65 protein-coding genes, 4 tRNA genes and 1 pseudogene (1 of these 70 cut by a window edge) are annotated in these 57172 nt (G+C 42.0%); 54 read left to right on the forward strand and 16 right to left on the reverse strand.

Annotation, left to right across the window (positions count from 1 at the left end):
- The 13 genes from nth to H5158_RS13095 all read right to left on the reverse strand — a co-directional run.
- Positions 1-527 (reverse strand): endonuclease III (nth, locus tag H5158_RS13035; RefSeq protein ID WP_182740177.1); only part of this gene is annotated, 527 nt, incomplete at its 3' end.
- Between the two features lie 37 nt (positions 528-564).
- A complete protein-coding gene (locus H5158_RS13040; protein WP_145240717.1) occupies positions 565-1263 on the reverse strand; it encodes an electron transport complex subunit E in 699 nt (232 codons plus the stop codon).
- A complete protein-coding gene (gene rsxG / locus H5158_RS13045; protein ID WP_145240719.1) occupies positions 1260-1895 on the reverse strand; it encodes an electron transport complex subunit RsxG in 636 nt (211 codons plus the stop codon). The genes H5158_RS13040 and rsxG overlap by 4 nt, the downstream gene beginning before the upstream one ends.
- Positions 1892-2950: an electron transport complex subunit RsxD gene (gene rsxD / locus H5158_RS13050; protein ID WP_145240721.1), complete on the reverse strand. Its 1059-nt coding sequence runs from the start codon at positions 2948-2950 to the stop codon at positions 1892-1894. The genes rsxG and rsxD overlap by 4 nt, the downstream gene beginning before the upstream one ends.
- Positions 2950-5490, reverse strand: coding sequence for an electron transport complex subunit RsxC (gene rsxC / locus H5158_RS13055; RefSeq protein ID WP_182740178.1), 2541 nt, complete (start codon positions 5488-5490; stop codon positions 2950-2952). Before rsxC ends, rsxD begins: the two co-directional genes overlap by 1 nt.
- Before the next feature lie 9 nt (positions 5491-5499).
- Positions 5500-6054, reverse strand: a complete 555-nt coding sequence (gene rsxB, locus H5158_RS13060; protein WP_145240725.1) for an electron transport complex subunit RsxB — start codon at positions 6052-6054, stop codon at positions 5500-5502.
- 1 nt (position 6055) lies between these two features.
- A complete protein-coding gene (gene rsxA, locus H5158_RS13065; RefSeq protein ID WP_145240727.1) occupies positions 6056-6637 on the reverse strand; it encodes an electron transport complex subunit RsxA in 582 nt (193 codons plus the stop codon).
- A 249-nt stretch (positions 6638-6886) separates the two neighbouring features.
- Complete coding sequence (locus H5158_RS13070) at positions 6887-8830, reverse strand: EAL domain-containing protein (RefSeq protein WP_182740179.1); 1944 nt, start codon at positions 8828-8830, stop codon at positions 6887-6889.
- A 150-nt stretch (positions 8831-8980) separates the two neighbouring features.
- A tRNA-Asn gene (locus tag H5158_RS13075) sits at positions 8981-9057 on the reverse strand.
- Positions 9058-9084: 27 nt separating this feature from the next.
- Positions 9085-9161: transfer RNA gene (locus H5158_RS13080), tRNA-Asn, on the reverse strand.
- Positions 9162-9184: 23 nt separating this feature from the next.
- A tRNA-Asn gene (locus H5158_RS13085) sits at positions 9185-9261 on the reverse strand.
- 21 nt (positions 9262-9282) lie between these two features.
- Positions 9283-9359, reverse strand: a tRNA-Asn gene (locus tag H5158_RS13090).
- A gap of 717 nt (positions 9360-10076) precedes the next feature.
- Entirely contained in the window at positions 10077-10685 is a 609-nt protein-coding gene (locus tag H5158_RS13095; RefSeq protein ID WP_182740180.1) for a helix-turn-helix domain-containing protein, read from the reverse strand.
- A 288-nt stretch (positions 10686-10973) separates the two neighbouring features.
- Here H5158_RS13095 and H5158_RS13100 point away from each other — a divergent pair, with 288 nt between their 5' ends.
- From H5158_RS13100 to H5158_RS13345, 50 genes are all read left to right on the forward strand, one after another.
- Positions 10974-11243: a helix-turn-helix domain-containing protein gene (locus tag H5158_RS13100; protein WP_016707852.1), complete on the forward strand. Its 270-nt coding sequence runs from the start codon at positions 10974-10976 to the stop codon at positions 11241-11243.
- Positions 11243-13453, forward strand: a complete 2211-nt coding sequence (locus H5158_RS13105) for a Mu transposase C-terminal domain-containing protein (RefSeq protein ID WP_182740181.1) — start codon at positions 11243-11245, stop codon at positions 13451-13453. The genes H5158_RS13100 and H5158_RS13105 overlap by 1 nt, the downstream gene beginning before the upstream one ends.
- Positions 13454-13464: 11 nt before the next feature.
- Positions 13465-14172, forward strand: a complete 708-nt coding sequence (locus tag H5158_RS13110; protein WP_016707850.1) for an AAA family ATPase — start codon at positions 13465-13467, stop codon at positions 14170-14172.
- Between the two features lie 10 nt (positions 14173-14182).
- Positions 14183-14785 carry a hypothetical protein gene (locus H5158_RS13115; RefSeq protein WP_182740182.1) on the forward strand — a complete coding sequence of 201 codons (603 nt, stop codon included), beginning with the start codon at positions 14183-14185 and terminating at the stop codon, positions 14783-14785.
- Positions 14772-15101, forward strand: a complete 330-nt coding sequence (locus tag H5158_RS13120) for a helix-turn-helix transcriptional regulator (RefSeq protein WP_016707848.1) — start codon at positions 14772-14774, stop codon at positions 15099-15101. Before H5158_RS13115 ends, H5158_RS13120 begins: the two co-directional genes overlap by 14 nt.
- A 2-nt stretch (positions 15102-15103) precedes the next feature.
- Positions 15104-15310, forward strand: coding sequence for a hypothetical protein (locus H5158_RS13125; RefSeq protein WP_182740183.1), 207 nt, complete (start codon positions 15104-15106; stop codon positions 15308-15310).
- A gap of 6 nt (positions 15311-15316) precedes the next feature.
- Positions 15317-15919 (forward strand): DUF3164 family protein, encoded by a 603-nt coding sequence (locus H5158_RS13130; RefSeq protein ID WP_182740184.1) that lies wholly within the window; start codon positions 15317-15319, stop codon positions 15917-15919.
- Between the two features lie 12 nt (positions 15920-15931).
- A complete protein-coding gene (locus H5158_RS13135) occupies positions 15932-16117 on the forward strand; it encodes a hypothetical protein (protein ID WP_182740185.1) in 186 nt (61 codons plus the stop codon).
- 89 nt (positions 16118-16206) lie between these two features.
- Positions 16207-16398, forward strand: coding sequence for a hypothetical protein (locus H5158_RS13140; RefSeq protein WP_064668447.1), 192 nt, complete (start codon positions 16207-16209; stop codon positions 16396-16398).
- On the forward strand, positions 16391-16858 hold the full coding sequence (locus H5158_RS13145; protein ID WP_182740186.1) for a gp16 family protein: 468 nt from the start codon (positions 16391-16393) through the stop codon (positions 16856-16858). The genes H5158_RS13140 and H5158_RS13145 overlap by 8 nt, the downstream gene beginning before the upstream one ends.
- Positions 16851-17276, forward strand: coding sequence for a Mor transcription activator family protein (locus H5158_RS13150; protein WP_182740187.1), 426 nt, complete (start codon positions 16851-16853; stop codon positions 17274-17276). Before H5158_RS13145 ends, H5158_RS13150 begins: the two co-directional genes overlap by 8 nt.
- Positions 17277-17332: 56 nt before the next feature.
- Positions 17333-18460 (forward strand): hypothetical protein, encoded by a 1128-nt coding sequence (locus H5158_RS13155; RefSeq protein WP_182740188.1) that lies wholly within the window; start codon positions 17333-17335, stop codon positions 18458-18460.
- Entirely contained in the window at positions 18447-18857 is a 411-nt protein-coding gene (locus H5158_RS13160; protein WP_182740189.1) for a hypothetical protein, read from the forward strand. Before H5158_RS13155 ends, H5158_RS13160 begins: the two co-directional genes overlap by 14 nt.
- The gene (locus H5158_RS13165; protein ID WP_182740190.1) at positions 18854-19513 is read left to right on the forward strand and encodes a hypothetical protein; all 660 of its coding nucleotides are present in this window, start codon (positions 18854-18856) and stop codon (positions 19511-19513) included. Before H5158_RS13160 ends, H5158_RS13165 begins: the two co-directional genes overlap by 4 nt.
- A gap of 84 nt (positions 19514-19597) precedes the next feature.
- Positions 19598-20185, forward strand: coding sequence for a glycoside hydrolase family 108 protein (locus tag H5158_RS13170; RefSeq protein ID WP_182740191.1), 588 nt, complete (start codon positions 19598-19600; stop codon positions 20183-20185).
- Positions 20186-20449: a hypothetical protein gene (locus tag H5158_RS13175; RefSeq protein WP_182740192.1), complete on the forward strand. Its 264-nt coding sequence runs from the start codon at positions 20186-20188 to the stop codon at positions 20447-20449. It begins immediately after the preceding gene.
- Positions 20439-20720: a hypothetical protein gene (locus H5158_RS13180; protein WP_182740193.1), complete on the forward strand. Its 282-nt coding sequence runs from the start codon at positions 20439-20441 to the stop codon at positions 20718-20720. The genes H5158_RS13175 and H5158_RS13180 overlap by 11 nt, the downstream gene beginning before the upstream one ends.
- Entirely contained in the window at positions 20710-21156 is a 447-nt protein-coding gene (locus H5158_RS13185) for a 3TM-type holin (protein ID WP_182740194.1), read from the forward strand. The genes H5158_RS13180 and H5158_RS13185 overlap by 11 nt, the downstream gene beginning before the upstream one ends.
- Entirely contained in the window at positions 21153-21374 is a 222-nt protein-coding gene (locus tag H5158_RS13190) for a TraR/DksA family transcriptional regulator (RefSeq protein WP_182740195.1), read from the forward strand. Before H5158_RS13185 ends, H5158_RS13190 begins: the two co-directional genes overlap by 4 nt.
- Position 21375: 1 nt before the next feature.
- Positions 21376-21702, forward strand: a complete 327-nt coding sequence (locus H5158_RS13195) for a DUF2730 family protein (RefSeq protein WP_064668437.1) — start codon at positions 21376-21378, stop codon at positions 21700-21702.
- A 33-nt stretch (positions 21703-21735) separates the two neighbouring features.
- A complete protein-coding gene (locus H5158_RS13200) occupies positions 21736-22035 on the forward strand; it encodes a hypothetical protein (protein ID WP_182740196.1) in 300 nt (99 codons plus the stop codon).
- Between the two features lie 2 nt (positions 22036-22037).
- Complete coding sequence (locus H5158_RS13205) at positions 22038-22634, forward strand: DUF3486 family protein (RefSeq protein ID WP_182740197.1); 597 nt, start codon at positions 22038-22040, stop codon at positions 22632-22634.
- Positions 22627-24237, forward strand: coding sequence for a terminase large subunit domain-containing protein (locus H5158_RS13210; RefSeq protein ID WP_182740198.1), 1611 nt, complete (start codon positions 22627-22629; stop codon positions 24235-24237). Before H5158_RS13205 ends, H5158_RS13210 begins: the two co-directional genes overlap by 8 nt.
- Positions 24238-24394: 157 nt before the next feature.
- Positions 24395-25951: a DUF935 domain-containing protein gene (locus tag H5158_RS13215; protein ID WP_182740199.1), complete on the forward strand. Its 1557-nt coding sequence runs from the start codon at positions 24395-24397 to the stop codon at positions 25949-25951.
- Positions 25952-27433 (forward strand): phage minor head protein, encoded by a 1482-nt coding sequence (locus H5158_RS13220; protein ID WP_182740200.1) that lies wholly within the window; start codon positions 25952-25954, stop codon positions 27431-27433.
- On the forward strand, positions 27430-27624 hold the full coding sequence (locus H5158_RS13225) for a hypothetical protein (protein WP_016707827.1): 195 nt from the start codon (positions 27430-27432) through the stop codon (positions 27622-27624). The genes H5158_RS13220 and H5158_RS13225 overlap by 4 nt, the downstream gene beginning before the upstream one ends.
- Positions 27624-28079: a phage virion morphogenesis protein gene (locus H5158_RS13230; protein WP_182740201.1), complete on the forward strand. Its 456-nt coding sequence runs from the start codon at positions 27624-27626 to the stop codon at positions 28077-28079. Before H5158_RS13225 ends, H5158_RS13230 begins: the two co-directional genes overlap by 1 nt.
- 54 nt (positions 28080-28133) lie before the next feature.
- Positions 28134-29360: a hypothetical protein gene (locus H5158_RS13235; RefSeq protein WP_182740202.1), complete on the forward strand. Its 1227-nt coding sequence runs from the start codon at positions 28134-28136 to the stop codon at positions 29358-29360.
- 25 nt (positions 29361-29385) lie between these two features.
- A complete protein-coding gene (locus H5158_RS13240; RefSeq protein ID WP_182740203.1) occupies positions 29386-30126 on the forward strand; it encodes a hypothetical protein in 741 nt (246 codons plus the stop codon).
- Positions 30127-30354: 228 nt separating this feature from the next.
- Complete coding sequence (locus H5158_RS13245) at positions 30355-31590, forward strand: phage protease (RefSeq protein ID WP_182740204.1); 1236 nt, start codon at positions 30355-30357, stop codon at positions 31588-31590.
- Positions 31590-32498 carry a Mu-like prophage major head subunit gpT family protein gene (locus H5158_RS13250; RefSeq protein ID WP_182740205.1) on the forward strand — a complete coding sequence of 303 codons (909 nt, stop codon included), beginning with the start codon at positions 31590-31592 and terminating at the stop codon, positions 32496-32498. The genes H5158_RS13245 and H5158_RS13250 overlap by 1 nt, the downstream gene beginning before the upstream one ends.
- Before the next feature lie 73 nt (positions 32499-32571).
- A complete protein-coding gene (locus H5158_RS13255) occupies positions 32572-33054 on the forward strand; it encodes an HI1506-related protein (protein WP_182740228.1) in 483 nt (160 codons plus the stop codon).
- A complete protein-coding gene (locus H5158_RS13260) occupies positions 33055-33483 on the forward strand; it encodes a gp436 family protein (protein WP_182740206.1) in 429 nt (142 codons plus the stop codon).
- A complete protein-coding gene (locus tag H5158_RS13265) occupies positions 33483-33899 on the forward strand; it encodes a hypothetical protein (RefSeq protein ID WP_182740207.1) in 417 nt (138 codons plus the stop codon). Before H5158_RS13260 ends, H5158_RS13265 begins: the two co-directional genes overlap by 1 nt.
- Position 33900: 1 nt before the next feature.
- Entirely contained in the window at positions 33901-34650 is a 750-nt protein-coding gene (locus H5158_RS13270; protein WP_182740208.1) for a hypothetical protein, read from the forward strand.
- Positions 34651-34730: 80 nt separating this feature from the next.
- Complete coding sequence (locus tag H5158_RS13275; RefSeq protein ID WP_182740209.1) at positions 34731-38417, forward strand: tape measure protein; 3687 nt, start codon at positions 34731-34733, stop codon at positions 38415-38417.
- The gene (locus H5158_RS13280) at positions 38414-38776 is read left to right on the forward strand and encodes a hypothetical protein (RefSeq protein ID WP_182740210.1); all 363 of its coding nucleotides are present in this window, start codon (positions 38414-38416) and stop codon (positions 38774-38776) included. Before H5158_RS13275 ends, H5158_RS13280 begins: the two co-directional genes overlap by 4 nt.
- Positions 38777-38801: 25 nt before the next feature.
- On the forward strand, positions 38802-40940 hold the full coding sequence (locus H5158_RS13285; RefSeq protein WP_182740211.1) for a hypothetical protein: 2139 nt from the start codon (positions 38802-38804) through the stop codon (positions 40938-40940).
- Between the two features lie 5 nt (positions 40941-40945).
- The gene (locus tag H5158_RS13290) at positions 40946-41926 is read left to right on the forward strand and encodes a hypothetical protein (RefSeq protein WP_182740212.1); all 981 of its coding nucleotides are present in this window, start codon (positions 40946-40948) and stop codon (positions 41924-41926) included.
- Complete coding sequence (locus H5158_RS13295) at positions 41919-42248, forward strand: hypothetical protein (RefSeq protein ID WP_182740213.1); 330 nt, start codon at positions 41919-41921, stop codon at positions 42246-42248. The genes H5158_RS13290 and H5158_RS13295 overlap by 8 nt, the downstream gene beginning before the upstream one ends.
- Positions 42245-43978 carry a hypothetical protein gene (locus H5158_RS13300; RefSeq protein ID WP_182740214.1) on the forward strand — a complete coding sequence of 578 codons (1734 nt, stop codon included), beginning with the start codon at positions 42245-42247 and terminating at the stop codon, positions 43976-43978. Before H5158_RS13295 ends, H5158_RS13300 begins: the two co-directional genes overlap by 4 nt.
- On the forward strand, positions 43971-44195 hold the full coding sequence (locus H5158_RS13305; protein WP_182740215.1) for a hypothetical protein: 225 nt from the start codon (positions 43971-43973) through the stop codon (positions 44193-44195). The genes H5158_RS13300 and H5158_RS13305 overlap by 8 nt, the downstream gene beginning before the upstream one ends.
- A gap of 75 nt (positions 44196-44270) precedes the next feature.
- The gene (locus H5158_RS13310) at positions 44271-44447 is read left to right on the forward strand and encodes a hypothetical protein (RefSeq protein ID WP_182740216.1); all 177 of its coding nucleotides are present in this window, start codon (positions 44271-44273) and stop codon (positions 44445-44447) included.
- Positions 44447-45019, forward strand: a complete 573-nt coding sequence (locus H5158_RS13315) for a hypothetical protein (protein ID WP_170174347.1) — start codon at positions 44447-44449, stop codon at positions 45017-45019. The genes H5158_RS13310 and H5158_RS13315 overlap by 1 nt, the downstream gene beginning before the upstream one ends.
- A 59-nt stretch (positions 45020-45078) precedes the next feature.
- Complete coding sequence (locus H5158_RS13320; protein ID WP_259399448.1) at positions 45079-45348, forward strand: hypothetical protein; 270 nt, start codon at positions 45079-45081, stop codon at positions 45346-45348.
- A 664-nt stretch (positions 45349-46012) separates the two neighbouring features.
- The gene (locus H5158_RS13325; protein ID WP_145240731.1) at positions 46013-47392 is read left to right on the forward strand and encodes an MATE family efflux transporter; all 1380 of its coding nucleotides are present in this window, start codon (positions 46013-46015) and stop codon (positions 47390-47392) included.
- On the forward strand, positions 47389-49389 hold the full coding sequence (uvrB, locus tag H5158_RS13330) for an excinuclease ABC subunit UvrB (protein WP_145240732.1): 2001 nt from the start codon (positions 47389-47391) through the stop codon (positions 49387-49389). The genes H5158_RS13325 and uvrB overlap by 4 nt, the downstream gene beginning before the upstream one ends.
- On the forward strand, positions 49382-50311 hold the full coding sequence (locus H5158_RS13335; RefSeq protein ID WP_182740217.1) for a class I SAM-dependent methyltransferase: 930 nt from the start codon (positions 49382-49384) through the stop codon (positions 50309-50311). The genes uvrB and H5158_RS13335 overlap by 8 nt, the downstream gene beginning before the upstream one ends.
- Before the next feature lie 6 nt (positions 50312-50317).
- The gene (locus H5158_RS13340) at positions 50318-50986 is read left to right on the forward strand and encodes a tRNA (adenine(22)-N(1))-methyltransferase TrmK (RefSeq protein ID WP_182740218.1); all 669 of its coding nucleotides are present in this window, start codon (positions 50318-50320) and stop codon (positions 50984-50986) included.
- 87 nt (positions 50987-51073) lie between these two features.
- Positions 51074-52099: a hypothetical protein gene (locus H5158_RS13345; RefSeq protein ID WP_182740219.1), complete on the forward strand. Its 1026-nt coding sequence runs from the start codon at positions 51074-51076 to the stop codon at positions 52097-52099.
- An 11-nt stretch (positions 52100-52110) separates the two neighbouring features.
- On the opposite strand, the gene H5158_RS13350 is transcribed toward H5158_RS13345, so the two are convergent.
- Positions 52111-52353, reverse strand: a complete 243-nt coding sequence (locus tag H5158_RS13350; RefSeq protein WP_182740220.1) for a hypothetical protein — start codon at positions 52351-52353, stop codon at positions 52111-52113.
- Positions 52354-52534: 181 nt separating this feature from the next.
- On the opposite strand from H5158_RS13350, the gene H5158_RS13355 reads away from it, so the two are divergent.
- Positions 52535-52984: an isoprenylcysteine carboxylmethyltransferase family protein gene (locus H5158_RS13355; protein ID WP_182740221.1), complete on the forward strand. Its 450-nt coding sequence runs from the start codon at positions 52535-52537 to the stop codon at positions 52982-52984.
- Positions 52985-53041: 57 nt separating this feature from the next.
- On the opposite strand, the gene queC is transcribed toward H5158_RS13355, so the two are convergent.
- Positions 53042-53722 carry a 7-cyano-7-deazaguanine synthase QueC gene (queC, locus tag H5158_RS13360; protein ID WP_257326361.1) on the reverse strand — a complete coding sequence of 227 codons (681 nt, stop codon included), beginning with the start codon at positions 53720-53722 and terminating at the stop codon, positions 53042-53044.
- A gap of 127 nt (positions 53723-53849) precedes the next feature.
- On the opposite strand from queC, the gene queE reads away from it, so the two are divergent.
- Together queE and H5158_RS13370 are read left to right on the forward strand one after the other, a co-directional pair.
- Complete coding sequence (gene queE / locus H5158_RS13365) at positions 53850-54515, forward strand: 7-carboxy-7-deazaguanine synthase QueE (RefSeq protein WP_145240771.1); 666 nt, start codon at positions 53850-53852, stop codon at positions 54513-54515.
- A 168-nt stretch (positions 54516-54683) separates the two neighbouring features.
- A complete protein-coding gene (locus H5158_RS13370; RefSeq protein ID WP_182740222.1) occupies positions 54684-55427 on the forward strand; it encodes a class I SAM-dependent methyltransferase in 744 nt (247 codons plus the stop codon).
- A gap of 280 nt (positions 55428-55707) precedes the next feature.
- On the opposite strand, the pseudogene H5158_RS13375 reads toward H5158_RS13370, so the two are convergent.
- Positions 55708-56666: pseudogene (locus H5158_RS13375) on the reverse strand (integron integrase).
- 247 nt (positions 56667-56913) lie between these two features.
- Here H5158_RS13375 and H5158_RS13380 point away from each other — a divergent pair.
- Positions 56914-57172: the 5' portion of a CPCC family cysteine-rich protein gene (locus tag H5158_RS13380; RefSeq protein WP_182740223.1), read on the forward strand. Its footprint extends 17 nt past the window's final position; only the first 259 of its 276 coding nucleotides appear in the window; it begins with the start codon at positions 56914-56916; the stop codon falls past the right edge of the window.

A 57172-nucleotide genomic window follows, 5' to 3' on the forward strand; every position in this document is an offset into this window, starting at 1 on the left:
TGTACATCTACTTTAAACTCTGCTGGTACAACTTTTAATAGCTTTTTTTCTACTTCAACAACGTTCTTACCCATAGCAAATTTAGTGCGGTTTGATACGCGGTCTATGTGGGTATCTACCGCGATTGTCGGCCAGCCGAAGGCGGTGTTGAGTACCACATTGGCAGTTTTACGGCCAACGCCGGGTAGGGCTTCTAGGGCTTCACGATTCTCAGGCACTTCGCTGTTGTGCTTATCAACTAAAATTTGGCACATTTTGTACACATTGGCAGCTTTAGAATTAAACAAACCGATGGTTTTAATGTAATCGCGAAGTTTATCGTGGCCTAAATCTAAAATTTCTTGCGGCGTATTGGCGACGGGAAAGAGCTTACGGGTGGCTTTATTTACCCCAACGTCAGTTGCTTGTGCTGATAGCGTTACCGCAACTAACAGTTCAAACGGGCTTGAATATTCAAGCTCGGTTTCTGGATGTGGGTTTTGCTCGCGCAAGCGAGAGAGTATTTCGTATCGTTTTTCTTTATTCATGCAACTTAAACGCACAGTAAATACTGTGCGCTTCCCCTTAAGTTAAACTGGTGACCCTTGCTCGTGGGCCTTTTTCGGCCACTGGTGGTGCTACTTGTTTTGCTTTTATTTGCGCATCAATGACATTTTTAGCAGCAATCAGTAAGCCCAAACCTAAAAATGCACCGGGTGGTAAAATAGCGAGCAAAAATTGATTATCAAAACTAAATACTTCAATGCGTAAAACCGATGCCCATGGGCCCAGTAGTAAATCGGCGCCATCAAATAAGGTACCTTGGCCAATAAGCTCACGCATTGCGCCAAGCACAACCAGTACTACCATAAAGCCAGAGCCCATCATTAAACCGTCAAACGCTGATAAATGAATCGGATTCTTAGAGGCATACGCTTCAGCGCGGCCGATAATAGCGCAGTTAGTAACTATCAGTGGAATAAATATTCCTAGCGATTGATATAAGCCAAACGTATAGGCATTCATTAATAGCTGCACTATGGTTACAAAGCCTGCGATAAACATCACAAATACAGGAATGCGGATATCTTTTGGCACGAAATTACGCACCGCAGAAATTGTGACGTTCGAGCCAACTAATACCAGCAGAGTGGCTAAACCGAGGCCCATCGCATTGGTTATCGTTGATGTGACGGCCAGTAGTGGGCACAAACCGAGTAATTGCACGAGGGCAGGGTTGTTTTTCCACATTCCTTCGTTAAACAGTTCTTTTAATTGGCTCATGGCTCACCTACTTGGCATGCGTTATCAGCACTAAATACCGCATCGAAATTGTTTTTTGAGAATAACACAGCGTGTTTTACTGAGCCAACCACGGCACGTGGTGTAATGGTAGCGCCAGTGAATTGATCAAAGTCTCCGCCATCTTTTTTTACTGCCCAGCGAGTATCGTCGTCATCAAGTACAGTTTTATCTTTAAATGAAGTGATCCAAAGAGATTTTTTCATTTCTACTTTATCACCAAGACCAGGCGTTTCTTCGTGTTTAGTAACACGTACTCCGGCAACGTCCCCGTTTGCAAATACGGCAGTTAATAAACTTATATCGCCGCTATAACCTTTTGGCGTCACGTGGCGCATTACTAAAGCAACAGGTTGGCCACCCTTGCGAGCACGATAAACGGTTTGTGGTTTATTACCAAGTAGTGGATCATCAATGATGGCACAATCTTGATAAAGAGTATTATCGTAAAAATTAGGGGCGAGTACATCTTGCAGCTGTAATGAAAGTTGTTTGCGCTCTTGCTCTGCAATACTGTCAGCCGTGAGGTTATGGATAATACCAACAGCGCCGGTAGTGAGCAGGGCAAACAGGGCTAAAATAGCGCCATTTTTTGTCATTGATGAAATAATCATTTATTCACCCCATGGCCATAAGTACGTGGTTGAGTGTAATAGTCTATCAGTGGAACGGCCATATTGAGTAGTAACACAGCAAACGCCATGGCATCTGGGTAACCGCCAAAAGTACGAATCAAATAAACTAATAAACCAATCAATGCGCCGTAAATTAACCGGCCGCGATTAGTGGTAGCTGCCGAAACCGGATCCGTGGCTATGAAAAAGGCCCCTAACATGGTTGCGCCACTAAATAAATGAAATACCATACCAGGCTCAGTACCAGGTGCTGCGATATAACCAATTGCGCTGCACACAGCAATTGATGCAATTACACCAACTGGGATATGCCAATTTATAACTTTGGCTTTAATAAGGTATAAGCCACCGATTAAAAAGCCAAGATTTACCCAGCCCCAACCTTGTCCTAACCAACTATTAAAAATAGCGGCTTGCATGCTTTCAGATACGGTTAAACCATGAGCGATATCAGTCTTGATGGTATCCAAAGGTGTGGCCATTGTTACGCCATCAACCCCAACTCTAAGTTGATCAACACTAAAACCTGCACTGGTAAAGCCATTAAAAATAACGCTAAGCTGTTGAGTAAGACTAATTGGGTTTGCCAGTAAGTCACTAACTGGCATCCAAGTGGTCATTTGCACAGGGAACGAAATAAGCAATAACACGTATGCAGCCATGGCAGGGTTAAATAAATTGAAACCAAGGCCACCATAGAGCTGTTTAACAATGACGATGGCAAAAAAGCTACCGATCACAATAACCCACCATGGGGCGAGTGGCGGAATACTTAATGCTAATAAGACCGCAGTAAGCCATGCACTGCCATCTCCAAGCGCAGGCCATACAGGGCGCTTGCGAATAAGCATAATAATGGCTTCACTGATACTAACCGTGACTAACGCTAAAATTAGCTGGATCAATACACCCGTACCAAAAAAATACAGTTGTGCGATAAGTCCAGGAATACAGGCTAAGATCACTGTTTGCATCAACCTGCTAAGTGATTTATGACTGTGGCTATGCGGCGAACTGGCCATAGTTAGCTTCATTACTTATCACTTCCTTCTTGTTGTAATTTTTTAGCCTTTGCACGGGCAATCGCTGCGGCAACAGCGGCCTTTTTCTTATCTTGTGCGGTCTGTTCTGGTTTATCTTCAGCGATTTCAGCTTCGTTTATCGCTGTAGCCGAAGTTTCATTTTCAGCATCGTCGTTTTCTACGCTTGCTGCTTGTTCAGCTTTTGCAGCCTTTTTCGCTTTCGCGCGGGCAATGGCGGCAGCGACAGCGGCTTTTTTATCATCGGCAGGTAAGGCTGTAGCGACTTCACTTTCAGAATTGTCGTTTTCTACGCTTGCTGCTTGTGCAGCCTTTTTCGCTTTCGCGCGGGCAATGGCGGCAGCGACAGCGGCTTTTTTATCATCGGCAGGTGAGGCTGTAGTAATTTCACTTTCAGAGCTGTCGTTTTCTACGCTTGCTGCTTGTGCTGCCTTTTTCGCTTTTGCACGAGCAATAGCAGCAGCGACAGCGGCTTTTTTATCATCGGCAGGTGAGGTTGAAGTAACTTCACTTTCAGAACTGTCGTTTTCTACGCTTGCTGCTTGTGCTGCCTTTTTCGCTTTTGCACGGGCAATTGCAGCAGCGACAGCGGCTTTTTTATCATCGGCAGGTGAGGCTGTAGCGACTTCACTTTCAGAGTTGTCGTTTTCTACGCTTGCTGCTGGTTCAGCCTGTGCTGCCTTTTTTGCTTTAGCACGAGCAATTGCAGCGGCTACAGCGGCTTTTTTATCATCAGTAGGTGCAGCAGTCGTGTTATCGCTTTCATCTTCTGATGCCGCCGCTTTTTTCGCTTTAGCGCGGGCAATCGCAGCGGCCACGGCTGACTTTTTATCATCCGGATCAGCAGCTGTACTGCTTGCGGCTTTTTGCTCTTTGTATTTGCGAGCTTGCTCTTTGCGCACTGCGCGCTCTAATGCTACGTCACTGTTATCTGGTTCAAGCGTTGCTTCTTGATTTTGTTTTTTAGCTTTGGCGCGAGCAATTGCAGCGGCCACAGCTGATTTGTCGTCATCTTTTGCTGGTTTGTTTTTAACGCGTGCTAGAGCATCGGCAATTTTTTGTTTTTCGTCAGCCGATTTTTCAGCAGCTGGTTTGCGTTTATGGCGATTTTGTCGTGCTTCTTGCTCCCGCTCTAGGCGTTGTTTTCGAAGTTCAAAGCGCTCTTTCGCACGTTCAGCTTTAACTTGCTCAGCTTGCTGTTCTTTTATTTCAACTTTAGCCACACGGTAATACTGCACCAGCGGAATTTCACTTGGGCACACATACGCGCAAGCACCGCATTCAATACAATCAAACAGGTTATGCTCTTTCAGTTTGTCGTATTCTTTTGATTTAGCAAACCATTGTAATTGCTGAGGCAACAGTGAAGCAGGGCAGGCATCAGCACAAGCACTACAACGAATACAGGCTTTTTCAGGGCCGGGCTCTGCCAGCTCATCATGATCTGGGGCTAAAATACAGTTAGTGGTTTTTACCACGCCGATACGCACCGTTGGCAAAGTAAAGCCCATCATAGGGCCGCCCATTACAACGCGTTGCTGTGGCACTGGTGAAAAGCCTTGGCAATCAAGTAGATGTTTTATTTCAGTGCCTAATAAAGCCCATACATTACCCGGATTATGAATTGTATTACCTGTTACCGTAATAACACGTTCAATTAGTGGCTTACCTTCATAGACAGCTTGATGAACAGCAAATAAAGTGCCGACGTTTTGTACTAACACACCGATATCTGCTGGAATTCCCCCACTAGGGACTTCTTTATTGGTAAGTAGCTTAATTAATTGCTTTTCACCACCAGAAGGATAAACAGTAGGAACTGTTTGAATGATTATTTTGTCATTATACTCAGCCGCTGCCTGCATGGCTGCGATGGCCTCTGGTTTGTTATCTTCTATACCAACGATAGTAAGTGTTGGTGTAAGCAATTGCTGCATGATCTCTATGCCAGCAATAATGCCTGCAGCATGCTCACGCATTAGTACATCATCAGCAGTAATATAGGGCTCACATTCCACTGCATTAACAATAAAATACTCAATTGCTTTGCGACTATCTGCTTTAATATAAGTTGGGAATCCTGCACCGCCCATACCGGCAATACCACGGTCATGAATAATATCGATAAGTTGCTCGTGAGAAAGCTGGCTTGGTGTTGTCACCGGTGCTAACGCACACCAGCTATCTTGGCCATCGGGCTCAATAATTACACACAATTCAGGCAATGCCGATGGATGCGCAGACGGCATTTGGCAAATATCAGTAATAGTACCAGAAGTCGGGGCGTGTATTGGCACCGACCAATTCGCAACAGGCTTTGTAAGTGCTTGCCCTTTAAGTACCTGTTGGCCTTTTTCGACGATCAGTTGACCGTTAGCACCAATATGTTGTTTTAATGGCACAACGAGTTTGTCAGGCAAAGGTAAACGGGCGATTGCTTGACTGTTGGAAATTGTTTTTTGTCCCGGTGGATGAATGCCACCTGGAAACGGCCACACTTTACCTTGTTTTATCTGTGCGATTAGCTTTTCCATAGGGAGCCCTTAATCAATCTGTGTTACTGGAATTGCATCTAGTTGCCATTTCCACGTTTGCTTAGTGGTTTCTACAGGCAGCATATCAATACAGTCAACAGGACAAGGTTCAACACATAAGTCACAACCCGTACATTCATCAATTAAAACAGTATGCATTTGGCGCGTGGCACCAACAATGGCATCGACAGGACAAGCTTGAATACATTTGGTACAACCAATACATTCATCTTCACGTATATAGGCAACGGTTTTTATCGGTTCAGCTTGTTCGCCACCGGCAAGGGGTTTAGCTTCAACACCCATTAAGTCAGCTAATTTTTTTACTGTCGCATCGCCACCTGGTGGGCATTTATTAATTTCATCGCCATTGGCGATGGCTTCTGCATAAGGGCGACAACCCGGATAGCCACACTGGCCGCACTGTGTTTGCGGTAATATAGTATCGATCTGTTCAACAATCGGATTACTTTGCACTCGATAGCGCACAGCAGCAAATCCTAAGATCAAACCAAAAATGAGTGCTAGGGTTCCCAGCGCAATCAAGGCATAAAACAAGGTCATGTTAAAACTTCACTAATCCTGTAAAGCCCATAAAGGCCATCGACATTAAGCCTGCGGTGATCATCGCAATCGATGCGCCTTTAAAGGGGGTAGGTACGTCAGCAGCGGTTAAGCGTTCACGAAGAGCTGCAAATAAAACCAGTACCATAGAAAAACCAACAGCAGCCCCAAAGCCATATACTGCAGATTGTAAAAACGTATGATCCTCTTTGACATTTAGTAACGCAACACCTAAGACCGCACAGTTTGTGGTGATCAAAGGTAAAAATATACCGAGTAAGCGATACAGCGTTGGGCTGGTTTTTCTGACTACCATTTCGGTAAACTGAACCACCACCGCAATCACAAGAATAAAGCTTAGAGTACGTAAATACGTGATATCAAGTGGGATCAAAATATATTGATTAACTAGATAGCTTGTTACAGAGGCAAGTGTTAACACAAAAGTGGTCGCAAGTGACATGCCTATAGCTGTATCCAGTTTGCCAGATACCCCCATAAACGGGCATAGACCTAAAAATTGTACTAACACAAAGTTATTAACCAGTACTGTGCCGATCAACAGCAATACATATTCTGTCATGTTCGCCTCAAGCTATAATAAACGCCGACATTATCCTTTTTTATTGGCTGTTTAACAACACGTAGAAGGTAAATAAACGGCTCATTTAATAATGATAGTGAATTGCATTTAGAAATTTATAGCATGATAAATAAAGATTAACTGTTCATTAACCTAGTTACTGACATTTGGAATGATAAAGCAGATCAGGGGAGGGGGAAATAAACTACTAGAAAACTAAAAAGGTGCTCAAAGCACCCTTTAGATTGATTAAATATCTTTTGGCTTTTCGATGTAATAACCTTGCACACCATCAAGACATAAAGTTTCAATAATGTGTTTTTCTTCTTGGCTTTCAACACCCTCAGCAAAAACACTAACACCAATTCGATGCGCGAGGTCGACCATTAAACGCATAAAGTATTGGTTATTTTTATCTTCTTCAAGGCCGCGAGTATAGCTTGCATCCATTTTGATAAAGTCAGGTTTTAAATCGCGGAAAAACTTAAACGAGGTTAAACCAACACCAAATCGTTCTACCGTGATCCGAGCACCAACACGGTGGATCATATCTATAAAGCGTTTACTGGCTTTAATATTTTGCTGTAAGCCAAATTCACTCACTTCGAATACCAGTTTTGAGGCAATATTTGTGTCTTTTAATAAACGTCGCTCTAGCCAAATTACGAACTGATCATTGTGTGCGCTTGAGGCGGTAACATTCAAACCAAAGAATTTTTCAGAGAAATTACGGCTCTTAATTTTTTCCAGTGATGAATTAATGATTAACTGATCAATTTCCATCGCCATATCAAGCTTTTCAGCCATAGCTAAAAATGAAGCGGTAGGCAATACTTGGTTTTCTGTTGTTTTAAAGCGCACTTGAATTTCAGCGTAGGCCTTCATGCTTTTACCAATTGGCATAATGTTTTGCATTACCAAATGTACACGCTCAGCTTCAATGACTTCATTAATCACTTTACGCCAGTTTTGATTGCCAAATCCTGCACTTACATTATTAACTAAATCAGTTTCGCGTTGTATATGCCAGGCGTTAGCTTGTTTTGATTGGGCCATGCTCATAGCATTGTCTACTATCGAAAGTAGCTCACCTAAGGGTTTGCCTTTTTCATAAGCGACGATCCCAGTATTTGCTACTGAGCTTAATTCTTGGTTTTGCTGATATTGAGTAAATCGAGATTGTAAGTTATCACCAAAACGTTCAGATTCCTTTAGAGGAGTGTTAGGCAGCACAATCGCGAAATCTGAGCTATTCAAACGAAAAACTTTACTGCCTGTATATGTGCCGCTGATATGTTTAATAATATCAGCCACAGCTTTGACATACTCGTCACCTTTTTGGTAACCACGAGTTTGGTTGATTGCTTGTAATTCACTACAACGAACCATTGCCAAAGAGCCAAAGGTGCTTTTTTCACTGCTTTCAATGTACTTCTCATAATATTCAACAAACATATTACGGTTGCCAAGTTCAGTGACTACATCTTTATAAGCTTCTTGCTTGATAGAATGTGCGGCATTTTGAATATCATCATGCTTACTTTGTAAAAAGTGCGACAGGCGATTAAAGCTAGGCACTAGGTCAACGCCCAGTTGTTTTATTTTGCTGCTATTAATTGCTGTTTCAAGACCGTTGTTGACTTGATTTTGATTGATATAAACATCAATTACTTCAGCCACTGTCATGCTTATATTTCTATTTAACTTACTAAACATGGTTTTCATAAACACAATGGGGATAATTGCCATTAAACCTGACACTAAAATAACAACAAATAACGCTTGTTGGAGTATCAACCCAAGGTTATTGGCATTAATAGTAAATTCAACTTTGATATCAGACGCTTGATTAACAGCAAATTGAGGACGGATAGAGTTAAAGCTGGTGTTAACTAATTGCGCAATGGCTGGTAATGAAGTAGGGGATGTAATATTCATAAGTTCTTTACCTTGCTGATCACGCAAAATAAATGAAGAAAAAGTATTACCGTCAGCAAGCACTTGCTGAAGTTGATCTGGTGCTATATCGACAATAGAATGTTTACTAATATAGTTGTTTACCACTGATTGCGTTTTATGTTGTGCATCGCTTACTGCGTTGTCAAACGCTGACGCAACAAAATAGCCACCAATACTTGCAAACAACAGCCAAGTTATTAATTGAATAAATATGAGTTTTTTGAAACCAGCCATGTCTTATTCTTTTTAGTAGATCAAAGGGAAGGAATCAGATCCTTGATTAATCAAATTATTTTACACTTATTAAATGTGTATTAAAAAGAAATATTTTGATTGTAGTAGAGTAGTGGAATTGTTTAGGAAAGTCTAATTGATTCTTTAAGTTGGCTCCCCCTCCCCGACTCGAACGGGGGACCTGCGGATTAACAGTCCGTCGCTCTAACCAACTGAGCTAAGGGGGAACTACAATACTTAAATTTTATATGATTTGGCTCCCCCTCCCCGACTCGAACGGGGGACCTGCGGATTAACAGTCCGTCGCTCTAACCAACTGAGCTAAGGGGGAACAATAATCATATTACATAAACTTGGCTCCCCCTCCCCGACTCGAACGGGGGACCTGCGGATTAACAGTCCGTCGCTCTAACCAACTGAGCTAAGGGGGAATCGTTTATGGCTGAAAAGACTGGCTCCCCCTCCCCGACTCGAACGGGGGACCTGCGGATTAACAGTCCGTCGCTCTAACCAACTGAGCTAAGGGGGAAGCGTATGTGCCTTTCAACGGGGCGAAATATTAATGACCGCGCTGCAAAGTGTCAACACATAAAACCGGATAAACAAAAAAAAGCAGTCTGTTCGATGTTTTTATGTTCGATCTGGCTGTTTTGTGGCTTTTTTTCTCTTCATTTAAGCCGTGTAAATCGAGACGCGTGATAAAATCTCGGTTTTCAACGACTAAAAAACAAACAAGTTAACCGCCAGACAAATTATAAAAGTGATCATTTATCTAGTTTTGTACGAATAAATTTATGAAATGTACTTTTTTAACGTTAGCTAATAAAAGCGCAAATTCGCAATAATTAAATTTACTTATGCATTTAATTAGTCGTTAACGAAAAATGCCGAGAAAAAAATGACATACAGATCTGAACCCTTAGTTTAGCGACTTAATACCCATGAGAATAGCAAGGAAATATATATATATTGTTTTATTTCATTTAGTTATATTTATTTTTTCATATTGAATGGGCGTTTAAATAAATGTGACAGGTCATTGGTACAGGGGTTAAGTATGTTTTATGAGCTATTGTAACTAACAGAGCTAAATGATAACTAGGGAATAGATAAGAATAGATGGGAAAACGCGGGATAAATAAGGGTTTAAGCGCTGTTTTATAAAAATAAAGCGCGAAAAGACAAACCGCGAATTAATGATAAATAAAAGTACGAAACCGTGATAAAAACGGCGTTCATTGATAAATTAAAAGCTAAGCTCAGCTTTCACAACTTTTCCTAATAAACCGAGTGTTTTTAGAATGTAATGAGATTCGGTTTCACCACCTTCAATTGCAAAGCTCAAGTCTTTACGAGTAGGGTGATCAAACAACAAATGAAGCTTAGAATTTGTAAGCTTTAACTTGGCAGCAAAATAACCACCATTCATTGGGTTTAAAAACCCATAAATCGAATCAGCATCAATAGTTTTATTGCTAGTATCTATAGAAACTAATGCACCTGCTGGAATAAGCGTGTGTGACTCTTCACTTAGTTGAACTTGTAACTTATCAGTATGATTTTCGTCACTCAGTTGGCTCTGAGTATGGGCCACAGGCGTTGGTGTTAAAGAGTCTAACGCACGATCAATTGCATTTGGTGAAGCTTTAGAATCATCCAGGCGTTTTAATAAAACATTGATAAATGGCTCACCAACTAAAGCTGAAAACTCCACTAAATAATCGAAAGGGGGATCGCGACTATCCTCATATTTTGATTGAGTGTTTCTATGCACGCCAGTTCGTTCGGCTACCGTTCCGATATCTAAGAACTTACGTTCTCTTAACGTTTTTAAGTACTCATTGAATGCAGGCATTAACTTTATCAATAGTTATGATCGTGGACATAACAGTATTTAATCACACAAGCGAGTGCATACAAAATAAAAATTGAAAATCAGCTTTTCTTCAAAGTGCGATCTCTTCGCACTTCAAAGCGCGAAGCGCGATCCAGCCAAGCAAAAAACTAAAAAATTAATTTCACATATAAATCAATGCCTTAATTGCGATGCACTCAAATGTGTGCAAATAATACTTGTATGCACAATTTTGCGTGTATATATTTGTGTGCATGAATACAAAATACACACGAAAGGGTGCATAAAATGGAACATGCAAATCGTCCAGGTTGGACGGTAACAGAAATAAAGGCAGCCTTAGAAGTTGAGGGTTGGTCTTGTCGTCAACTTTCATTTAGTCGTGGCTATACATCAAACGCTGTGCAAACCGCTTTACATCGGCCTTACCCCGTAGTTGAAAAAATAATTGCCGAAGTAATTGGCGTCAGCGCCTTTGAAATATGGCCTGAACGCTATGGAGTTGATGGTAAACCAAATCGTAAAGCAGGCCGCCGTAAATTAATGAGGGTTGAATAATGGAACTATTAACAGCTCACCAGATAGCTGCATTCTTGTTAGTAAGTAAGCGCAGTATTCAATTAAAAGCTAAGGCTGAGGCATGGCCCTATACAGAAGTAAAAGGCCGAGGCGGAAAAGTTCGCAAGTATGCACTTGTTGAACTTCCTGCACATATTCGTGTGCAAGTGCAACAAGCAATGATTCAAGATAATCAATCGCCAGCAGCTCAAAGTGGCAAAGGATACCTTGCTGTGAATGAGCAAAGTGATCGTTTAAACCAACAACTAACAACAGAACTTAAGCATCAAAACTTAAAGCAACTCGCAGGGCTTGAGAATATCCCACCCAAAGCAAGTGCGAAAATCTATTTATTAAACGCAGCAAAAGAGTTTGTAAGTGCGAACAGTCTACCTAAAGTTTTAGGGTTTGATCTATTTAGTGAGCGCTATAATCAAGGCTTGTTAGATATACCAGCAGAGCACAAAAGCTTAATCCCATCCGTTTCGCGTATTACCTTATTACGCTGGCAAAAAACGATAGATCAAAAAGGCATAGCAGGGCTTGCTGTAAAAATTAAGCGCTCAGGCAAATCAATCATCGACTCTGATCCAGAGCTTAGTGATTTTTGCATCGCTATGATTTACCAATACCCGCACGTAAAAGCCACCCAAGTAAAAGAGGGGCTAATAGCTCGTTTTTACAGCCAGGGCAAAGCAATCCCAGCAGAAACCACAATCCGTGAATGGCTAACACGTTGGAAGCGTGACAACAGCGCGCTTTATACCAAAATGGCAAACCCTGATGCTTGGAAAAACAAGTATATGAGCGCCATGGGTAAAATGGACGAAAACATTAAACGTATTAATCAGTTATGGGAGTTCGATTCAACCCCGTCTGACGTAATGCTCGTTGATGGCCGTCACTCGTTAATCGGCATTATCGACGTATTTACACGCCGTTCTAAAGTTGTGATCCACCCAACCAGCGACAGTACCGGTATTTGTTTAGTTATCCGTAAAGCCATACTTGATTGGGGTATCCCTGAAATTGCTCGTACTGATAACGGCAAAGACTACACATCAATTCAAATTACTAGTGTGTTTGATGCACTCGATATAAAGCACGAAACAACACGGCCATTTAGCGGTGAAGAAAAGCCATATATCGAGCGCTTTTTCAAAACCTTTTCGCATGATTTAGCGGAGCTACTAACAGGCTATATCGGCCATAACGTATCAGAACGTCAAGAAATCGAAGCGCGCAAAACCTTTGCACAGCGCTTATTAGCAAAGCAGGGCGGCGATAAATCAGCAATCGAAATCAACATGACAGCCCAGCAGCTGCAAGAGTTTGTAGATAACTGGATAGACAACCGTTACCACCACAAGCCACACAGCAACATAGGCAACAAAACACCATTTGATTTATTCGCAGCAAGTCGCGACCAAATCAAAGTGATCAAAGATGAGCGCCTACTCGACGTAATGCTGCAACCTGTGCCATCAAATAGAGGTTTACGCACAGTTGGTAAAGAAGGTATCAAGCTAAGTGGCGGTTTCTATATTGCGCCAGAGCTTGGCGCAATCGTAGGTAGCGAAGTGCTATGTAAATGGGACCCTAAAAACGTAGGCCGTATATACGTATTTAATCGCATGAATAACGAGTTTATTTGTGTCGCAGTAGACCACGAAATTCAATCAGCAGGTATGACACGCCAAGACGTTGCACACCATGCAAAACGCAGCCAAGCAGCCGAAACATCACGCAAGCTAAAAGAGCTTAAAAAGACCGCTAAATCAGTAAATGTATCAGATATAGCAAATGAAGTACTCACCCATTACAGCGAGCAAAATAAAGCATTAGCAACACTGCCTAAACAAAGTGTTGAACACACTAATGTAATAACTCAATCAGCAATTAAAGCACTTGATAGCAAGCCTGTTACAACCTACAGCGACGAACAGCTAAGCGAGTTTGAGAGACGCCGTAAGCAGTTAAGTGATGAAACAGCGGCGGCAAATATCAACCCAGTACCGTTATTTAATAACCCACAAGACAAAGCCATGTACCACAAAAAGCAGCGCTTAAATAACCAATTAAGTGATGTAGATGCGCTTTGGCTGAATACGTGGGAGCAGCAAAACCGTGCCTTATCAGCACGACTAGATGACCTATTAACAGAAATGAACGCAGCACCTGCTGCACTAACTCAATTGCATAAACAGTAAAGGAATAAACCATGAAAACTAAAATAGCGATCGTAAGTAACGTAGTAGCCACTCAAATGATGGTTGAAGCACTAACTCAGCGCGCGCATGGCGTGCCAGGCATCGGCTTAATTTACGGTGATCCAGGCTTAGGTAAAACTACCGCTACTGCATGGTTGGTAAACCGCTGCGATGGTATCTATATCCGCGCTACATCAGGCATGAGTTTAACCCAATTACTGCGCCAAATAGTTAAAGAGTTAAGCGGCCCTGATATTTATACCCGTGAAGCCATGCTTAATTACATCATTGAGCACATGGCTATCTCTAATCGCACTTTATTTATTGATGAAGCCGACTACCTATTAAACGACAAAAACACCCTAGAAATCGTGCGAGACATTCACGACCTAACCTACTGCCCAGTAGTATTAATTGGCATGGAATCAGTACGCCGTAAATTACAGCGTCATCGTCAATTCTATAACCGTATTTCAGAATGGTTAGAGTTCAAGCCAACCCAGTTTGAAGACTTACAAATCATCGTTAACGCAGTAATCGAGCCTGTTTTAACTATTCAAGATGATTTACTCAAACAGCTACTTAGTGATACTGACGGCGAAGTACGCCGCATCATCACTGGCCTATCAAAAATAGAGGCATTCGCACTTGCTAACGGCTTAACAAGTATCGACCTGCAACAGTGGGGCTCAAAAGAATTTTTCCTTAAAAAAGCGTAGGGGAAAACCAGTGAGCCGCCAAAAATTACAAGACGCATGGCAAGCAATGAAAATCCTAAAACGGTTTTCATTGCAACAAGTGCGCGACGCAATCGAACACACCACATTAGATAGCTTAAAAGCCTTTGCAAAGCGCTTAGTCGCAGCAAACGCGATTGCTGAACATGCTGATCATGACGACATTTACTACAGCATTTTAAATGCCAGTTATAGCCCGTTTGAACAGCCTGTAAAAAGTGGTGTAACTAATAAAAATTCAGGGAGACAACGCATGTGGCAATCAATGCGCATCCTAAACGAGTTTGATGCAGGCCAAGTGGCAAGTACCGCTAATGTGTCGTTGTCATCAGCTCGCTCATATATCTCAATACTTAAAAAAGTAGGGTACATATTTGTTGTAAAAAATGCCCCGCGTTCAGGCTCCTTAATAGAGCGAGCTGGGGAGACAACTATTTACCGCATGCTAAAAAATACCGGGCCTAAACGGCCAATTCCCAAAACTAAAGGCGTGTTTGATGCCAATACAAACAAGCTCGTTAAGTTCAAAGAAGTAAAGCGCAAAACAGTACAAATAGCTCCCGTTACCTTAGGAGAGGCGCATGACTACAACTAACTGGTTGCAAGTACTTGCTGATGAAACAAAAGCGCAAGGGATGCGCCTCGTAGCTCAAAAACTAGGGGTGAGTAAAGCAACTGTAAGCCAAGTAATAAACGGTAAATACAAGGCAAACACCAAAGTCATTCAGCAACGTGTCGAGGGTGTTTTTATGGCAAGCACTGTTGATTGCCCAATCCTTGATGTGATCCCAATCAACGTATGCCTAGAGCACCAGGCTAAAAAGTTTGCAGCAACCAATCATGTACGTGTTGCACTTTATAGGGCGTGTCGTAATGGCTGCCCTCACTCAAAAATTTGCGAGAGTAAATAACCATGGAACTACGCGACACATTAATAGAACTGCAAAAAAGAGGGCTGCGAGTTATCAGCTCACATAAAGGCTTTAGCCGCCACATCATCGAAGTGGCAGGCAAAGCCCCAGCACATTTACCAGTAATAACCGAAACCAAAAACGGGCAAACGCGCCAAGTTCGCCCAGCAAAACTACACGGCCAAATCATCATGTTTATAGAAGGATAAACCACCATGCCACAAGATTTTTTAGTTAATCATAAAGGCCATCAAGTGCCTCTTAAAGGCATTCGCCCAGCCGATATTATTCGCCATGAGTTTGTGCAGTCAGCCATTGTCAAAGCTAAAGAGCAAAGCCAAGCCCTTGCTGAATTTAAAAAGCAGCAAATGAGCGAGTTTGACGCATTCATGGGCTTACTAGCCCAAGAGTATGCAGTAGAAATGGGCGGTAAAAAGGGCAACGTCACGCTACGCAGTTTTGATCACAAGCAAAAAATCACCCTGCAAGTACAAGAGAGCATCGAGCTTGGCCCAGAGCTGCTAATAGCAAAAGAGTTAATAGACGAATGCCTAAACGAATGGAGCGCAAACGCTAACGAAAACCTAAAGCTCATTATTGAGCAAACCTTTGCCACCGATAAAAAAGGCAAAGTCAGCGTGCAAAAAGTACTGGGGTTGCGCCGCCTTAAAATCACCGACGACAGCGGTAAATGGCAGCGTGCAATGGACATCATAGCCGATGCAATTCAAGTCATAGACTCAACCCGCTTTATTCGTTTTTACGAAACCGTAGGCGAGCAAGAGCGCGCAATATCACTTGATATAGCAAAGCTGTAAAGGGGAGAAATCATGGAAGTTACACCAACAATTCAAGTAAATGAACATAGCGATTTACAAAGCCTTGTAACCCTCGTAGCTAAAAGCAAAGAGCCAGTAAATATCAACTTTGTATTTCAAAACATCACATTTGTAGTGCAAAGCCAGCTGGTCGGCATCAACCCACCAGTGCAAAAAGGCATAACACAACCCAGTTAAGTAACCAAAAAGTGCGCATGGATGCGGCTTTTTATCAAAGCTTTTTCAATCAGCAAGAGCTTTGATAAACAGCAAACATAGGAGGTTTTATGACTACCCCAAATACACAAGTAACGCCAAGCCTACAACTCAAAGAGTTGGCCGCGCTGGTTAAGTTTTTAGAGCTATCACACACATTTGCAATTGATAGCAGCGTGTTTACACAGCAAGAAGGCGCAGATATTTGCCAAAGCTATTTAAGCTTACGCGAGCAGCTAGAAGAGTTTAAACGCCATGACTAAGCAAAAACTTATACAGCTAATTCACATAGCAAAAAGCCAACTAGGGCTAGATGATGACACCTACCGCGCTGCACTTTTTGGCTCAGCGGGCAAGCGTTCATGCAGCCAAATGAGCTGGTCAGAGTTAAATCAAGTGTTAGAACACTTTAAAAAAGCAGGGTTTAAAACCAAGGCTAAACGCCGTTTAAGCCCTAAATCATCACCAAAGCAACATGGCGAAATAAACAAAATCCGCGCTATTTGGATCAACATGCATAAACAGGGTTTTGTGCGTGATGGCTCAGAAACCGCACTAGACAGCTACGTAAACCGCATACTTAACCGTGCCAAAGTGGGGGCAAACGTAAGTTACCACACCCACTTTTTAACCCAGCAGCAAGCTATACAGGTGCTAGAGTCACTTAAAAAATGGCACCAGCGCGAATTACGAAAAGAGCAACAGCGAGGTAATAATGACTAATCATACAGAGCAGCAAACAGAGCTATTTGGTAGTAGTGTTGAAGAGCTGCAACATTGTCTTACTCAGCTATCACCTGATGATGCCGCAGCCGTTCGTAAGCGCTGGCCTAGCAACTTACAATCTCTAGCATTACTAATTGAGGCTGAGCTTACTAAAGCTAAAATTAATGAGCCGCGCATAGTGGGGGAGGCAATCACCTTGGCAATAGGCCATTACTTTGGTGGCCGCGATGTATACATACCAACAGACCAACGCTTAAAAGCAGCGCTGCGCGATATTCAAATATGGCAAGAGTTTAACGGCTATAACATGGAAAGCTTAGCTATTAAGTTTGGTATAACACAGAGGCGTGTTGCTGAGGTAATTCAGCAACAGCGAAGTGTTGAAGTACAAAGGAGGCAAAGAAGTTTATTTTAAATTGAGGGATTTACAGTTATAGTTATGTATACAAAAATAAAAATGCTGGAAGGGATATGGCAGTTAAACAAGCTTTAGCTTTACTCGAATCGTTGAGTAAAAAAATGCATTGGGAGCAACTTAAAGCTCTTCTGAAAAAGTATGACTATAAGGTTCACCGAGGCTCAATTAACACTGTTGAAAAGTTTAAAGAGTTTTTAAGTAAAGACGTAGAAGCACTTAAATTTATAGATACATTCAAAAACTATTATTTGGAAGTTCTAACTGGTGGACAAAAAACTGTACAAATATTTACCTTACCGGATGATTTTGTTTTAACCCATACGCTGGTTGATGATCCTTTCAATGTTGAAGGTGATTCTTATAAGTTAGCTCGAGAGCACTTCCCTTACCTCATACCTGAAGATTTAATCAGTGACGTTAGTGATGTAGAATTAATCCACTTTGAGATAAAAGGTGAAAAAACTTATTTTTACTTCTCAACGATTCGCTCAATAACTGAAAAGAAAGAAATTGTCCCTAAAGAATATTTAGATAACGAACAGAATGAGGTTGCTGAATTTTTAAAGCAATATAAAAAAGTTACCGTTTTCGAAGAAAAGTTAAAACAGTATATAGATATTGTGTGTATCAATTATATGGATAATACAGTTGATATCAGATTGGATAGTGATCTTATTTCAGGTCAAAAGGAACTTGACCATGCATTTAGCGCTGTTAAAAATTCTTTTGTTAAAATACATGGGTTAAGTAGATCTAATGCTTTCCGAAAGCCTTTAAATTTTTATCCTCTCATAGAAAGATTGTACACATCAGATAATTACAGAGTTTGTGAGCTGACTTTCTGTACGGATGAAGGCTATGTTCATAATGAAAGAAATAGAAATAAGCAAAAAGGGAGTGACGTTAGAACTGGAAGTTTCCATATTGGTGGTAGAGATAATTGTGAGGATTTACAACCATATAAAATTTCAATCAGATGGGATTCTAGTCTTAAAAAAGATGACAAAAAGGATAATTCTGAACATACAGAAGTCGAATTATCATTAAATGCAACTTTAGCTGAACTAAGTAGAAAAGGCGGAGGGGAGTTATTTTATGCGATTATGTCATCTTCGGTTTTGAAATATGACCAAGATATTTTTTTTCAAATTCTGAAAAAGTTAAATAATGAATACATATGAGTACTTACAAAGTTTAGTACAATCTGACTGGAAGAATTCTAGTTTGAAGATGTGTGCCCAAAACTTTTTAAGTTCACTCTTCGCTAAGCAAATAAATAAAGATGTTCATTTAACTTATTCTTTACTTGGAAAGTACTACGCATGTGATGTCTCAACAGTTGATATAACTAGACTTTCCCAATATTTTTGTGGGGCAAGGGTGCCCTTATTAACAATGCACTTCGAATATATTTTTGAAGATTATTGTATTGATTTAGACGAAGAAAACACAAAATCAGCAATAAAATATAATGAAATAGAGGTACCTGATTCAGGTGAGTTAATTTCTGACGTTCGTGACCATATATATATCTATTTTAAGCTTTCTAACTACGCTGTTGAGGAAGCTGATATATGACCCCCGAGATGACACTGTCAGAACTCATAAAACTGGAAAGTCATGTTCCAACATTAGCAGGCTTTCCTTCAAGACTTTGCTCTAGATCAAATTACGAAGATTGGATTACTCGTTTATATATCGATATAGATGATTATATTGCCAGGAGCATTGTAACATCAGCTTCAATGAGGCAAAAAGATGAAGAAGATAGGTATAATTTAGAGATTGCAAACTACCTAAACATGATCGGTTATGATGCAGGACATGATACCTTCAATAAAGGTCATCCAGATATTATAGTTAATGACAAACAATATGGCTATCAATGGCTTGGTGAATCTAAAGTTCATAGAAAGTATGATGATTTGTTAGAGGGCTTTAAGCAATTATCTGATAGGTATAGCTCCGGTAATTATAAACAAAACCATGGTGCAGTTATAATTATTAATAAAACAGGGAACACTTCCAAGGTTGTAACAAAATGGGAAAATATGCTGATTGATGACCCTTTTTATAAATCCAGAAGTATAAAAACCAAAGTTTGTCCTCAAAATAAAGATTGTTTTATATCAACGCATGAGCACACTGGCAGTTCTAACGATTACACTGTTAGACATATTCCAATTAATGTTTACTACAAACCTATTGATAAAAATGCAAAAAAAAATAAGTAAGACATTATTTATTCCCGAAACCCCGCACGGCCATTAATACGGGTTAACTAACCACAATACCGAAAAACAACAAGGTTTTTCGGTATGCTCCCAACTCTAAACTACTTTAAACAATCGCCAGAAATACAAGCAGCGCTTGCCCCGTACTCGCTTAAATTTGCCCAGTGCATATTAACTATTTTGTATTTAGAGGGCGGTTTACGCAGTGACGGCGGTTTAAACGATCTAGCCTCAGACCGTGGCGGTCTTACAAAGTACGGCATTAGCCAGCGCGCATACCTAAACCTTGACATTAAAAACCTAACCCTTGCCCATGCTGTACGCCTTTATCATCGTGACTATTGGCGCGCTATGTACTGCGAGCAAGTTCCCGCAGGTGTTGATTTTATGCTGCTTGATGGTGCAGTGCAGCACGGCGCACCCGCCATGACCATGCTCACCCAGCGACTAGTAAACTCAAAACCAGATAGCCGCATGGGGCCAAAAACCCTAGCCGCTATCGTAGAGCGCCCAGCACTTAGCTTAACCGTATTGCTCAGCGTAAACCGTGGCCGTAAGTACGCCCGTATTTGTGCAAACGATCCAAGTCAGAAACCAAACCTAGAGGGCTGGTATAACCGCCTTGCTCACACCTCTGAATACGCTGTTAAACAGCTGTTAGAGGTGTATTAAATGGGCAGCAATTGGGATTGGTCATATCAAAAAGGCCGCGAGAAACGCATGGAATTAGAAGTTGATGCACGTATGCATAACATGCCATTTGACCCACGCAAAATACCACTACACAGCCACTGCGGCACTATGCAAAGCCACTTTAACAAGGGTTGGCAATCAGTCAGAGCCATCGACATACAGCTAAGAGTAGACGGCCAACAAAGTTTTAAAAAAGCCCGTGAACGATTAAAAAAACGTTTTGGAGAATCCAATGGTCGCTAAAGTAAAGCCGCTTACTACAGCGCAAAATACCGTTATTAAAGAGCTAGCGCTTACCTTAGTGTTTAGTGAAATAGAGCAGCATGTAGTTAAGCCAAGCTACGAAGAGGCCACTGGTAAAAAATACGACTCACAACACCCTGAATCATTTACCAACAACATGTTAAACAGCAATCCCAAAGCTAAACAAGTGTGGCACGCCTTGCAGGCCGCAATTAAAAAAGAGCGCAAGCGCCAGCACCGGCTTTTCAAGGAGAGTGAAAATGGCAATTAGCAACTGGTTTAACGTGGTCGAGCCAGTCACCAAGTTGATTGACAACCTCTTTACCAGCGACGAAGAGCGCCAAACCATTACCAACGAACTCAAGCGCATCGAGAACACAGCGCAAAGCCAAGTACTAGAGCTTGAGGGCAAAATTGTAGAACTACAAGGCAAAGTGCTAGAGGCGCAATCGCAAATCATTACAGCCGAGGCCAAAGGCGAAAGCTGGTTACAGCGTAATTGGCGGCCTATTACCATGCTGACTTTTTTGATTTTGATTTGCCTTGATTCCTTTGGTGTGCTGGCGTTTCGCTTATCTGAGCAAGCATGGGACTTACTGCAACTAGGTATTGGTGGTTATGTAATTGGCCGCACCGTTGAAAAAGCTGCACCGGGCGTTAAGCAAGGCATTAAAAACGTAATTGAAAAAGTAAGGAAACCAAATTGAGCAAATTTGACGATGCGCAAAAAATAGAACAACACCTGCTAGATGCTGCGCTATCCATGCATCGAGAAAAATCAAACAAACCAGGTGCAGAGTTTATGCACTGCCAAGAGTGCGGCATTGACATACCCGCAGCACGGCGTAAAGCGGTTAAAAACTGTAGTACCTGTGTTGAGTGCCAATCACTTATTGAAATACAACAACAGCATTACAGGGCTTAGCATGGATTTTATTTTGGAGTGGTACAAAGCCATTTTAACGGTAGGTATTGCCATAGTTGGGGCCGCTGCATTGGCTTGGCTGCGCAGTACCTTTGTTACTAAGAAAGCACATGAAGATATTTCAAAAGCGTTAGAAACCCGTTTAAGCGCTGTCGAGAAAACCATCGAAGACTTGCCCAACTCAGAAGATCTACACGAGCTAGATAAACGCTTGATCGAAGTCAGCGGCAAAATTGACGGCTTAAATCCCCAGCTAACCGACCTAAAACGCCTAACTGATCTACTAATGGAAAACGAACTTAGAGGCGCGCGCAGCAGCGATAGCTAAGCCAACAATAATTTACTACAGGAAAAAACCATCATGGCAATGTTACAAGTTCAAGCCGAACATCAACGAATTAGCATTTTAATCGCCCTTAAAGAATCCGCCGATTACGGTGCAAACAGCAGTATGTTAGCCGATGTGCTACAGCGCTATGCGTTGGGTTGTAGTCGTGATCAGCTTAAAACCTTACTTAATTGGTTAGAGCAAAACGGCTATATAACACTCGATAAACTCACAGAAAACACATGGGTTGCCCGTATTACGCAATCAGGCATAGACGTAGCTGAGGGTACAAGTGTTGTTCCTGGCATTAAACGCCCAGGGCCTCGGGGGTAACTATGAGTGAGTCAATCCGCAGAGGCCAACCCAGCAAAGTTGATTTACTGCCAGAAGATATTAAAAAGCAGCTCGACTCAATGCTACGTGATAAGCGCTTTAGCCAAGGTGAAATACTCGATGCTGTAAACAGCCTTATTATTGAATCTGGTTTAGATGAAGGCGCAACTATTAGCCGCAGTGGCTTAAGCCGTCATGCCCAAAAAACCGAAGCCATAGGCCAAAAGCTACGCGACCTGCGCGAGTCAACCAAAGCACTCACCGCAGAGCTGGGCGAAAAGCCCACAGGCGATACCACCAAGCTTATTTTAGAAATGGGCCGCTCGCAGTTGTTCCGCGCTATGCAGCAGCAAATGATGAACCCCGACGAAGATGCAGCGGTAGACATCGACACAATAAAAGACGCTATGCTCGCAGCTCAGCGCCTAGAGCAAACCGCCATGGCCGCCCATAAACGCCAGCAAGAAATAGAAAAAGCCTATGCTGAAAAGCTCGCTAAAGACCTAGACCAAAAGGTTAAAAACGAAAACTTACCGCAAACCGCAGACGATATGCTGGCCTTTTTCAAACGCGACATATTAGGGCTAAAGCATGACTAGCACCGCGCAAAGTATTACCCAAACTAACGAACTACCGCTTAGCAAAGTGGCAGGTTCTTTAGCGGTTGCCATGGGCACAGACATACTTTTTGGTTATCAAAAATTATGGATGGAAGATGATGCAATAGTAAAAATTGCCGAAAAGTCTCGCCGTACTGGGTTAACCTTTGCCGAAGCACTCGACGACGTACTAAGCGCAGCTGCCCCCGCAAACGCACAAAACACCTATTACCTTGGCTCAGATAAAGAAATGGCTAAGGAGTTTATAGACGCTTGTGCATTTTGGGCGCAAAAGCTCAACATGGTTATGGGCGAAGTAGAAGAGGGCATATTTGAAGAAAAAGACCCAGACGGTACAAAGCGATCAATCAACACCTTTGAAATTAAATTCCCAAGTACGGGTAAAAAAATAGTAGCGCTAAGCTCAAACCCGCGCAACTTACGAGGTCGCCAAGGTAACGTAGTAATAGATGAAGCCGCATTTCATGACCGCCTAGATGAAGTACTTAAAGCTGCTATGGCGCTCACCATGTGGGGCGGGCGAGTACGTATAATTTCGACCCATAACGGGGTAGATAACCTATTTAATACTCTAATAACCCAAGCTCGGCGCGGTCTTAAAAAGTATTCCGTGCATCATATTCCTATTGATAAAGCGCTGAGGCATGGGCTTTATAAACGTATTTGTTTAGTGAGTGGGCAAACGTGGACGCAAGAAAAAGAAGACGCATGGCTCGCTAATCAAGTTGATTTTTACCCCACAGCCGACGCCGCAAACGAGGAGCTTTACTGCGTACCAAGCCAAGGCGCAGGCCAATACTTAAGCCGCCGCCTGCGCGAACGTGCTTTAAGTGATGACTGCAAAGTACTACGTTATGAAGCGCCCACCGACTTTGAAAGCTGGACCGAAGAGCAACGCGTAAAAGACGTAGCCACTTGGTGTAAGCAAAATATTGACGAGCTTATAAGTTGGTTAAATTCTGATCTTACCCATGCCTTTGGTGAAGACTTTGCCCGTAAAGGCGATTTAACCGTATTCAGTATTGGTGAAATAAACCAAGACACCAGCCTAACCGTGCCGTTTATGGTCGAGCTGCGCAACGTAACCTACGAGCAGCAAAAGCAGATTATGCTTTATATTTGTGACCGTTTACCAAAATTACGTGGCTTAGCGTTTGACGCCACAGGTAACGGCGGTTATTTAGCAGAAGCCGCAAGCCTTAAATACGGCACCGAACTAGTAGATAGCGTGCATTTATCACAAGCCTGGTATCGCGAGTGGATGCCTAAGCTTAAAGACTACTTTGAAACCGACAACATAACGCTACCAAAAGATCAGGACGTACTCGACGACCTAGGTCAAATCAAACTTAAAAATGGTATTGCTCAGGTAGATAAAGGTAAAAACACCGGTAGTGACGGCAATAAACGCCACGGCGATAGCGCGGTATCAATCGCCATGCTAATACGCGCCGCTGAAATGGACGGCAGTGCGATTGAATTTACTGAACTACCAGGTAAAACGCAAGAATCATCAAGTACCAACTATATGCGCCCAGACCATAGTGGTGATATGGCAAGTGACCACAAAGCAGCATGGTAGCGCAGCGTTTTAGGGTGTTTTATCAAGAGATCTTCACAGCCCAAACGCAGCAGCTTGATATAACCGCCGCCAGTTTAGCCAAGGCCCACCAACACACATTAACGCTTGATATATATGTACTAAGCATTAAGCCCATCATTAAAGTTAGAGTAAACTCATGACCCAAATAGTAGATATTCACGGCAACCCAATTAAATCAACCGACTTTAAGCAAACCCAAACCGAGCAAGACAGCCGCGTGGGTATGCTGATGCGTCAATTTGCGGAGCACCCAAGCGAGGCGCTTACTCCAGCCAAGTTAGCGCAATTACTAAAAGATGCCGACGCAGGTAATTTAGCGGCCATGGCCGACTTAGCCAAAGATATGGAAGACAAAGACGGCCACTTGTTCAGTGAGCTTACCAAACGCCGCCGAGGCTGGCTTAAATACGATTGGTCAGTAGAGCCGCCCCGTAACGCAACAGAGCAAGAGGAAAAAGACGCCGCCGCAATCCAAGAAATATTAGAAGATGCCACTTGGTTAGAGGATCTAATTTTTGATTGTAGCGACGCAATACTAAAATCGTTTTCGTGTAATGAGCTAAGTTGGGCGTTTGATGGCGGCGAGCATATTATTACTGGCTATGAATTTCGTGATCAAAACTTATTCCAAACCCATCCAGATAACCGCAACCAGTTAATGCTGCGTGATAACAGTTACACAGGCCAAGAGTTAAACCCGTTTGGCTGGTGCGCGCATATTCACCGCAGTAAATCGGGGTATATCCATCGTACCGGGTTAACCTCAACGGTGGCTTGGCCGTACTTATTTAAAAACTATTCAATACGCGACCTTGCTGAGTTCCTAGAGATTTACGGCTTACCGCTGCGTTTGGGTAAATATCCCAATGGCGCAAGTGATGATGAAAAAGCCACTTTGTTACGTGCTGTGCTTAGCATCGGCCATAACGCAGGAGGCATTATTCCTAAAGGCATGGAGATTGAATTTCAAAATGCCGCCAATGGTCAATCAGATCCATTTGAAGCCATGATCAAGTGGTGTGAAACCACCCAAAGTAAAGCGGTATTAGGCGCAACGCTTACTAGCCAAGCCGACGGTAAAACCAGCACTAACGCGCTTGGTAATGTTCACATGGACGTACTAAACGACATAACCGAAAGCGATTTAAAACAAGTAGCTAATACCATAACGCGCGATATTATTTACCCTATGCACGCGCTTAACTCTAAAAGTTACTCAGGCGCACGCCGTATTCCGCGCTTTAAATTTGACACCAGCGAAGCCGAAGACATTGCCCAGTTAGCCCCAGCCCTCAAAATACTCACCGAAGTTAATTACCCAATCCCTGCAAAATGGGTGAGCGAAAAAACCCAAATCCCACTCCCAGAAAAGGGCGAGGCTATTTTAAGCTTAACTCCAATAACAGAGCCACAAACCGCTTTAAAAGGCTTTGCCGCACTCAAATCAGTACCGCAAAAAGACAATGCCGACTTAGTAGCCGAGCAGCTAGCAGCACAAGCACAAACGCATTTAAACAGTATGAGCGATGCAGTAACCGAGCTGGTTAAAAACGCCAGCAGCTTAGAAGAAATACGCGACGGCATACTTGAATTAGAGCCACAAATAAGCACAGAGGGCTTTACTGAGATAATGGCAAAGGCAATGGCAGCAAGTGAGTTGTTAGGCGCACTAGAAGTGGATGAGGGCCGTTAAATGGCTGTTAGATATGGCTCATTACCATTTGATGATGGCATAAACTTTTTTCGGCAAAAGCTAAATACCCCCAGCAACAGCTGGGATGACGTATGGCAAAGCGCTCATAACCGCGCGTTTATGGTTGCAGGCGTAACCAAAGCCGACATGCTAAACGACTTTTACACTTCAGTAGATAAAGCCATAAGCGAAGGTAAAAGCCTGGGCTGGTTTCAAAAAGAGTTTGATAATATCAAAGCCCGTTACGGTTGGGAGCATAACGGCCAGACCGCATGGCGTAGCCAGTTAATATACGAAACCAATATACGCCAAGCCTACAACGCAGGCCGTGAGGGGCAAATACAAGCGCTTAAAGCAAGCCGCCCTTATGCGTTATACAAGCACGGCGATAGCGAAACCCCGCGCGTAATACACTTGAAATGGAATAACTTGGTTTTACTAGTTGATGATCCATGGTGGGACACCCACAGCCCGCAAAATGGCTGGGGCTGCAAATGTAAAAAGTTTAGCTTAAGCGAGCGGGAGCTTAAACGCCGTGGCCTAACCGTAGGCACAGCGCCTGATAACGGCAGTTACACTTGGACGAACAAAAAAACGGGTGAAGAGTTTGAGCTACCATTGGGCATTGATCCGGGCTTTGACTATACCCCCAAGAATACCGCCCAGCTTACCAGCCAGGTTAAAAAACAAGTGGCCGATAAGCCACCGCTTGCTAAGCGTATAGAGGATTACCAAGCAACCCGCATTGTACCATCGGCTTATAGCAGCGCTAAAAACGTCACAGCGCTAAAGCTTGACCCGCTATTAGCCCAGTTAGATAGTGAAGTACTCGAAGGGTTAAACAGCTTTTTAACAGCCAAACAAACCAAAACAGTATTTGTCAATCAAACCCAAATGAGTGCAGGCTCTAAAGCAAATGCAGCAATTCGTAGCGAAGTGGGGGAGTACTTAGGCGTAGATGAATTTTACGCGCGCATGCAATACAGCATTCGTGGCGCTAAAAACTGCGGGGGTTTTACTTCTGTAGGGTATGAGCACGTAGTCGTAAAAGTGAAAAGCGCGCAAAACTTAGCTAAAGTAGATATGCAAGCGTTAAAAGACAGCGCCGCGCTTACCGTGCAGCGCTCAGCAAATAACAAAGGTAAGTACTCGTATAATTGGCACAGTGAGACAATCAATCGTGATCATACTATTTCAAGTGGTGCAGATTCACTAGATAAACACCAAGCACATAGTTTAGTCTCAACCTGGCTGCACGAACTCGGCCACCAAGTACACTATTACGCAGGTGCGCCAGAGCTATTAAAAAATGCCTTACCCGTTACCTATTACGGTGCGGTGAATAAATACGAGCAATTTGCAGAGGCATTCACCGCCTGGGCGCTTGCTCGTAAAGAGCTTAAAAAATGGCAACCAGAGCTTGTAAGCTGGATAGACCAACTAGTAAAAGATGCCGCTAAATCACAGGATAAAAGACGATGAAATTATTAACCCAAGCACAGCAGCTGCTACAGCAAACCCCGTACACACTACAAACATGCCGCGAATTTGCAAAGCTTGAGCAACAAGCAAAAGGGCAAGAGGCTAACCAAATTGCTGATCTACTCCCCGCACTCATTGCAGGACTTGATCAACAAACTCATATGCAAGCATTTGATGAAGGGCTAGTGTAATGGCAGGCGCGCGTATTGACATAAGCACCGAAGGCGCAACCGCTGTAAGCGATGTGCTCACCCAGCTGGTAAAGAACCTAGATAACTTAGCCCCCGCACTTGGCAATGTAGGCGAACATTTAATGTTGACTCATCGTGATCACTTTGACGAGCAACGCAGCCCCGACGGTGACCCGTGGCAGCCACTTAACCCAGACTACGCAAAGAGTAAAAAAAAGAACAAAGATAAAATACTCAGGCTAAACGACATACTCCGTGACACATTCGCTTATAACGTAGGTGACGAATCATTAGAGTTTGGTACAAACATGGAATACGGCGCTATCCATCAATTTGGTGGCACCAGCGATATGATCCCGCGTTTAGCCGCCATACCAGCAAGGCCGTTTTTAGGGTTGTCGCAGGATGATGAGAAAGAAGTGATTGAGATATTGAGTGAATTTTTAATTATTTAGAGTATATATTTGTGTAGAATGAAAAAGTATTTATAGGTTATTTGGAAGGGAATCATGTTAGTAGAAGAAGCTTTTGAAATAATAAAATCAATTAATAAAAACTTTTCTGAAATAAAAGAAGGGCTTAATGAAATAGAGGCTTACGATAAATTAGGAAAAGGGACAAAGCTAATAGCCCGGATTGAAGATTGTTTGAGGGATATTGATATTGAAGTTTCTGAGTTAATCAACGCTATAGGGGACTCATTTTTAACTCAGTATGAAGTGGGCACTTATCGCACTGAAAATTCTTTAATTCAGCCTGATTTAGGCTTATCTAAAATTTCTAACTGTTTTCATAATTTAGATGTTATTTATGAAGATTTTTTTCACTATTACCAGAGTTTTCCTGAAATATCTAAGCGGGATAAAAAGCTTGTTGAATTAGTTTATAAAGAGATAGCTATACTTATTAAGGCTTTCAATTCAACACATGTAGAACTGATTAAGTCTGGTGACCCAGAGACATCTAATTACTCTAAATTACAAAAAAAACTAATAACAGAATCCATGAACATTATTGGTAAAAAATTGGATTCCCAACTAAGTGAACATAAAAAAGTTGTAGATAAATCATTTTTACAATTTGAAAAGGATATGAACAATGTAGATGCCGCAGCTGAGCGTGAATTTAAAGAGTTAAACGCTAAGCTTCAAACTATTAAAAAATCATACGAAGACACTTTAGCTTACCTTGAAGAAAAGAAAGAGCAAATGGATGAAGTTCTAGGACAGACAGCCAATAGAGTAATGGCTCAAGATTATGATTTAAGCGCAGTTGCTGAAAAAAAGGCTGCTAATTGGTTACGGGGGGGCTCTATAACGTGCATGGCTATTATTGTGAGTATTGTTTGCTATTCATTTTATGACTCAACTCACTCTGGCTTTGATTGGGAAAGCTCAATTTTCAGAACAGTGCTAGTGTTTATTCTATCAATACCAGCTGCATACCTTTCCAGAGAATCCACAAAACACCGCGAACAGCAATATAACTATCACCACACAGCGTTAGATTTAAAAGCAATTACACCTTACATTGCATCGCTCCCAGAAGCGGACCAAAATAGAATTAAAATTTCAATTGCAGAACGAATCTTTGCTTCAAGGCAAACAAACTTAAATCAACAAGATAGTTTTCCATTGAATACGCAAGAGCTAATGATGGAGCTCATCAAAAAAGTTGATTTAAGTAGTAAGCAAGAGGTTGGGGGGAAAAAAGAGAATGAATCAAAAAATGTTTAGTTAGTATTCTTTATAAGGAAGAGCCATGAAATTAAAGTACATTAGTGTTTTTTTATTTTTATTAGTACCGTGTCTAACTATTTATTTTTTCATAAATTATTTTGGTATTGGATTTGCAAGAACTATCTCTGATTGGGGGGCTACAGGGGATTTTTTTGGTGGGATATTAAATCCTATTTTCTCTTTCTCAACAGTTTTACTCTTAATCTATTCGTTAAGGTTACAGCTTAAAGAACTGCACTTAACTAGAGAAGAGATATCCTTAACTCGGGAGGAACACAAAAAAACTAGAAAGGCTCATGAGGAGCAATTAAAGTATTCAAATGAAATATCAAAGCGTGAGAAAAGTAATAAAGTTATTAAATTGATTGAAAAGGAAGAACAAAAAATTGATAGCTGTTTAGAGTGGAGACATGGTGATATCGGTTTAGATAATATGAGCTTAGATCAAGCTAAAAGAGCTTTTGAAGGAACTCGTAGAGATGGAATTAAATCAAAAGTGTTCTTATTAGAAAACTCATTTATAAATAAGCTTAAACTAGTGGCTCTTTATGCTGAGAGTAATGAAGATGATTTCAAAGATTACTTGATAGAAAACAGCTTAGATCAGCTACATTACCTATATGAATTGAAATGGTTTTTTAAGTTGACAGATAGGAGCAAGTGGTTAGAGAGCGCTTTGTATGATCTTGATGAAGTAACATACACGTCAATTTACAAAAAAGAAATTAAGCGATTTTTAAAACTTTTAAATATGAAAACATAAAAATTATCTCTTCGGAGGGCACTCAAGGGCTCTTACTATGAAGTTTAGAAAACCTTGGTATACTTCATTAAATACGTAAACAGAGCTGTTTAAACATCTTTTAAACAGGGTAAATTAGTCAATGTACACACTCAAACTGTTTTTTCTTTAATTCCCGAAACACCGCACGGCCAACCAAAGCAAATCTAAATCCATACTGAGCACAGATTATTCAAACTGTGCTCAGCCATGCCAAAACCATTAAACACATTTAAGTTACTTGAAACCACCTCACTTACATCGGCGCTTGCTGCTTTATCAGCTAGCAAACCTGCTGCTTTATCAGCTAGCAAACCTGCTGCTTTATCAGCTAGCAAACCTGCTGATTTAGGTTTTGCTGCGTGCCGCTTTGCAAGCGAAATAAACGAGCAGGGTATCAGTGAGCGCGTAATGATAATGCCAGATGGTTATTTTAAATCACATGATGGCCGCCCATTTGATGTGCCTGCAAATGCTTGGTTACTTGATCAAGCTGCATTTGAGCAATTAAAACGCACAGCTAGCACCCGCACTAACGATTACCATTTTGACTACGAGCACCAAACCCTACACGCCGAAGAAAACGGCAAGCCAGCCCCTGCCAGCGGTTGGTTTAACCCAAGCGATTTAGAGTATGTACCAGGCGAGGGGCTTTATGCTCTTAACGTTCGTTGGACACCTAGAGCCCGCGCACACCTAAAAAACGACGAATATCGCTTTATAAGCCCTGTTTTTCATTACGACAAACAAACAGGCCGCCCAACCAAATTACGCCACTTTGCCTTAACTAACGACCCTGCTGTTGATGGCATGGACAAAGTAGCCGTTTTAAAAACTTCTAAAACCCATGTTAACAATGGAGATACACCCATGAATGCAGCTCAAAAATTGCTGAGCTTGCTAGGTGTCACTGTGGATGGTGATAACGTCACCGATGCAGATTACACCAAAGCAACAACAGCACTCGCCGCTTTAAAGGCCAAGGCCGATGAAGCCGACACGCTCACCACCCAATTAAGTAACGCTAATGACGCCGTTGCAGCACTTAAAGCTAATAGCCCTAATACGGAGGTTAATTTAGCTAAGTACGTGCCTGTAGAAACCTACAACGCATTGCACACTGAAATGGTCGCGCTTAAAAGCAGCAGTGCCACGCAATCGGTTGAGCAAGAAGTAAATAAAGCCAAGCAAGATGGCCGCATTATTGCGTCAGAAGTTGAATATTTAACATCGTTAGGTAATCAGCAGGGCGTTGCAGCGTTAAAAGCTGTGTTAGATGCTCGTTCACCTATTGCCAGCCTTACCGCTCAGCAAACCACTCATACACCTAAGCCAGAAAACGACAAAGATGGCTTAGCAGCACTCACCGCAGAAGACAAGTATGCCGCAGACCAGTTAGGTCTAAGCCATGCTGCCTTTGCCAAAGCTAAACAGGAGCAAAACTAATGGCTTTAGTGACCCCCGCATTATTAACCGCTTTATTTACTGGTTTTAAAACCGAGTTTGAAGCAGGTAAATCAGAAGCAGAGCCGCAATTTAATAAAATTGCGACTGTGATCAAGTCAACTACCAAATCAAATACCTATGGCTGGCTAGGTAAGTTCCCATCGCTTAAAAAATGGGTAGGTGATCGTGACATTCAAAGCATGAAAGCGCACGCATATAGCATTGTTAATGATGACTATGAGGCGACGGTAGGCGTAGACAGCAACGATATAGAAGACGATGAACTAGGTATTTATTCGCCTATTTTTAAAGAAATGGGCAGCGCAGCGGCAATTCACCCAGACGAAATGTGTTTTGAATTACTCGCTGCCGGATTTACAACTCTGTGCTATGACGGGCAAAACTTTTTTGATACTGACCACCCAGTTGCACCAAATGCAGATGGCACTGGTGTAGCTGTATCAACGGCGAATATGGCCGAAGATGTAGCCTATGAAGGTGAACCTTGGTACGTACTTGATACCTCAAAATCGCTAAAGCCGTTGATTTTCCAAGAGCGTAAAAAGCCTAACTTGATTGCTATGACAAAAATGGACGACGAGGTTGTGTTCACTCGTAAAGAGTTCCGCTATGGCGTTGATTGTCGTGATGCTGCTGGCTTTGGCTTTTGGCAACTAGCCTTTGCTAATAAACGCGCGTTAACGCCAGATAACCTATGGGACAGCATAGGGAAAATGCGTGGTTTCACTGCGGATGGTGGTCGAAAACTGCGTGTTAGACCTACTTTGCTTGTTGTTCCTAGCAGTATGGAAAAACAAGCAACTCGAATGCTAGAGCGTGAGCTTGACTCAAACAGCTCAAACGAACTTAAAGGCCGTGTAGAGCTGCTAGTCGCTGATTACCTTTAATCCAATCAATAGTTAAACCCTACTAAGTACGGGGCGTTATAGCCCCATGCTTGAAACCAGGAGTAATAATGAAATGGCGAAAACGCTTAAAATCAGCCTTATCTCTGCTGTTATTGTCAGTTGCATGCAGCCAACCGGCTACCGCCGAGCTGGCCTCAGTTTCAACCAAGGTAAAAATGAAATCCCCGCCGCTGGTCTTGACCAAGAGCAGCTTGATGCAATTGAAAATGATCCACGCTTATCGGTGCAAGCTATACCGCTCGATGCGAGTACTGCGCCGCAATCACAGCTGGACGCAAATAACCTGGGTGCAGATTTAGACAATCCTTTGCTTTATGCAAACGTTGATTACACCCAAGCCCCAATTGAGCTACAACCCGTTATTGCGCTAATGATTGATGCACAATTTGCAGAGCAACCCAGCTGTGCTCAGGTTTCTTATGAAGCGCCAGGCGAAACCGAAGGCGAAGTAATTAAAGTTAAAGTACCTGCGCTTACTCGTGATTTAGCGTGGCAATGGCTACAAGAAGCAGCCAAAGCAGGCGAGGGCGAGTAAATGGCTTACGCAACAATAACCGCGATGCAACAACGTTTTGGCGAGCGTGATCTTATTTATTTAAGTGAGCGCGAAGATGGCCCCGCTGATGTAATTAATACCGCAGTTATTGAGCAGGCTATAAACGATGCAAGCGACGTGATTAACGGCTATTTAGCTGGGCGTTATGAGTTGCCGCTTGTCACCGTTCCTAATCTACTTGAGCAGTTTTGTTGTGATATTGCTCGCTACAAGCTCGGCACAAACGATGTACCAGAGCATGTAGAAACCCGTTACAAGGACGCAATTAAATTTTTAATGTCAGTAGCAAAAGGCGAGCTAAGTATAGGCGTTGACGCACTGGGGCAAGACGCCAAAGTGCAAGACACTGCCACAATACAAAGTGCTGGCTCTGTATTTGCGCGTGAAAAAACAAAGGGATTTATCTGATGTTTGAAATTACCACTGACTATTTTGCCGCTCAAAACCCGCTTAAACAGGCACTCGAACAAGTGTCAGGCATTAAGCGCGTTTACTTGAGTGATGAACTTACAGACATCAAGGAAGACCGCCAAACAACACCAAGCCTTCATTTAATGTATTACGGCGATAATTTACCAGAGAGTAAAAACGCCGGCTATTTAATGAAGCTAACGCAAACATGGATAGTTGTATTAGTTGTTCGTAAGCAAGATAACGCAGGCGAGCACTTAACAAACATTATTCGCGCTATGGCAGGCAAAGTACTTAACGGTACGGGGCCATGGCTTAGAGTAAACACCCCAGCTAAACCTCAATTCACCAGTGGCCACGCGTACTACCCGCTGGCTTTTACATGTCAAATGACTCTTAAAGGAGCGCTTTAATATGAGCGACGGTATTTTACTTGCGGGCAATATTTTTGTTGATCGCTTAAACGAACAAGGCGTAAGCACAGGCCAAATCTTTGGCCCAATTAACACCACCAAGCTCGGTATTAAAACTGAGGCTGATTCAGTTGTCCGTACATCAAATAAAAAGGCCAGTAAGGGCCAAGCCCTGGATGATGTAAAAATCGCTAAGCCAGCGGCTATTACATGGGAGTTTGATGACCAACCTGCCGAACTAATTGCTTTAGCGTTGATGGGGGAGGTTGCAGCCATTAACGATGCAGCGGGCACGTTAACGGATGAAGCTGTGACATTGCCTGAAAATCAATCGTGGGTTGTTGTACCTGGTCAAAACTTTACTGATGACGTAGTTGTTAAGCAAGCCACTGAAACTAAAGTCGCAGGCGTTGATTACGAGTTTAACTTTGCACTCGGCATGATCCGTTCAATCAAAGGTGGTTCATTAGCCGCTGGTGGCAGCATTACCATTACGGGCAGTTATAACGCCCGCACCGGCAAACGTATAAAAGGCGGTACTAAGTCACAAACACGTTTACGTATTTTTGGTGAGGGCACTAACTTAGCAAATGGTAAGCAAGTTAACTTTGAAATTTACGACACTTCTATGATGCCTACGAAAGAGCTTGATTTAGCCGGCAGTGAGTTTGTAAGTGCTGCACTTGAAGGCACAGCAAAGCTTGTAAATGGCAAAGATGAGCCATTTTACATTGACGAGCTAGACGCTTAATCAATTACCTCGTACCAAAAGGCTCAGCCCCTGAGCCTTTTTATCCCCCATTTAAACACTGTTTAAACTGAGTTGAACCCATGGCAGATAAAAAACTCGAATTAGCCTTACGCATCGTTGCCGAAGCCACAGGCAAGCAAAATATTGAGCAGCTGGTAACAGAGCTTAAAAATATTGAGCAAAGCGCCGATGCCGCTAATCCTGCTACAAAAAACCTCAGTGATTTAATTGATGAACTTGAGCAAAAAACCAAATCAGCTGCCCCTCAAACTGAGCAGCTTAGTGATGAAATAGACAACGTTAGCACCAGCACAGATAAAGCAGCCCCCGCAGCTAAAAAGCTGACAGACTCAATAGACGAGCTTGAAAACACCGCTAAAACGGCCGCACCAAACACACAAAAGCTCAATGATGAAATAGACAATACGACTAAAAGCACAAGTAACGCGTCCCCCAAGGCACAGCAGTACAGCGAGAACTTAGATAACGTAAGCGACAGTGCTCAAAAAACAAATAAAAAAATTAAAGAGCTAGAAGCTGCGAGTAAAATATTAACCGATCAACTCGGTAATATTGAGGCTCAAAAAGCCGCTATTGCTCGTTATGAGCAATTATCACAATCGCTTGCAGAAAACGAACGCGCTTACACTCGTGCAGGAACGTCGCTTACCGAACTAGCCACTAAGCAAAAAGCAGCTAAGCAAGCTGATAATGACTATATAGCGGGTATTAAAAAAGCAGAAACTCAGCTTGCAGCGCTTACACAAAAACAAAAAGAAGCAACCACAGACAGCGCAAAATACACCGCAGCAATCCAAAAACAGCAAGCTGAACTTAACGAGCTTAAAACAAGCCAGCAAGCCACGGCCAAGCAAGTACTTGAATACAATTTAAACGTAAAAGAAGCGCAAACATCGGTAAATAGCCTAAGTACCACCATCGTTAAAAACCGAGGTGAGTTTAAGCAGCTTGAAGTTACGTTAACGGCTACTGGTAAGGATTTAAATAACTTAAGCGCCGAAACCAAGCAGCTTGATCAGCAACAAGTTGCCGCAAAAATAGCAATTGATAATGTTAATACTCGCTTAGAAAAACAACGTAAAGCCCTAAACGATACTGAAAAAAGTGCTGATGGTTTTGGCTCTAGTATTAAACAAGCAACCCAAGACCTACTTATTATGGCGGGTACATACATTGGCCTTGATAAGCTAAAAGACAGTGTATTAGGGGTATTATCTGCGGGTGATAGAGCGCAATCATTTAGCGCGCAAATGGCCGCAATGATGGGCAGTATTGCCGCTGGTGAGCAAGCAACAGCATGGATTAAAAACTTTGCCAACGAAACGGGCACTCGCTTAGAAAGCGCCCAGTTGTCGTTTGCCAAGTTAAAAACCTTTGGCATTGATCCGATGGCTGGTGCAATGCAGTCATTGGTTGATTACAACGCCAAATTGGGTGGCTCACAAGAAAAACTAGAAGGTATTATTCTTGCTGCTGGTCAAGCTTGGGCTAAGCAAAAATTGCAGGGAGAAGAAATACTGCAATTAATTGAACGCGGCGTGCCAGTATGGGATTTGCTTGCAACAGTAACCGGTAAAAACGCTATTGAGCTGCAAAAAATGTCAGAGTCAGGCCAGCTCAGTCGCGCAACCATGAAAGCCCTGTTTGACGAAATGGGTAAACAAGCAACCGGGCAAGCAGCGAAAAGCCTTGACCGCTTAAGCGGCCAAGTCACGCTTATTAGTAATAAGTGGGAAGCCTTTAAAATCAAAATGGCTGACTCAGGCGTGTATCAAGTTGCTATCGACTTTATGAAGCAACTCAATAGCGAATTTGATCGTCTAGTGAAAGATGGCAGCATAGATTTAGCCGCTCAAAAAATCAGTGCTTTTTTCAGTAGTATCATCACCGATGGCGGTGAATCATTTAAGGTATTACTCGATAACATAAACGGTTTTATTTCAGGGGCTGAGCGCGTTGCAGGGGCAGTTAGAATTGTTTTCAATGGTTTTACTGCTGGTATTAAAACAGTCGCTATGGCGGCGGTTGAGTATGCATCATCAATGACAAATGCATTTGCGGGCGTACTTGATTTTGTGGGCGCTGACGAACTAGCCCAAAAAGCACAATTCCAAGCAGATGCACTGAAGGCTGTTAGCCAGGGCTTTTATGAATCAATTTTAGAGGATGGTAAAAATTTAAATGCGGCATGGGAGCAGCTAACACAAACCAGTACTGAAGCTATAAAAACAACTGTAAAAGCAACAAATGAACAAGTATCCGCAAGCACAGAAGCTCAAAAAGCAAATATTAATACGGTAGCTGAAACAGCAGGCCAAGCAGTTGTAGACCTTAGCGTAATAATGAGTAAGGCAGGTATTGTTACAAGTGACTCGTTAAAGTCTACTGAAGAACAAGCCAAGCAAGTTTATGAAACCCTACTAGAAGCTTATAAGAATAATGAAATCGGTGTGTATGAGCTCGAACAAGCATATACAAAGTGGGCGGCAGCTGCCATTGATACAGCAGTTGCAACCAAAGGAACTGTGCCAGCAAGTATACAGGCCACAGCGGCTGCGCTCGGGTTAACTAAAGAACTTGATAACCTCATTGAAAAATCAAAACAATTAGCGCCAGTAAATAACACAAACAGCGATGCAGTAAACCGCTTTACCCGCGAGTTAGAGCAAACCCGCGACGCAATAAAAACTAATCAGCAAGTAATGGCGAGCAGCACGGCCACTACTGAGCAAAAAGCCCAAGCGCAAGCCGCGCTGACCATTCAACAACAGCGCTTAACTAACCAAACAAGTGATTTAACGCGCGTTCAGCAGCTAGAGCTTGCAAGTTTAGGTGAGTTGCAACGCGAACATAGCCGCTTAACTGACGAGCTTGAGCGCTTAAATGATCGCTACCAAGCTGGCAATTTAACAGCGCAACAATATAACTATGAAAAACAGCGCTTAGGCGATGTATTAAGCGTTGTAAATAACCTGCTAGGTGACTTTAAAGGCGCACAAGATGCCGCCACAGCATCAACCCGAGCAGGTACGCAAGCCACTAATGATCAGGTTAAAGCGAACGAATCAGCATCAAAAAGCTTACGTGAGCAAAAAGAAGAATTAGAACGTGTTGCTGCCTCAGCAAATCGCGCCTCAAGCAGTGTAAGTCGTTACAATCAATCGCAACGTGCCAGCGTAAGTGATGTAGTCGATTATCAGGAAGAGAACGGCCGCAGTGCATACGATTTAGACTCAAAAGAGATCAACGAAGAGCGCGAACGCCGCGCTTATGCCGATACTCAAAATACACAATTTAGTAAATTTAGCGGCCAAATTGATAACGCCAGCAGTAGCAAAGCGCTGACTGATTTATACAACAAAATCAATAAACAGCTTACATATCTAACGCGTGAGCAAAAGAGCACGTTAAACGCAGCCATTAACGCACAACAGCAAGCGATAAAAGCGCAAAGCACCACTCAAAAAGCCGTTGAACAAGTACAGACGTATACGCCTGCACCAACGGCAAACTATACGCCGCCTACAAATAGCTATACGCCCAGCAATAACGCATCTAACGGCGATTTAAACAGCCTAACAGCTGCTGTGCGTGAATTGATAACCGTGCTTAAAAACCAACAGCCGAGCAATGGCAAAACCGTCCGGTTAGAACTTGCTTTGCCAGGTGGGCAATCGGCCAATTTATTAGCTCAGTTTGAAGAGCAATTTTTACAAAAACTTGAACAGTTGAGTAACACCCAATGATCGTAATAAATGCACAAGGGCTGGATAACTTTGTTTGGCTCAATGAGTTTGATTACTTACCAGTCGCAGAGCAAACAGAACGCGCATTAAACGGCGCGCAGCACATTGAAAAAACACCGATAACCGCAGGACGACCAATCTATTTATACAGTGATTTTGAAGACGCTAGCGTATTTAGAGCATTGCATGAGCATGCACAAACAACCCTCACAGCGTTTGAAATAACAATACGCGGCACTGTGTTTAATGTGGTGTGGGACCACAGCCAAAAGGCCGTAGAAGCCGTGCCGCATACGCATTTTTCAGACTCGGCGCCAACATACTTTCAAAACATTAATTTACGTTTAAAAACTGTTTAAAGCGATTTTTATAATAGGAAATATAATGAAAAGAACCGATTTAAAAATATTCAAACCACAACGCATTGGCAACGAGCCACACGCTGGCGGCCACCGCACAAGCAACGCAATTGAAAGTGGTAAATTGAACGATGTGTTTAGCTCAATCAGTGATATTGACCATGCTCGATCATCATTTGATTTAGTGAAGCTTTACCCAGCATTAAGCACAGACGATTCAAGCCGCTTGCAGGATGCTCACATATTCTTAAGCGACCAACCAGATGACCCCTTAGTCAATGTTTTATTAGTTGAGGCTAAAGACCTAAAAGACACCGACACAGTTGCTGAAATGCTGCCTTATTTGGGACTTGCTAGCACTAAATTTCACGGTACTAGTTTATTAACTGCGCCAGTAGATGCACAGGGCCAAGAGCTAAGCGTGGAATCAATTACACGCACGCTAACGCCAAGTATTACCACAGTTAATACAAAGATAGGACTTAAACCAGATTCAGAGCCATTTAGCATTTACAGAACAAAGCGCATTTTAAGCTACGGTGAAATTACAGAAATAAACCTGAGCGTTGAGGACTTCTTAGAAGCCGAACCAACATTCTACGGTGAGTATCAGTACACCTGGTATTACGACACAAGCTACTTGGACCAGCCAAGCAACGTGATAAGAGGCGTTAAAACACTGAAAATCAATGCTGGAGCTGGTGAGCTTAATTCACTGCGTTATCAAAATGGTACATTCTCTTGTGCACAATTGAACCCCGCCGTGGCTAAAGACCAATATTTCACGCTTTACTATGTATCAAACCAAGATTTTAGGTTTCATTCATTTACAACGAGTTCAGTGATCACCTTGGGCGCTGGTGAAACCGTTTTAAAAGGCTCGGCTAAGCTCAAAAAAACGGGTGACGAAACAGTCTATAAAGACGATAGCCAAGGCCGTTTTATATCAGGCGGCTATGTGTTTGCGACCATTGATTATGAAACTGGCGTAATAACAGAAATTGATAGCGTGGATTATAACGGCACAGTTACCGATAACTTAGGCGCATTGATACAAAAAGGTGCGTTAACAATCAACACTAAGCGCTGGCAGTTACCGAGCAGTAACTTTGCGCGTGACTCGGTTTATATTACGTTTGAAACCGCAGCGGGTGCAACGTTCTCAGCGTCTAGCGATTTAAGCGGTAATATCACAGGCACTAATTGCACGGGTACAGTAAGCGCAACGGGCTATGTAGATTTAGTATTTAGTGAAGATGTTAAGCCCGATTCAATTCGCTTTGACTATAACGAAATTGAAGTAACTACGGTGCCTGCACCGCCGGGTGGCTTTGATACATCTACGCTACCCAACAATGGCACGGTGCCAATTTTTCATACGTTCAACCCAGTCAGCGTACAGAACCGTGAACGCACAGCGGCTGCGAGCTTAACCAGCGGCCAATCAATTAACGTTTTAGCTGATGCTGATTTTATTGATATTGTAGATAGCACCGGTGCAAGTTGTTGGTCTGTGACTAATGACAATTACAACTATGATGCTGCAACGGGTGATATAACTATCAACGCGGGAATAAGCGCATTTTCACCCCCGTTTATTATCACTGCTATACAATCAGAATTAGCACTCATTGATGCAATCGACAACAACACATTAAGCCTATTAACACCGTTAAACCGCGCTTATCCCGCAGGTTCAACAGTTAGTAGCGTTCAGGTGTTGGGTGACTTCCAAGCGCAAACTAAGGACGAGCGTACATTAGCGGCATGGCAAAACAATTTTGGTGATTTTGGCGCGGGTGCATCAAGTGCTATTAATACAACGCAATACCCAATTGAACTAACCAACATTGGCGCAATAGCTCAGCGCTGGGCAATCGTTTTCACATCAACCACCGCTTACAACGTGATTGGTGAATCAGTCGGTAATATCTACAGCGGCGACACGCTAAACGACTGTGCGCCGATTAACAGCTTTGCTGGCGCGCCGTATTTTATCTTACGTAAAGAGGCATTTGGTGCAGGACTAAACCCCGGTGAAGCATTCTTGTTTGAAACCCTAGCCGCCAGTAAACCAACCATAGTTACGCGCTCAGTATCACCCGGTCACTCTGAAATAGTACGTGACAATTCAACTTTATCATTTCGTGGAAATAAGGATTAAAAATTATGGCTCAAGCAGTAACAGTTTATCGTTGGGATGACGAAGGCGCACCGCAAATTGTTAATGGTATGAACCGAGATGTTTTAAATGTTTTAGATAAATGTTTGGTTGAAGGCTATGGCACAAAACAAGCTCTAGGATGGGTAAAAACACATAGTGGTGATGCGTCAAACCCACGAGCAGCATATAGTAATGTGGGCGGCTCAGGGAACTATTTAGTTATATCATCGAAAAATGGTACTAACGATGACAGTGGATTGCATGTTCGTTCGGCGCATTCTGTGCCATCCCTAGACTCTTTATATAGAGAGGGCTACACGCAAAGTATACGTGTGTTTGAGCGCAATAAATACTGGATGATTATTGGCACCGAAAAAGCCTTTTATTTCTTCTCAGCATTTGAAGGTACATATAATGAAAAAAGCTATTATACAGCGTCATTTTTTGCAGGGGATATTTCAAATTCACAAGGAAATGACACAGGGCGTTTCATTTGCTTTGCTAGTTCTATTGATAAACAAGAATTGAATCCACCGACCAACGATACAGATAAGTACGGTGAAAATTTAGAGTATATGTGCTCAATATCTAGAGCTCGATTAGCCTCTGATCTAGCGTTGAAAATATGGGATGCTGATGGTGAGGAACACGTCGTGGAATATGCTATAGAAAAGCCGTATGAAGGATTAAGCAGCAGCTCACTTAATGGTATGCCCAACGTGAATATCGCACTGCCTTTTTACGTGTACTTTAAAAACGGTGAAAGTACATCTGATCGAGTTGGAACACCATGTATATATAGTACTTTACAGCCTTATATCAGAGGGACATTGCCGGGGTTGATTAGTACCAAAATTGCGTATGATAAAACGTTAGATTACCCAGCAACGATTAATATGCCAGATCAACCGCACTATCTTTTACGAAATTCGGTTGGCTATTCGCCAAGTAATATCATGTTAGCTACGGAGTCTTGGGATGACTAATACAGTAACTACAAATAGATTATTAGGCGGCGGCTTAACCAGAATCAATCAGCAATTTGATCTTGGACTCGTTACAGTTGATGTTGATCCCGCAGCGAGCAGATTGCATTTAGTTGATAGATTAAATGGCAACTTGATATCGTCAAAGAATGTTTCTAATCAAAGCATAGTAAATATTATAGTTCCGGTTAAATACTCAATTGAGCCATTATTGTATGCGATAATTTTTGATGACTCAAAAAACTATAATGCAACGGCACAAGATTTTTGTATTGCTAACCTTGTGAGTGGTCTAACGCTAGAGGCTTATGAAAGTGTATGACTATCAGCTTGCGTTTTACCAAAGCGTTTTATTTACATCAATCACCATTATACATTCGATTTGGTGATACAGACCCAGTAGATCCTCCTGTAGGTAAAAAAGAAATTGGCATCGATTTTATTACTGCTTGGTTTAGCCCAGCTTTAACAGAGCAAGTTACGCCGTTAGTTTGGACCTCAATCAACATCACTGCGTCAATAGAGGTTGCATACAGCTCAGCAGATTCTATAGCCGTAAATCTAGCCGCACCATGGCAGTCAAATAATTATGAACAGATTGATTTAACTTGCCCGTTGTCAGTCAGTAACAGTGTTATAAACAGCGTTCAAATGCAGTTTAAAACTAACATGCAAGTTGAGCATGAGCAGTTTATTTTACCGTGGCTAAATAATTTAGACGTTGAACAGAGTCAGTTAGTTTTGCCATGGAAAACAGGACCAATTGTTGAGAAATCATGGCAGATAGATTGGAAAGTTAACCCAGATTTAAACAGCAATGAATTTGTGATCTACTATGGCGAAACAGAAAAAGAATACATTTGCTATTGGCGCAATCACCCATTCAAAGGTTACGTGAACTTAGAGTTCACAGGGCCAGCAACGACACACAACGGTCGCTTAGTTATGCGTTTTAACAACCCCGACAAAGTTTGCTATTGGGGCTTACCGGGCGGCTTAGTGCGCGGTGATGATGACGTACCAACCATTGATCGCAAAATCCCCATAGAACCACAAATTAGGAATACATATATCATGCAACCTACTATCAATTGTGTGCGTGTTTCAGACGATTTAAAGATACTAATCAACAGCGTTAATTACTCTATATCTCGCGGTCAATTTAGCGCTACATGCAATATTAAATTTTGCTCACGCATCGACTTTGAACGCGCCCTGGGCCAAGAGCTTAGAATCTCGCTAAATGGCTATGAGTTTTATGTAATTTGTGAGCAGCCAAGCACTAGCAACCGCTTTGCTAATCAAAGTTATAGCGCAAGTTGCCGCAGTCGCTTTGCGTTACTATCTAACCCGTACGCTCGCGCTAAAAACTACGCTAACCCAACCGCTAAAACACTGGCGGGGATCATGTCTGACATACTCGTTAATACGGGGTGGTCACTCGATAATAAAATGATTGATTATCCAATCCCTACAGGCGCGTTTACCTACACCAATTTAACCCCAGCTGCGGCACTGTTAAGTGTGGCTAAGTCAATCGGCGCAATACTCGATATTAACGACGCAACTAAAACTGTCTCAGTAGTCCCAGCGTGGCCCGTCATGCCATGGGACACAGACAATGCAATATGTGATGTCATTTTAAATGACTCAATCATACTCGAGCACAGTAGTAGCCAAACAATAAGCCAGGAACATAACGCGGTATTTGTGCGAGGTGAACAGCAAGGCGTAGCGTGTAAAATCAAACGCGCTGGTACGCTAGGTGATCAGTTTGCAAATGATGTTGTAGATACGCTAATCACCCACAATCAAGCAGCTCGTCAGCGCGGAACGTGTGAGCTGGCTAACAGCGGTAAGAAACAAAATACAACGATCAGAACCAAGCTTTTAGACGACTTACCACCAATCCGCCCTGGTATGTTAGTTGGCATTACTTACACAGATTCAGTATTTAAAGCAACATGCGACAGCATGACAATTAACGCCAGTATCAGCGACCAAGGCGCTATTACAGTTAGCCAAACAATACAGGTGGTAAGCAATGTCTAACACACTAAACAGACTCGGCTCAGTACTCGATAAAACCCAACGCACAATAGCAACCATCGTCACAGTTAACACAAACGGCACAACGCTAGTCGAATACAGCGACAGCAGCCAAAGCGTTGTACTAGGTGATAGTGTTCAAACTGGTGCGGTATACGTAGAAAATGGGCGCATAGTAGGCGCTGCACCTCTACTACCTTTTACTGAAATTGAAGTGTAAGTTTGCGAGGTTGTTGTAAAAATAGAAACGTTAATGTAGATTTTCGCGCGTATTTAATAATAAAGGAGTTTAAATATGAAAATAGATAATTCTATCAATCTATCTAATGCAAACGCATTGAATCAGCAAAACAAACCGCAGGTAAAACCAACAACGGATCAGAAAGTTGATTTTGCGGCAGCGTTAGAATCAGAAATGAAGCTAATGAACGGCGGCGGCGGACACCCAATTAAAGATAAAAAACCTCAATAATGGAGCTGCCAACTATTGATGTGATTGTAAGCTACTCACTAAATAAACTTGAGTTAATTGCTTTTATAGTTGCATTTATGTTGGCCGTTTATCGCAAGCCTAAGAGTTTTTCTATTGCTATTTCAGCAGGAGTTATGTCTGCCGGATTAGCATTGGGTGATTACTTGCACAGCAACGTATTGAGTTTATTGCTTATAGATGACCAGATTTATTATTGGTACTTAGCATGGGCAATCTTCTCACTTTTCCAAGCGTTTGCAGTGATAGGTTTTCATTGGTTATTTGGGGTAATGTTCAGCGAGCAGGTTAAACTGGTTTTTATTACCATGGCTGCAAACGGGCTTTTAAACACATTAATGTTTATTGACCGCAACATTGTTGCACTTAATTTTGATAGTAGCCCAAATGAGTATGGCGATGATAGCTGGCTACTATGGGATATATATAGCATAGGGATAAATGCTAACTTGCTGTTCTTAGCGTTGGTTTTACTATCCCGAGGCAAGTTAAAAGGTAATGTAGTATGGATGTTCTTATTGTATTGTTGTTGCTTTGCTGCGTTGTCGCTCTAGGCGTTTTCTCATACCGTTTTTACATGTTAGAAGCGATGGTTAAAATACCAGAGCGTCACTTGCAAAAGATAACTGATGAATCGTTATCAGAGTTATGCAGTTTATTAAGTCAAGAAGGTGTGCCAAAGGATATTGTAGATTTAGTACGTAATCGTAAGCTAGCGAGCCGTACGTCCCATTTAAAGCACTTTACTAATAACCCTCACGGTGAGTTCATCGAGTTGATTAGAGGTGCTGAGGAGCTCATAGACAGGCAATATGAGACAGGTGAAGACCTATCACAACCTATCTCTGCACTTCTCAAGTTGGCAAAGACAAATACCGAATAAAAAAGCAGCGAAAGCTGCTTTTTTATTGTCCGCCTTTTATCGCCTAGCCCCGCGCGGCGTATATGATAAAAAAAGGTTTATCATTTTAACCCGTGTTAATTATCAGTTTAGGTCGGCGGCTACAGCTATTTAACTCAAATTGTCTAAAGTTAGTATTTGCCAACATTGCCGTTAGCGTGTTTAAGCCGTCCCTTTGCACGCCTTTATTAACGTGGCTTTGCAAGAGTTATCCACGGTTTCTGTGGATAACTCTGTTTATGAAACTTTAAGAACGTTGGCAGAGCCATATTTTTAGGGCACTGTGAGGATATCAAGCATTTAAAACAGTTTTTTTATCTCATTTTAAAACAATGACTTGAAAAAATAAGCTGAAAAGAGCTTCGTTGATGAGTAAATTTATTCGTAACGATTCGATTAGCGCAATTTTTGTGTAAAAATGCAGCACCAGTCGCGATGTTTTTGTGATAAAGGTTATAAAAATGTATTTTTATTGTTTTTAGTAGAGGTTCGAAGTGAAATCGTCGCTAAACACGTAAAAAGAACACTTTTCTATGCTTTTTTAGGCGTTTTTGTAATCAATTTATAATCACTTGATAAATGCGTGGCTTGAAAAGCCCTGATGCTTTAAAATACCACGCTTAATAAAAGAGGTTTATTTATTCCCATGCGCGCAACTTTGCAGAGCAACTCAGCTCCCGATTTATTAAACGATCCAATAGTACCGACCTTGAAGAAAATGACTGTGCCGATGATTTTCGGCATGATCACGTTAATGATGTTCAATATTGTCGATACATTTTTTATTAGCTTATTGGGAACTGAGCCATTAGCTGCTGTCAGTTTTACTTTTCCGGTAACCTTTACCGTGATCAGCCTAGCTATTGGTTTGGGTATCGGTACGTCAGCGGTTATTGCCAAGGCATTGGGTAGTAATAATATTGAAGAAGCACGCTTTGATGCCAGCATCGCATTATTAATTGCAGTGGTGATGGTGGTATGTTTATCGCTATTTGGTTATCTGTTTATTTCCCCGATATTTAAATTGCTGGGAGCAGGGGAGCAAGTGTTGCCGCTGATCCATGAGTATATGAGTGTGTGGTTTTTAGGCAGTGTATTTCTAATTACCCCTATGGTTGGTAACTCAGTGTTACGTGCCAGCGGTGACACCAAAACACCTAGCATAGTGATGGGTGGAGCGGGGCTTATCAATGCCGTACTCGACCCAGTATTGATTTTTGGCTTTGGGCCAATTCCTGCATTTGGCATTAAAGGCGCTGCGATTGCCAGCGTCATCGCATGGTCGGTAGCCGTTGTCATTATTTTATATTTGCTAGCAGTAAAAAAAGGCTTGCTGAGCCTAAATGCAAATAACCAAACCCCATTAAGCTCTATTCGAAAAATTCTTAAAATTGGTTTGCCAGCAGCAGGTGCAAATATGTTAACACCAGTTGCAATGGCGGTGATGATTGCCATGGTTGCTCATCATGGACCTGAGGCTGTTGCTGCTTTTGGCGTAGGCAGTCGTATTGAATCAATTGCCAGTTTGGTGGTGTTAGCTTTATCGATGACGTTACCGCCGTTTATTAGTCAAAACTTTGGTGCTGGTAAACTTAACCGTGTTAAAGAGGCGTACACCACAACATTAAAATTTGTGATGATTTGGCAGTTTATTATTTATTTACTGCTCATTGCATTTTCAGGAGTGATCAGTGAGTTGTTTGGTAAAGAGCAGATGGTTATCGATGTGATCAAATTATTTATTTTTACCTTGCCGTTAAGTTACGGTTTGCAAGGGATAATTATTTTGTCTAATTCATCGTTCAATGCCTTACACAAACCAATGAATGCATTAATTCTAAGTGTGATCCGATTATTTATTTTTTATATTCCATTTGCTTATGTCGGTAATTTATATGCCGGTTTACCAGGCTTGCTGATCGGCGCAGCGCTGGGTAATTTATTTACTGCAATAATAGCTTATAAATGGTTTATCAAAGAGCTGAATATGATCAGTAACCAAGCTGTACAGGAGTGCCAAGCATGAGCGACCATTTTCAACTGGTATCTAAATTTAAACCTGCGGGGGATCAACCCACCGCGATTGCGCAGTTATGTGAAGGGTTAGAAGCCGGACTTGCTCATCAAACATTATTAGGGGCAACAGGTACTGGTAAAACATTTACCATGGCTAATATTATCAATGATTTGAATCGCCCAACGATCATTATGGCGCATAATAAAACCTTAGCAGCGCAGTTATATGGCGAAATGAAAGAGTTTTTTCCGCACAACGCGGTTGAATATTTTGTTTCGTATTATGATTACTATCAGCCAGAAGCGTATGTTGTTGCAAGCGATACCTTTATTGAAAAAGATGCCTCGATAAACGAACACATAGAGCAGATGCGCCTAAGTGCTACCAAAGCGCTATTAGAGCGTAGGGATACAATTATAGTGGCATCAGTATCAGCCATATATGGTTTGGGCGATCCAAAATCATACATGAAGATGATGCTGTTGTTAAAAGTGGGCGAAAAAGTTGATCAACGCGATATGCTGCGCCGACTAGCTGAAATTCAATATACGCGAAATGATATTGATTTTAGCCGCGGTACGTATCGGGTTCGCGGTGAAGTTGTGGATATATTCCCTGCTGAGTCAGACACTTTTGCAGTGCGTGTAGAAATGTTTGATGACGAAATAGAACGGCTAAGTATTTTTGACCCGCTTACCGGCGCGGTTGAAAAACACATAGTCCGCGCAACTATCTATCCTAAAACGCACTATGTGACACCCAGAGATAAAATTCTTGATGCGGTTGAGCATATTAAAGCTGAATTAAAAGACCGTCGTGCGCAGTTACTCAGTGCTAATAAACTGGTCGAAGAGCAACGCGTGGCACAACGTACACAATACGATATTGAAATGATGACCGAGCTTGGTTATTGCTCTGGCATCGAAAACTACAGCCGATATTTATCTGGTCGCACGCCGGGCGATCCACCGCCAACCTTGCTTGATTATCTTCCTGAAGATGCGTTAATGATTATTGACGAATCTCACGTTACGGTATCGCAAATCGGCGCTATGTATAAAGGCGATCGTAGCCGTAAAGAAAATCTCGTGGAATACGGTTTTCGTATGCCGTCGGCGATGGATAACCGGCCACTGCGCTTTGAAGAATTTGAAGCCATAGCACCGCAAACAATTTATGTATCAGCAACCCCGGGTGATTTTGAACTTGAACGTTGTGGAGATGATATTGCCGAGCAGGTTATTCGCCCCACAGGATTACTCGATCCACAAATTGAAGTACGCCCAGTGGCAACTCAAGTTGATGACTTATTGTCAGAGATATATAAACGCGTAGCAATTGATGAACGCGTGCTAGTAACCACACTTACTAAGCGCATGGCTGAAGATTTAACGGATTACTTATCTGAACATGATGTAAAAGTGCGTTACTTGCATTCGGATATCGATACCGTTGAACGGGTCGAAATTATTCGTGATTTTCGCGCTGGGGTGTTTGATGTGTTAGTGGGTATTAACTTACTGCGTGAAGGTTTAGATATGCCAGAAGTATCGCTAGTTGCAATACTCGATGCTGATAAAGAGGGCTTTTTACGTTCAGCTCGCGCATTAATTCAAACCATTGGTCGTGCGGCTCGTCACTTAAATGGTCGGGCAATTTTATACGGTGATCGAGTCACTAAATCAATGGCCAAAGCTATTGATGAAACTCAGCGTCGCCGCGATATTCAACACGCTTACAATATTAAGCATGGCCTTGAACCACAAGCCTTATTGAAGAAAATTACTGACATTATGGATGTTGGTGAGCGAGCCGGCCCACAAGATAATTTACAGCTGATCCGAAAACAAAGTAAGCAAGTGCTCAGTGCAAAAGAGATCGCAGTGCAAATTAAGCAACTCGAAACCAAAATGCATGCATACGCAAGTGATTTAGAATTTGAAAAAGCCGCATCCGTTCGTGATGAAATCCATGAATTACAACAACAGTTAATTAAAAATGCATAATTTTACGCCCCTTATTACAGCACTTGAAAGTGCGCCCTTAGCAGACAATGAACTTTGTCGTGTGTTTCATGGCCGCGGTCACACTACCGAGCATTTGAGTCATCTAAATATCGACTTTTACCCGCCGTGTTTATTTTTAGTGTCGTACGACGAAGTTGACTCACAAACGCTAACGCAATTAAGTGAGCAGCTTTGGCAATGGGCACAACAACACGCTAAAGAATTAATCACCTCGTTGGTATTTCAACAACGCGCCGGACAACAAACTGAAAATAAACTGTTATTTGGTCAACTACCGAGCCCGCATAGTGTTAAAGAAGGTGAGTGTAAGTTTTTTGTGGATTTAATGAGCCGTCAAAATACCGGTATATTCCCGGATATGCGCCGTGGACGGGAGTTTGTTCAAGCCCATAGTAAACACGCTAAGGTATTGAATTTATTTTCATATACCTGTGGTTTTTCGGTTGCGGCAATGCGTGGCGGTGCCGATAGTGTGATCAATATGGATATGAACAAAGGGGTACTGCGCACCGGTAAGCAAAATCATCAACTTAATAGCTTTGACCGCGGTGTGAGCTTTTTACCGCACGATATATTAAAGTCGTTTGGTAAACTTAAAAAGGCTGGCCCTTTTGATTTAATTATTGTTGATCCGCCAAGCTTTCAAAAAGGCAGTTTCATTTTAACTAAAGATTATCAAAAAGTGCTGCGCCGCTTACCTGAACTGCTCAATGACCATACTCAATTGCTGTTATGTGCTAACAGTCCAGAGCTAAGTGAAGCGTCATTTAAAGCGCTGATAGACGAACACACTCAAGGTGCGATTGAATTTGTAGAGCGCCTAGCGCCGACCCATGGTTTTGTTGATGTTGATAGCGACCGTAGCTTAAAAGCATTGATCTATAAAACGGCTCAAGTTTAGCTTTAAATGAAACTAAGTAGCCGCCTCAGTGCAATCGATTCGTTGATCTGCGCGCCGTATGATGTAATTTGGGACTGTTGTTGTGACCACGGTTTGCTTGGTATGGCGCTTTTAAAGCGGGCAGCCGCCAAGCAAATAAACTTTGTTGATATAGTGCCTACGTTAATGGGCGAGCTTGAACACACGCTTACGCGTTTTAGTGATCAGCAAGCAGCTTGCCAATGGCAAGTATTATGTCAGGATGTAGCTACAATTGAGCTGCAGCCATCAGCCAAACAGCTGATCATTATCGCCGGAGTCGGTGGAGAATTACTGCTGAGGCTAGTACAAAAAATGGTTGCTAATTGCCCTGAAAAGCTTCGTGAACAACTCAGTTTTATTGTTTGTCCGGTGCATCATACCTATACCTTACGACAAGGTTTACAGGCGTTAGGTTTAGGACTTATCAAAGAACAACTGGTGCAAGAAAACAACCGTTTTTACGAAGTGATACAGCTAAGTTTTACCAGTAATACTGCGTTGAGTGTTACTGGTAGTCAGATGTGGGACAATGCTGAGCAAATGCACGAATTGTATCTGCAACAATTAGTTGCGCACTATACTCGGATGTTGAACAAAGACCGTACATATTTTCAACATGTGCTCGATGATTATCAAAAAATATCGCTAAATTAAACGCAGCACTGTGATCTATCGACTAGCGTTACAGCGTAAATAACTCATCTTCAGCGCTTTGTGTTAGCGAGTTTACTTGGTTTAGTTATGTCAGATAAAAATAACCACTTTACATCAGTCAAATATACTCATAATGAGCTGCTATATAATTGTGAGCAGCCAATTGCTTATGCACCCATCGTGCAATTGAGCAACGCGAGTTGGGTAGTGCCGCAACATTTTTTACGTTATCAACATACCCTCGAAAGCGTGAACGAAACCCTTGATAAAATTGAGTTTTCAACTCACTTTCGGGTGCTCGCCGCAAAGCAGAATGAGCAAATTTATTTACAAGTGGCCATTCTTAGTCCAGATAATTACCGCAGCACCAAGGCCAAGGCAAAAAAGTTATTATTTGGCCGGCGCTGGTTTGTGGAAGAAAACTTACCTACCTCGGAATTGATCCAAACCGCTTTTTTAGCGTTAAAAATAGCCCGTGAACACGAAGTAAGAGAACTATTTCAACTCAATAGTGAGCAGGGCAGCAGCACGCCGTTTAATAACCATCATGATTTACCTTTATTAGCACAAAACCCGCAATTAACCATGGCTGCTGATCATCAACCGCAAAGTGTCATAAAGTTACTTGCTAGATGTTTATTTGCTGGAGCCGCACTGACTTTAATTGCACAACAAAAAATTGCCGATGAGCACATACTTTACACTCTGCGACTCAATTGTACTGACTGTCAGTTAAGCGAATTTAACGCAAAAACAGTGATTTTTTTAGCCGCAGATACATCTGCAAATGCTTTTTTGCATGGCTTGATGACCGCGTTGGTAGCGATCAGTAATGATTATGTGAATGAGCAATTTAAATATGCAGGTTTTGCTCGCTTTAGTAAAAACGTTAACGTAGAGCAAATCGGGGCATTGAGTATTGTGTTGCGTTCGCAGCATGCGTTGCAATTATGCGAACTTGGCAAACAACATGCCGATCAATTAAATTTTGAAATTGACAGCTCTCGTGCTCCACAAGGATGCGGGCAAGTGATCTGTGGGTTTTTAGCCGCTCATGGAATTGAGCAGCCAGAAAACGCGCATTTATATCCAGATTACTTGCAAGCGCTTTAAACGCGGCAAATTTACAGTTTATTGATTTCTTGTTTTACGCTGTAACTTGGATCAGTCACGATAGCTTCTAATGTTTGTACACGCTCTTTTAACGCAAGCATTTCAGTAGTAACAGCAGCAATTTGATTATTCGACTCTTTGTTATCGGTGAGTGTACGGTGTTTAAACTCTAAATGTTTTTTATACATATCGTACATTACCCCAAACCCAACAGAGATAAATACGATCATGACTACCATAGTAGTTCCTGACATGGTGTATTCCTTATTATTTTATATAGTGTGTAAAGTATAACCAGAATGCGCAAATGATGAAGCTGACAATTGTAACTTTATTTGTATCAACATGACCCTCTGCAGTATATTCATCAGTGATACAGTGTGATGAGTGTTTAATTGCAGCATTAACTAATTTTAACGACAACAGTGAGTTACTATGCTAAATAATAAAATCCCTCCGATTATTATAGTGCTTTTTTTTGCTGTGCTGATGGCGGTAATTGCCCACTACAGTGTGATTGATTTCACCACATTTATTTTTTATGTAGCGGTTATTTTACTCACCATAGGCTGTATTTTTTGTATTGCAGGGGTAGTTAGTTTTCGCTTAGCAAAAACCACTGTAAACCCAAGTAAACCAGATCAAGCGTCAGCACTGGTTACCACGGGTGTGTACAAAATTTCACGTAATCCAATGTATGTTGGTTTTGCTTTTATACTGGCAGGTTGGGGAGTGTGGTTAACATCACTGTGGGCGTTATTGTGTGTGCTGGGCTTTATTTGTTACTTAACTTGGTTTCAAATTATTCCAGAGGAGCGGGCTCTATTAAAAATATTTGGTCAAGGGTACAGCGATTACAAGTCTCGGGTAAAACGTTGGCTGTAAACTTATCTCAGTTAATAATAAAAAGGCTATCGCGATGATAGCCTTTTTTAATGTGGGTTATTCGTACTCGATTGGATCGGTAATGTTATTAAGGCTAAATGCCTCTAAGCGCTCTTGGCAGGCACCACATTTACCACAGGCTTTTTCACGGCCATTATAGCAAGTCCACGTTTGGCTGTAGTCCAAGCCCATTTTTAAACCATCAGTAAGAATGTCAATTTTGGTGTCATTTAAATACGGGCTGAAAATTTCCACGGCGTCGTAGTTAGCAATACGACATAAATCATCCATCTTTTGCACAAATTCAGGACGGCAATCAGGGTAAATAGCATGATCCCCAGAGTGAGCACCGTAATACACTTGGCTTGCTTTGAGTGATACAGCGTAACCCACAGCCAGTGACAGCAAAATCATGTTGCGATTAGGCACTATGGTGCTTTTCATGTTTTCGGCTTCGTAGTGGCCTTCTGGGACATCAATATCATCAGTTAACGATGAGCCACCAATTAACTGATTGATCGCAGAAATATCAACTATCTTATGCGGTACGCCAAGCTTTTCACACACACTGGCTGCAACTTTAAGCTCTTTTACATGACGCTGACCATAGTCAAATGACAGGGCATATACCTCGCGGCCTTGCTGCAGGGCTTTATTTAATACGGTAAATGAATCCATACCGCCGGAGTAAATCACAACTACTTTTTGCGTCATAACTGTTTTGCTCTTAGTTTTAATAGAGGTTTATATCAGGGCGCGATATACTACACGCCTGGGGCATAAATAACAATTTCCGACCGTGTTTTTTGATTTTTTAAACTATGTTTATGCTCGTAATTAATGCCAAGTAGTGAGTGAGACTCTTTTGTACAAAATTAATGAAATATTTGAAACCATTCAAGGCGAAGCGAGCTTTACCGGCACGCCTTCAATATTTTTACGTTTACAAGGCTGCCCCGTAGGTTGCGCTTGGTGTGACACTAAGCAAACGTGGGAAGTTGATAATGTGTATAAAGTATCACTGGACGACACGGTTGAGAAAAAGGCTGATTCAGATCACTGGGCGGACGCATCAGCTGAGCAAATATTTAACTTGTTTGTCGATCGTGCTTATCGTGCCAAGCATGTAGTGATCACCGGCGGTGAGCCATGCATGTACGACTTAAACCCGGTGTGCGAATTACTTCATGCTAACGGCTACAGCACACAAATAGAAACCAGCGGCACTTTTGAGATTTTAGCCCCAGCACAAACGTGGGTGACGGTATCACCGAAAATTAATATGCGTGGCGGCTACGACGTACTTACTTCAGCCATGCAACGCGCCGATGAAATAAAACACCCAATCGCGATGCAAAAACACGTTGTAGAGCTTGAAGAGTTATTTGCAAAAACAGGCGTTACCCCCAAGCTTGTTTACCTGCAACCAATTAGCCAAAAAGTCTCTGCAACTAAGTTGGCAATTGAAACCTGTATTGAAAAAAACTGGCGCTTATCAGTGCAAGTACATAAGTATTTAGGGATAAACTAAAGTAAAGCTCAGTGGTAAGCTTTAAGTAATTTGCCATTTAAATTGAACGTTGGGTTGAGTAAAACAAAACCCAACAAACCTCTTACTTTCATATCTGCTTCGTTAATGGTGATAATTAGTTTATTATGCCCGGCTTAACGTACCCTCCTACAAATAATTAGGCCTAATATGTCCGCGAACGCTCTATACACAGACCTTTCTGATTACTATGACTTAATGTGCGCAGATATAGATTATCAAGCCCAAAGTTATTTTATTCATAGGCTACAGCAAATATTTGGTAATAAGGGAAATACGCATCTTGATTTAGCGTGCGGCACGGGCCCACATGTTCGTCATTTTATTGATTATGGTTATCAAAGTAGTGGGCTTGATATAAATCAACCCATGCTAGATAGAGCAACCATTCGTTGCCCAGAAGCGCAATTTTCATTGCAGAATATGAGTGAGTTTGTGATCCCTGAGCAAGTTGATTTAATTACCTGCTTTTTGTATTCAATCCATTACTGCGATGGCATTAATAAATTAACAGACTGTATTAAAAGCGTACACCATGCACTAAAAGCCGGTGGTATATTTTGCTTTAACGTTGTTGATAAAAATCACATCGATAACGATTCATTTGTAGAGCATAGCGCTGAAAACGCGGGCAGCCTATTCACATTCCGCTCTGGTTGGAATTACAGTGGCAGTGGCGAAAAACAATCATTAAAACTCAGTATAAATAAAGCTACAGCAGACGAAATATTTATATGGCACGACGAGCACCCAATGGTCGCTGTTAGTTTTGCCCAGTTAAAAGAAGCCCTAAAACCTTATTTTGAAATACATGTATTTGAACATGACTACGAAAAAATAACCCCATGGGGTGAAAGCTCTGGCAATGCCGTTTTTGTGTGCGTAAAAATTTAAATTAGAAAGTTAAGACAATGATTCACAAAAAGATTAAGGGTTAAGAGACGCCGCGTTTTAGAAAAATTCATATAAAGCAAGGAGCTTACAAATAAGCATTGTCCTGTTGAGTGACTCGCTCGTGAGACTGATCAGGCAGCTGATATATATCCCTAGCTAAACAATCAGGGAGTGCTCTGCGGTCTATTTTTTTGCCCTTCTAACAGCAGCAAATCCACATAAGATTATTATCGGGTTTTTTGTATTCCCCAAACGCGATACTCCAATAGATAATAAGAACCTAAAGTAGCTGCGACAACGGGCTTTTTACGCCACTGGCACCACTGTTAAGTACATGCGTATAAATTTGCGTGGTGCGAACATCGCTATGGCCGAGTTGTTCTTGCACGGTGCGTATATCTGCACCGGATTCAAGTAAGTGGGTAGCGAACGAGTGCCGTAGTGTATGGCAGGTAACATTTTTTTGAATTTTTGCCAGCTTTGCTGCCTGCTTAATTGCTTTACGAACCGTTGTTTCATCAATATGGTGGCGTCGCAGCTTTTTACTTTCTGGGTCCATGCTTAACTTGGCAGAAGGAAACAAATATTGCCAGCTCATTTCATAAGGAGCCGCTGGGTATTTTCTAGCTAGTGCATTCGCAAGCCAGACACCGGCATAGTCTGTTGCTTGTTTGTCTCGTTGCCAGTAGTCATTTACCAAGTGACTTTGGCTGCGCAACAACGGCAGTAGTTCGGGTGCTAATGTTACTCTGCGGTTTTTATTGCCTTTGCCCTGCCAAATCATTAATGAGACATAGTCATAATCGACATCTTTTACCCGTAGCCTTACAGCTTCCATTAAACGTAGACCACTACCGTAAAGTAACTGAGCGATAAGTTTATACTTTGGATCCATTGCCAATAATAAACGCTGCATTTCTTCACGGGTCAGTACTACAGGTAATTTAGGTGGCACGAGTGATTTATTAAAATTCATCTCAAGTGATAACGGCCGCTGAATAATATGACGGTATAAAAATACTAAAGCATTTAAAGCCGTTGCCTGAGTTTTCATTGCAACATTACACTGATTACTTAAATAAGATAAGAATTGCTCAACCTCCGACTCTGCCAATTGCGCTGGATGTTTTTTAGCATGGTATAAAATTTTATCCAATATTGGTAAGTGTCTATAGTGCGTTTGGCATAACGACGCGTTGTCATAAAGTCACGGATGGATTCTAAAAATACAGAAGCCATGATCTGCTCCAGTTGTTGCTGTATATATAAACAGTAGTTGTGTTTGGTTTTATTTTCAACAACTCGCGGGATTATTTCTTGTATTTTACAACAACAAAAAAACAACAAATATAAATCCCTTGATTTACATTTAGATACGGAGTTAGACTGAAAGTATTAAAAAACTCAAAGGATTTTCTGTCTGCAACTTGTGGGTTTAGATCCTTTGAATAAGCTGTTATATTTTTACTGACACGGTTATTAAATTATGAGTAAGCAGAATAATCCAACTGTTGATTGTCCTTGCTGTGGTTACATCACCTTAAAATATGGTGGTTGCGGTGAAATTTGTGAGGTATGTTTCTGGGAATACGATTCAGAAATTGACTCCAGAGTAACTATTCCATCAGTTTGTAATCATGGAATGACGTTGAACGAAGCTAAAGAAAATTTTGAATTATTTGGGGCTACTAAAGAAGAATTTATTAAACATGTAGTACCATTCGAAGCTAGAAAATTGTATCAGC

It is taken from the genome of Pseudoalteromonas sp. SR45-6, from assembly GCF_014163545.1.
Lineage (GTDB): Bacteria > Pseudomonadota > Gammaproteobacteria > Enterobacterales > Alteromonadaceae > Pseudoalteromonas > Pseudoalteromonas rhizosphaerae.

What these genes read in the sequence shown, in the direction of transcription:
- H5158_RS13130 (WP_182740184.1), top strand. Translation starts at nt 15,317, where the DNA reads ATGCCACAAGATTTTTTAGTTAATCATAAAGGCCATCAAGTGCCTCTT.
- H5158_RS13110 (WP_016707850.1), top strand. Translation starts at nt 13,465, where the DNA reads ATGAAAACTAAAATAGCGATCGTAAGTAACGTAGTAGCCACTCAAATG.
- rsxG (WP_145240719.1), bottom strand. Translation starts at nt 1,895, where the DNA reads ATGATTATTTCATCAATGACAAAAAATGGCGCTATTTTAGCCCTGTTT.
- H5158_RS13175 (WP_182740192.1), top strand. Translation starts at nt 20,186, where the DNA reads ATGGGCAGCAATTGGGATTGGTCATATCAAAAAGGCCGCGAGAAACGC.
- H5158_RS13160 (WP_182740189.1), top strand. Translation starts at nt 18,447, where the DNA reads ATGAATACATATGAGTACTTACAAAGTTTAGTACAATCTGACTGGAAG.
- H5158_RS13355 (WP_182740221.1), top strand. Translation starts at nt 52,535, where the DNA reads ATGCTAAATAATAAAATCCCTCCGATTATTATAGTGCTTTTTTTTGCT.
- H5158_RS13070 (WP_182740179.1), bottom strand. Translation starts at nt 8,830, where the DNA reads ATGGCTGGTTTCAAAAAACTCATATTTATTCAATTAATAACTTGGCTG.
- H5158_RS13185 (WP_182740194.1), top strand. Translation starts at nt 20,710, where the DNA reads ATGGCAATTAGCAACTGGTTTAACGTGGTCGAGCCAGTCACCAAGTTG.
- H5158_RS13170 (WP_182740191.1), top strand. Translation starts at nt 19,598, where the DNA reads ATGCTCCCAACTCTAAACTACTTTAAACAATCGCCAGAAATACAAGCA.
- H5158_RS13195 (WP_064668437.1), top strand. Translation starts at nt 21,376, where the DNA reads ATGGATTTTATTTTGGAGTGGTACAAAGCCATTTTAACGGTAGGTATT.
- H5158_RS13305 (WP_182740215.1), top strand. Translation starts at nt 43,971, where the DNA reads ATGTCTAACACACTAAACAGACTCGGCTCAGTACTCGATAAAACCCAA.
- rsxB (WP_145240725.1), bottom strand. Translation starts at nt 6,054, where the DNA reads ATGACCTTGTTTTATGCCTTGATTGCGCTGGGAACCCTAGCACTCATT.
- H5158_RS13250 (WP_182740205.1), top strand. Translation starts at nt 31,590, where the DNA reads ATGGCTTTAGTGACCCCCGCATTATTAACCGCTTTATTTACTGGTTTT.
- H5158_RS13275 (WP_182740209.1), top strand. Translation starts at nt 34,731, where the DNA reads ATGGCAGATAAAAAACTCGAATTAGCCTTACGCATCGTTGCCGAAGCC.
- H5158_RS13040 (WP_145240717.1), bottom strand. Translation starts at nt 1,263, where the DNA reads ATGAGCCAATTAAAAGAACTGTTTAACGAAGGAATGTGGAAAAACAAC.
- H5158_RS13100 (WP_016707852.1), top strand. Translation starts at nt 10,974, where the DNA reads ATGGAACATGCAAATCGTCCAGGTTGGACGGTAACAGAAATAAAGGCA.
- H5158_RS13220 (WP_182740200.1), top strand. Translation starts at nt 25,952, where the DNA reads ATGGCTGTTAGATATGGCTCATTACCATTTGATGATGGCATAAACTTT.
- rsxD (WP_145240721.1), bottom strand. Translation starts at nt 2,950, where the DNA reads ATGAAGCTAACTATGGCCAGTTCGCCGCATAGCCACAGTCATAAATCA.
- H5158_RS13285 (WP_182740211.1), top strand. Translation starts at nt 38,802, where the DNA reads ATGAAAAGAACCGATTTAAAAATATTCAAACCACAACGCATTGGCAAC.
- H5158_RS13345 (WP_182740219.1), top strand. Translation starts at nt 51,074, where the DNA reads ATGTCAGATAAAAATAACCACTTTACATCAGTCAAATATACTCATAAT.
- H5158_RS13145 (WP_182740186.1), top strand. Translation starts at nt 16,391, where the DNA reads ATGACTAAGCAAAAACTTATACAGCTAATTCACATAGCAAAAAGCCAA.
- H5158_RS13325 (WP_145240731.1), top strand. Translation starts at nt 46,013, where the DNA reads ATGCGCGCAACTTTGCAGAGCAACTCAGCTCCCGATTTATTAAACGAT.
- H5158_RS13120 (WP_016707848.1), top strand. Translation starts at nt 14,772, where the DNA reads ATGACTACAACTAACTGGTTGCAAGTACTTGCTGATGAAACAAAAGCG.
- H5158_RS13335 (WP_182740217.1), top strand. Translation starts at nt 49,382, where the DNA reads ATGCATAATTTTACGCCCCTTATTACAGCACTTGAAAGTGCGCCCTTA.
- H5158_RS13290 (WP_182740212.1), top strand. Translation starts at nt 40,946, where the DNA reads ATGGCTCAAGCAGTAACAGTTTATCGTTGGGATGACGAAGGCGCACCG.
- H5158_RS13300 (WP_182740214.1), top strand. Translation starts at nt 42,245, where the DNA reads ATGACTATCAGCTTGCGTTTTACCAAAGCGTTTTATTTACATCAATCA.
- H5158_RS13210 (WP_182740198.1), top strand. Translation starts at nt 22,627, where the DNA reads ATGACTAGCACCGCGCAAAGTATTACCCAAACTAACGAACTACCGCTT.
- H5158_RS13260 (WP_182740206.1), top strand. Translation starts at nt 33,055, where the DNA reads ATGGCTTACGCAACAATAACCGCGATGCAACAACGTTTTGGCGAGCGT.
- H5158_RS13240 (WP_182740203.1), top strand. Translation starts at nt 29,386, where the DNA reads ATGAAATTAAAGTACATTAGTGTTTTTTTATTTTTATTAGTACCGTGT.
- H5158_RS13280 (WP_182740210.1), top strand. Translation starts at nt 38,414, where the DNA reads ATGATCGTAATAAATGCACAAGGGCTGGATAACTTTGTTTGGCTCAAT.
- H5158_RS13295 (WP_182740213.1), top strand. Translation starts at nt 41,919, where the DNA reads ATGACTAATACAGTAACTACAAATAGATTATTAGGCGGCGGCTTAACC.
- H5158_RS13315 (WP_170174347.1), top strand. Translation starts at nt 44,447, where the DNA reads ATGGAGCTGCCAACTATTGATGTGATTGTAAGCTACTCACTAAATAAA.
- H5158_RS13310 (WP_182740216.1), top strand. Translation starts at nt 44,271, where the DNA reads ATGAAAATAGATAATTCTATCAATCTATCTAATGCAAACGCATTGAAT.
- uvrB (WP_145240732.1), top strand. Translation starts at nt 47,389, where the DNA reads ATGAGCGACCATTTTCAACTGGTATCTAAATTTAAACCTGCGGGGGAT.
- H5158_RS13150 (WP_182740187.1), top strand. Translation starts at nt 16,851, where the DNA reads ATGACTAATCATACAGAGCAGCAAACAGAGCTATTTGGTAGTAGTGTT.
- rsxC (WP_182740178.1), bottom strand. Translation starts at nt 5,490, where the DNA reads ATGGAAAAGCTAATCGCACAGATAAAACAAGGTAAAGTGTGGCCGTTT.
- H5158_RS13180 (WP_182740193.1), top strand. Translation starts at nt 20,439, where the DNA reads ATGGTCGCTAAAGTAAAGCCGCTTACTACAGCGCAAAATACCGTTATT.
- H5158_RS13125 (WP_182740183.1), top strand. Translation starts at nt 15,104, where the DNA reads ATGGAACTACGCGACACATTAATAGAACTGCAAAAAAGAGGGCTGCGA.
- H5158_RS13255 (WP_182740228.1), top strand. Translation starts at nt 32,572, where the DNA reads ATGGCGAAAACGCTTAAAATCAGCCTTATCTCTGCTGTTATTGTCAGT.
- H5158_RS13340 (WP_182740218.1), top strand. Translation starts at nt 50,318, where the DNA reads ATGAAACTAAGTAGCCGCCTCAGTGCAATCGATTCGTTGATCTGCGCG.
- H5158_RS13135 (WP_182740185.1), top strand. Translation starts at nt 15,932, where the DNA reads ATGGAAGTTACACCAACAATTCAAGTAAATGAACATAGCGATTTACAA.
- H5158_RS13155 (WP_182740188.1), top strand. Translation starts at nt 17,333, where the DNA reads ATGGCAGTTAAACAAGCTTTAGCTTTACTCGAATCGTTGAGTAAAAAA.
- H5158_RS13265 (WP_182740207.1), top strand. Translation starts at nt 33,483, where the DNA reads ATGTTTGAAATTACCACTGACTATTTTGCCGCTCAAAACCCGCTTAAA.
- H5158_RS13225 (WP_016707827.1), top strand. Translation starts at nt 27,430, where the DNA reads ATGAAATTATTAACCCAAGCACAGCAGCTGCTACAGCAAACCCCGTAC.
- H5158_RS13140 (WP_064668447.1), top strand. Translation starts at nt 16,207, where the DNA reads ATGACTACCCCAAATACACAAGTAACGCCAAGCCTACAACTCAAAGAG.
- H5158_RS13270 (WP_182740208.1), top strand. Translation starts at nt 33,901, where the DNA reads ATGAGCGACGGTATTTTACTTGCGGGCAATATTTTTGTTGATCGCTTA.
- H5158_RS13370 (WP_182740222.1), top strand. Translation starts at nt 54,684, where the DNA reads ATGTCCGCGAACGCTCTATACACAGACCTTTCTGATTACTATGACTTA.
- H5158_RS13350 (WP_182740220.1), bottom strand. Translation starts at nt 52,353, where the DNA reads ATGTCAGGAACTACTATGGTAGTCATGATCGTATTTATCTCTGTTGGG.
- H5158_RS13235 (WP_182740202.1), top strand. Translation starts at nt 28,134, where the DNA reads ATGTTAGTAGAAGAAGCTTTTGAAATAATAAAATCAATTAATAAAAAC.
- H5158_RS13205 (WP_182740197.1), top strand. Translation starts at nt 22,038, where the DNA reads ATGAGTGAGTCAATCCGCAGAGGCCAACCCAGCAAAGTTGATTTACTG.
- H5158_RS13095 (WP_182740180.1), bottom strand. Translation starts at nt 10,685, where the DNA reads ATGCCTGCATTCAATGAGTACTTAAAAACGTTAAGAGAACGTAAGTTC.
- H5158_RS13200 (WP_182740196.1), top strand. Translation starts at nt 21,736, where the DNA reads ATGGCAATGTTACAAGTTCAAGCCGAACATCAACGAATTAGCATTTTA.
- rsxA (WP_145240727.1), bottom strand. Translation starts at nt 6,637, where the DNA reads ATGACAGAATATGTATTGCTGTTGATCGGCACAGTACTGGTTAATAAC.
- H5158_RS13105 (WP_182740181.1), top strand. Translation starts at nt 11,243, where the DNA reads ATGGAACTATTAACAGCTCACCAGATAGCTGCATTCTTGTTAGTAAGT.
- H5158_RS13245 (WP_182740204.1), top strand. Translation starts at nt 30,355, where the DNA reads ATGCCAAAACCATTAAACACATTTAAGTTACTTGAAACCACCTCACTT.
- H5158_RS13230 (WP_182740201.1), top strand. Translation starts at nt 27,624, where the DNA reads ATGGCAGGCGCGCGTATTGACATAAGCACCGAAGGCGCAACCGCTGTA.
- H5158_RS13215 (WP_182740199.1), top strand. Translation starts at nt 24,395, where the DNA reads ATGACCCAAATAGTAGATATTCACGGCAACCCAATTAAATCAACCGAC.
- H5158_RS13165 (WP_182740190.1), top strand. Translation starts at nt 18,854, where the DNA reads ATGACCCCCGAGATGACACTGTCAGAACTCATAAAACTGGAAAGTCAT.